Genomic DNA, 57671 nt, shown 5'->3' with positions numbered 1-57671 from the left:
CGGCGTCGTGGTCGGTCGGCAGCAGCACCACCTGGTCGTCGCCGAACCCGGCGGCCCGCAGCGCGGTGACGAGCCGATGCGGGGTGAGCGGCTCGCGGCGCGACGGGCGGACCGCCACCCGGTAGCCAAGGGCCAGCGCCTCCAGCCACACCGAGTGCGGGCCGGGGTGGTTCCCGGCGGCGTGCACGGCGAACACGTCGCCGCGGCGGGTCCACACCGCGTTGCCCCGCAGCGTCTGCGGTGCGCGCCAGTCGGCGACCGCGCCCTCGGGGCGGGACAGCCCGGTCGTCTCGCCCGCGAGTGTGGCAGCCTCGGCGATGGCGGCGGTCGCGGCCCGGACGACCGGCAGCGGCACGCCGGAGACGCGGCTGACGGTCCGCTCGTAGTCCGCGAAGGACAGCCCGGCGATCTCGTCGCCGGTGAACCGCTCCGCCGCCTCGGCGAGCGCCGTGATCCGCCGCTCGTAGGGCAGCGGCCGGGCGGCCCGCAGCGTGGCCAGCGACCGGGTCACGAACAGCCGCGGCACCAGGCTCAGCGCCACAGCGGGCGCGCCGGTGACGTCCGGCACGGTCAGCCGCTTGCGCGCCCGGTAGCCCCCGTTGGGGCCGAGCGCGTCGATCTCGACCAGCGCCATCAGTACACCCCCTCGATGACCGTCTCGTCGTCGAAGCGCGCCACCGGGGCCACGTCCGCCACCGAGTCGCCGACCTGCCCGGCGGGCGGGGCGATCCGCGTCGCGTAGTCGCGCTCCAGGTTGTTGGGCAGGAACAGGCTCTTGCTCACGTGGTTCATGACGACCTGGCCGCGCTCGCCGTAGGGCACCGTCGCGCCGGTCTCGGGGTCGACGACGCGAAACGTCATGTGCGGCGAGAACGGGTCGTAGACGCACGGGTCGTCGTCGGTCAGGCCGGGCCTCTCGCTGGCGTTGCCGAGGATCATCGTGCTGCCGAAGCCGCTGTAGAGCACCACGTCGGGGAAGACCTCGGTGCGGTAGAGGTGCCGGGTGTCCGGGTCCATCTGGGTGCCGACCCAGTTGATCGCGCGAACCTTGTCGTTGACGAGCTTCACGAGGTCGTCGCGGCGGGCGAGCCGCTCCAGCACCGGCGGCGTGATCATCAGCACCCCGACGTCCTGGCTCTGCAGCACGTAGGAGACCTGCTCGACGAGGTGCTCGCCGTAGGCGGCCGCCTCGTCGGTCTTGCCGGCGGCGATGAGCCGCTTGACCCAGCGCGGGTCGAGGTCGACCGAGAACGCGAGCCCGCCCCGGAACGCGGCCTGCCGCGCGATGATCGGGCCGACCATGTGCGGGCCGGACGGCACGACCGAGAGCCAGTTGACATCCTGTGGGACGCCGTGCCGGTCGAGGTCGGCGCTGCTCCACGCCAGCAGCCGGTCCAGCCAGTCGCGCAGCAGCACGACCCGTTTCGGCGCGCCCGTGGTACCGCCGCTCTCGTAGATGCCGACGACGTCCGGTCGCGGCCCGTACCCGCGCGGGATCAGGTCCTCGACGCGGACCGTCCGCAACTCGTTGGCCAGATTGGGGAAGCGGTCCAGTTCGGCGAACGTCGTGATGTCGGCCAGCGGGTCGAAGCCGAGGCCCGCGGCCCGCTCCAGCCAGAACGGCGACCCCGTCTCGGGGGAGAAGTGCCAGCGCAGCGCCGCTCGCAGGTATTCGTCGGGGTCCGGCGGGGCGCCGGCGGGGTCGAACGGCAGGTCGAGGATCGGGTCGTCAGCATGTACCACTGCGAACTCCTGAAGTCAGTTGAGCGTGATGCCGGTGGTGCCGCCGGCCGGGATGAGCGGGTCACGGGGGAGCCGGTCGAGGTCGAAACCGAAATGCTTGCGATACGCGGCGAGGACCGCCGCGTCGTCGGTGAGGTCGGTGCGCACGCGCTCGCCGCCGGCGTCGATCGTCAGCCGCCGGCCCTTCAGCGTCACCCGTCCGTCCGCCGTGGGCAGTGAGCAGAACACGTCCTGCAGGAACGGCGAGTCCGGGCAGGTGCGCCACCACCACAGCGTCGGGCGGAAGTCGTCGAGGGCGGCGGGGCGGTCGTCGAGGCGGTACAGCGGCTTGTCGTCGAGCGTCACCTCCCCGTCCCGGACGTGGTACGTGCCGTGCGGATCCGGCTGGGCGGCCGCCGTCGAGAACCGCAGCGGCAGGCGGCTGTTGCGGCCGAACCCGGTGTCCACGAGCCACGGCTCACCGTCGACGGTGACACGCAGCGCGAGGTGGCAGTACGGCGGGCCGAGGCCGGTCGGGCGGTACACCCGGCCGGGCAGGATCTCGACCTCGTAGCCCAGGGTCGTCAGCAGCAGCCCGAACGCCGGGTTGGTCTCGTAGCAGCCGCCGCCGCGCCGGTCACGGACGATCTTGTCGATGACCGCGCCGCCGAGGTGGATCTCCTCGTCGAGGTGGTAGCCGAGGTTCTCGAACGGCACTGTGAGCACGTGCCGCTCCTGGAGGTGGCGCAGGCCGGCGAGGTCCGGTCCGGCGGGGCGGTGGGCGCCGATGCGGTGCAGGTACTCCTCGACGGTCTGTTCGTCGAGCATCAGGTGGTCCTTTCCGTGCGGGGCCAGCGCAGCAACGCGAACCCGGCCGACATGCCGCCGCCGAAGCCGGCCAGCAGCACGAGGTCGCCCTCGCGCAGGCGCTCGCGGGTGTGGTCGAGCGTCACCGGCAGCGACGCGGCGCCGGTGTTGCCGAACTCGGCGCCGGTCGCGGCGGTACGGTCGGCCGGCACGCCGACCGCCGCCGCGAGATCGGCGACGAGGTTGGGGTTGGCCTGGTGCGGCACGAACGACGCCAACTGGTCCGGTGCGACGCCGGCGTCGGCGAGGAACGCGCGGATCGCGGGCGCCACCGTGTCGAGCACGAAGTCGCGCACCGCGCGGCCCTCCATCGCGAAGTGGTGCAGCCCGGCGTCGATCGAGCCGACCGAGGCCGGGATGCGGCTGCCGCCGGCCGGCACGCGGATCAGCTGGTGCGCCTCGGCGAACGTGGCGAGCCGGCTCGCCACCACCGTGGGCCGCTCGCCCGGGCCGAGCACCACCGCGCCCGCGCCGTCGCCGAACAGCACCGCGGTCCGCCGGTCGGCCGGGTCGAGGATGCGGGAGTACACGTCGGCGCCGATGACGAGGGCGTGGCCGCCGGCCGCCCGCAGCAGGCGCTCCGCCGTGCCGAGGGCGAACACGAAGCCGCTGCAGACGGCGTTGAGGTCGAACGCCGCCGTGCCCGGCCCGACGCCGAGTTCGTCGGCGACGAGCGACGCGGTGGGCGGCTGCGGTGAGTCGGGCGTCGAGGTGGCCACGAGGACCAGCGACAGTTGCGCCGCGCGGATCCCGGCGTCCTCGAGCGCGGCGCGCCCGGCGGCCACGGCGAGGTCGGAGGTGGCCTCGTCGGGCTTGGCCCAGCGCCGCCGCCGGATGCCCGTCCGGGCTACGATCCACTCGGCGGTGACCCCGGCGGGGCCCGCGACGGCGGTGTTGTCGACGACGTGGGCCGGCAGGCACGATCCGGTGCCCAGCACGGCCACGGGTGGACCGGCGGTGTCGCGCAGCGTGAGCACGGTGCATTCCTTTCGGTCGGATTGGAAGCGGCGTGTGGTCCGGGCGGCTCGGGCTCGGCGAGCGCGTCGCGGGCCGGACCGGCGCGGCGATCAGCCGGCGCGGCGGAGGTTGTCCTCGGGTGCGGCGCCGTGCAGGGCGACGAGCGCGTGCGCGGCGGAGGCGAGCGTGATGTGCCGGTGCCAGCCGGCGAACGACCGGCCGGTGAAGTCGCGCAGTCCCACCCGGTCGCCGATCCCGATGAGGTCCGTGCCGACCCGCGCCGGAAGGCGCCCGAGCCGCACCAGGTCGGCGAGGCCGTGCCCGGTGCACGTGGTCAGCCACACCTCGCCCGGCCACCCCGGGCCGGGTCCGCCGACCCCGAGCAGCACCAGGTCGTCGGGGCGGCCCGGCCCGGGCAACCGGACGGTGCGGGTCGTGGCCAGCGCGGCACCGGCGCCGAACACCGGCCGGCGGGTGTGCCGGACCATCTCGAGCAGCTGCGCCGCGGGCAGCGCTCCGCCCGCGTGGCCGGGGATCGGCGCGTCCGGGCACAGCGGCGTCGCGCCGTCGATCCGGACCAGCACCGGTGCGCCGGCCGCCCGCAGCCGGCGGATCACGGCCGGCGCGTCGAGGTCCCGCGCGTCCAGCACCACCGGCAGCTCCCGGTCGGCGACCAGCTCCAGGTAGGTGTCGACCAGGCACTCGTCGACGGGCTGCGGCACCGCCGCGGCCGGGATCGCGGCCCGCCGGCGCCGGTCGGCGTCACCCAGCCAGGTCGCCGACAGGTGCAGGCGCCAGTGCACCGGGCTGCTCCAGCCCGGTGCGGCCGCCCACAGGCCCATCGCGTGCTGGGCGCTGAGGAACGACCCTCGGGTGTGGCAGTACCGGCGGCCGACGCCGACCGTGTGCTCACCCGCCTTCGGAATGATCATCGAGTGGACGACCCAGGCGAGCGGCGGCGCGGACCGCAGCAGGTGCTCGCGCAGCGCCCGGCGGACCGGCATCCAGTCCCAGGTCGAGTCGCTGACGAAGTGGTGCAGCCGCTGCTCGTTCGCGGCCCCGGCGATGTTGCGGATCGACTTGCGCCCTGACGTGCGCAGCAAGCCGTGGACGTACTCGACGCCGCGCCGCCGCTGGTCCTTGCGCGGCAGCCCGGCGAACAGCTCCCCGCACAGTTCGGCGACGGCCCGGTCGGCGTCGTCAGGCATCGTTCCCCCTCAACATCCACGGTGTGCGAGAAACACCGTGCCGGGGCAGGTGCGGCCCTGCCTAGGTGGCCGGACCACCGTGCTGCGCGGCGTGGCGGTGGTCAGGGCCGCACGTGACGTACTCCCGCGCCGCCCGTTGCCGCCGCAGCCGGGCCATGCCGACGATGGCGGCCGACAACGGCACTTCGCGAGGAGTACCAAGGCAATGACCAACGTTTCCGTCATCTTCTATTCCTCGACCGGCAACGTGTTCCGGCTCGCCGAGGCCGCAGCCGACGCGGCGACCAAGGCCGGCGCCGACGTCCGGCTGCGACGGATCCCCGAGCTGGTGGCCGAGCCCGCCGTCACCGACCGGGACGCGTGGCTACGGCACACCGAGGCCACCCGGGACGTCCCCGAGGCCACGCTCGACGATCTCGACTGGGCCGACGCGGTGCTGATCGGCGCACCGGTGCGGTTCGGCCTGCCGGCGCCGCAGCTCATGCACTTCCTCGACACGACCGCGCCGCTGTCGATCGGCGGCCGGCTCGCCGCGAAGGCCGTCGGCGCGTTCACCTCCGGTTCGGCACCGCACGGCGGCCAGGTGAGCACGATCCTGGCCCTGCACAACACGTTCTGCCACTGGGGCGCCGTGATCGTGCCGACCGGCTCCACCGACCCGGTGCTGTTCCGGCCGACCAACGGCAACCCGTACGGCGCGAGCAACGTCTCGCGCAACCAGCCCGGCAACGTCACCGACGACAACCTCGCCGCGGTGGAGTTCCAGACGCGGCGCACCCTCGCGGTCGCGGCGGCCCTCGTGGCGGGCACCGATGGATGACATCCTCGCCGACGTGCGGTCCCGCCCCGCCCGGCAGCAGCCGGACTGGGGCGATCCCGCCGGGCTCGCCGCCGCGCGCGAGACGCTGACGCGGCAGCCGGCGCTCGTGCGGCCGGCCGACGTCCTCGATCTGCGCGCCCGGCTCGCCCGGGTGGCGGCCGGCGAGGCGTACGTCGTGCAGGCCGGCGACTGCGCCGAGGACCCTGGTGAGTGCACGTACGGCGACGTCACCCGCAAGGCCGGCCTCATCGACATGCTCGCCGGCGCTCTGCAGCTCGACACCGGCCGGCCCGTCCTGCGCGTCGGGCGGCTCGCCGGCCAGCTCGCCAAGCCGCGCAGCCGCGACACCGAGGTCGTCGGCGGCCAGGAGCTGCCGGTCTACCGCGGGCACCTGATCAACGGCCCCGAGCCGGACCCGGAGCGCCGCCGGCCCGACCCGGCGCGGCTCGTCGCCGGCTACCACACCGCCCGCGACGTGCTCGCGCACCTCGGCTGGCAGGCCCGCCCGGGCACGCCGCGGCTCACGCCGCCCACCTGGGCCAGCCACGAGGCGCTCCTGCTGGACTACGAGCTGCCCCAGCTGCGCCGCACCGCGACCGGCCGGCTGCTGCTCGCCTCCACGCACTGGCCGTGGATCGGCGAGCGGACCCGGCAGCTCGACGGCGCCCACGTCGCGCTGCTGGCCGCGGTCGTCAACCCGGTCGCCTGCAAGGTCGGTCCCGGCACCCGCGCCGAAGACCTGCTCGCGCTGTGCCAGCGCCTCGACCCGCACCGCGAGCCCGGCCGGCTGACGCTCATCGCGCGGCTCGGCGCCGACGCCATCGACGAGCGCCTGCCGGTGCTCGCCGCGGCCGTCCACGCCGCCGGACACCCGGTCGTGTGGCTCGTCGACCCGATGCACGGCAACACGGTCACCACCCCGCACGGGCTGAAGACCAGATTCCTGGAGACCGTCCTGCGCGAGGTGCGCTCCTTCCAGTGCACGGTCCGCGAGGCGGGCGGCGTCGCGGGCGGCCTGCACCTGGAGACCACACCCGACGACGTGACCGAGTGCGTCGCGGACGCCTCGTGCGCCGATCGCGTCGGCGACAAGTACACCACCCTGTGCGATCCGCGGCTCAACCCATCGCAGGCCATGTCCGTCATCGCGGCATGGAGCGGCTGAGGAGGTTCCTGTGCACGACAAGATCGCCCTGGTGACCGGGGCCGCCGGCGGCATCGGCGCCGCCGTGGTCAAGGCGCTCGCCGGTCAAGGCGTGCTCGTCGCCGCCGTCGACCGCGACGCCGATCGGCTCGCCGCCGCGGTGGCCGGACTCACCGCCGAGGGCCTGCGGGTGCTCGCGATCCCGGCCGACGTGACCCGCCGTGATGAGGTCGAGGCCGCCGTCGACCTGGTCGAGCGGCGCGACGGCCCCATCGACTACCTCGTCAACGCCGCCGGGGTGCTCCGCCTCGCGGACGCGGCCCGGCTCACCGACGACGACTGGTCGGCGACGTTCGCGGTCAACACCACCGGCGTGTTCGTCGTCTCGCGCGCGGTGGTCAACCGCATGGTCCCGCGCGGGCGCGGCGCGATCGTCACCGTGGCCTCCAACGCCGCCGAGACGCCGCGGCAGGGGATGGCCGCCTACGCCGCGTCCAAGGCCGCTGCCACGATGTTCACCAAGTGCCTCGGCCTCGAGGTCGCGGGCCACGGCATCCGGTGCAACCTCGTCGCGCCCGGCTCCACCGACACCCCGATGCTGCACGGCATGTGGCCGGACGAGAGCGCGCGCCGCGCCACCATCGACGGCCGGCTCGACGCCTACCGCGTCGGCATCCCGCTGCGGAAGATCGCCAGCCCGGACGACGTGGCCGACGCCGTGGTCTTCCTGCTGTCCGACCGGGCCGGACACATCACGATGCACGCGCTGACCGTCGACGGCGGCGCCGCGCTCGGCGTCTAGGAGAGAGCATGTCACTGGCCCCGATCCAGCCCTACCCGCTGCCCACGGCGGCGGACCTGCCCGCGAACACCGCGACCTGGAAGCCCGATCCGAGCCGTGCCGTCCTGCTGATCCACGACATGCAACGGTACTTCCTGAGGCCCTTCGCCGACGCGTTCCGTCGCGAGCTCGTCGGCAACGTGGCCCGCCTGCGGCACTCGTCCGGCCTGCCGGTGGCGTACACCGCGCAGCCCGGCGGCATGACCCCGCAGGACCGCGGGCTGCTCGCCGACTTCTGGGGCCCCGGCATGCGCCTGACGCCCGCCGACCGGGAGATCGAGCCGCAGCTGGCGCCGGAGCCGGACGACTGGGTGTTCACGAAGTGGCGCTACAGCGCGTTCTTCCGCTCCGACCTGCTGGAACGGATGCGGGCCGCCGGCCGCGACCAGCTCGTCGTGTGCGGCGTCTACGCGCACGTCGGGATCCTCGCCACGCTCGTCGAGGCGTTCACCAACGACATCCAGCCGTTCCTCGTCGCCGACGCGGTCGGCGACTTCTCCGCCGAGGACCACCGCCTCGCCGTCGACTACGCGGCGCGCCGCTGCGCGGTCGTCACCACCACGGCGCGACTGCTGGTCGGGGCCGGTGTGTGATGGAGCCGTTCGCGCTGCTGCATCGTCCGTCCTGCGTGGACGGTGTCGAGGTCCTCACCGGCTCACTGTCCACAGTGGGCGATCTCGCGTCGGTACCGCCGGCGCCGGTCCTCGTGCTCGTGCCGTTCCGGCAGGTCGCCGAGCGCGGCTACGAGTGCGTCGACGACGGCGCGCCCCTGCTCGCCCTGCGGATCGCCACCCGGTCGGTACTACCGTTGTCCCTGGCCGGCGCGCTGCTGCCGGACCTGCCGGTGCCGCTGTCGGACGGGCGCTTCGACGGCGGCCGTTACGACGACACCGTGCGCCGTGTCGTCGCCGACGAGATCGGCACGGGTGAAGGGGCCAACTTCGTCATCCGCCGCTCGTTCGTCGCCGACGTCGAGGACTACGAGCTGGCCCACGCGCTGTCGTGCTTCCGCCGGCTGCTGCTCGGCGAGTCCGGCGCGTACTGGACGTTCCTCATCCACACCGGCGACCGCACGTTCGTCGGCGCCACCCCGGAACGCCACATCAGCGTCCAGGACGGCGAGGCGGTGATGAACCCGATCAGTGGCACGTTCCGATACGGCCCGTCCGGCCCCACCGTGTCCGGCCTGCTCGACTTCCTCGCCGACCGCAAGGAGACCGACGAGCTGGCCATGGTCCTCGACGAGGAGCTGAAGATGATGGCCCGCATCTGCCCGGAGGGCGGCCGGGTCGACGGCCCGTACCTGCGGCAGATGACCCGGCTCGCCCACACCGAGTACTTCATCCGCGGCCGCACCTCGCTGGACCCGCGCGAGATCCTGCGCGAGACGCTGTTCGCCCCGACCGTCGTCGGCAGCCCGCTGGAGAACGCGTGCCGGGTCATCGCGCGGCACGAACAGCAGGGCCGTGGCTACTACAGCGGCGTCGCCGCGCTGATCGACGGGGACGAGCTGGACTCGGCCATCCTCATCCGGACCGCCGAGATCACCCGGGACGGGCGGCTGAGCATCGGAGTCGGCGCCACGCTCGTGCGGCACTCGGACCCGGCGGCCGAGGTCGCCGAGACCGAGGCGAAGGCGTCGGCCCTGCTGGCCGCGCTGCGCGGGTCCGCCGTCGCGGCCACTCCTGCTGGAGCCGCCGCTGCCGGGGGCGTGCCCGACTTCTCGGAGCACCACCGGGTCCGGGCAGCCCTCGCCCGGCGCAACATCGGCCTGGCGGGGTTCTGGCTCACGGGCGCCGCCAAACGTTCGGCGGCGCCCGTGCCCGGCCACCGGGTGCTGGTGGTGGACGCCGAGGACACCTTCACCCGGATGCTCTCCCTGCAACTGGGCTCGCTGGGCCTTGAGGTGACGGTGCGGCGATACGACGAGCCGTACACGCTCGACGACCACGACCTGGTCGTCCTCGGCCCGGGCCCGGGCGACCCGAGCGACATGGCCCACCCGAAGATCGCCCACCTGCGATCCACAGTGGACACGCTGCTCTCCCGGCGGCGGCCGGTGCTGGCGGTGTGCCTGAGCCATCAGGTGCTGAGCGCCCGGCTGGGCCTGCGCGTCGCCCGCCGCCCGGCGCCCAACCAGGGCCTCCAGCGCCGCGTCGACCTCTTCGGCCGGCCCGAGCTGGTCGGCTTTTACAACACCTTCGCGGCGTACAGCGACGACGACAAGGTGGAGCTGCCGGGCGGCGGCGTCGCAGAAATCAGCCGTGACGCCGACACCGGCGAGGTGCACGCACTGCGCTCACCATGGTTCGCGTCGATGCAGTTCCACCCCGAGTCGGTGCTGACCCACAACGGCGTTCCCATCCTGGCGGACTTGCTGACCCCCCTCCTTCGCACCTGAGGTTTGTCATACGTGGGGCCCCGCCGCGGGCCGTGATCGCGTCGATCAGAGCACCGCCGGCGCTTCGGCCGGCATGCCCAGCCTGCGCTCGAAGCCGGGTGGGATGACGATGTCGTCCGGGCTGAGGTCGTGGATCGAGGAGTGGCCCAGCCCGAGCAGGACGGAGTCGATCCCGCCGCGGAGGATGTCCAGGACGTTCTCGACGCCGGCCTGGCCGTTGGCGGCGAGGCCCCACAGGTATGCCCGGCCGATCATCACCGCCCTGGCGCCCAGGGCGACCGCCTTGACGACGTCGCTGCCGCGGCGGATTCCACCGTCGAGCAGCACCTCGATCTGCCCGCCCACGGCACTGGCGATCGCCGGCAGCGCGCGGATCGACGCCGGTGTCGTGTCAAGGTTGTTGCCCCCGTGATTGGACACCGAGATGGCGGTGACCCCGCAGTCGACGGCCCGTTTGGCGTCATCGACGCGGATGACGCCCTTGAGCATGAAGGGCCCGTCCCACTGTTCGCGCATCCAGCGGACGTCGTCCCAGCTGGGCGGCGGGGTCTGCATCCACTGCCCGTACGCCCCGAAGAAGGTCGGCGTCGTGCCGCCCTCGGCCAGGTTGGGCACGGTCAGGTCTGGGACGCGACCGGTCTTGGCATAGTTCAGCAGCCACCGCGGGCGGCTCAGTGCCTGCGGGGCGTATCGCAGCATCGCCTTGACGTTCATGCGCTCGGGGATGGAGGGGCTTCCCCAGTCCCGGCCGTGGGAGAACGACCAGTCCAGCGTGGCGATGAGCCCTCGGGCGCCGGCCGCCTTGGCGGCTTCGAGGCGACTGACCATCTGTTCCCGGGAGCCCATCCAGTAGCTCTGGAAGAACGTCCGCGGGTTGACGGTGACGACCTCTTCCAGCGGCTTGCTGGCGAACGAGCTCAGCGACATGACCGTGCCGCGGGCGGCCGCGGCACGTGCGACCGCGACCTCGCCGTCGGGGTGAACGGCCTGCACGCCGGTCGGTGAGATGATCACCGGCAGGGAGATGTCCTCGCCCATGACCGTGGTCGCCAGGTCTCGCTGGGCGGACAAGCCGGCCACGTGGGGGGCGAAGCCGAGTTCGCCGAACGCCCGCCGGTTGTCCTCGAGTGTCAGGCCGCTCTCCGAACCGGCGATGAGTGCGCCGTACACCGACTTGGGCAGGCGCTTCTTGGCACGCCGCTGCGCCTCCGCCACGGTCTCGAACCAGCCGTTGCTCATGCGGAACGCTCCGTGCTGAAGCCGGCAAGGGGGTCCTCGTCGCAGGCCCGGTCGGGGCGGCGTCCGATGGTCACCGGCACCGCGGTGCTGCGGGTGGCGCGCTGCGTGCGGTGGGAGTGGTCGGGGAACGGGCGCGGCCGGGAGTCGCTCTCGACGCCGGCGAGGGCCGCCTCACCGTAGCCTTGGACGCACTCCGGGTCCGGACCGTCCAGCGGCAGGCCGGTGAAGAACTTCGCGGCCATGCAGCCGCCGCGGCAGGAGTCGAAGTGGGCGCAGCTCGAGCAGGCGCCGCCGGACTGGGGCTGGCGCAGGTCGGTGAACAGGTCGGACTCGCGCCAGACGCGGGTGAAGCCGCCCTCGTCGCGGATGTTGCCGGCCAGGAACGACTCATGGATGGCGAACGGGCAGGCGTAGACGTCGCCGACGGGGTCGATCAGGCACACCACCCGTCCGGCGCCGCAGAGGTTCAGCCCGGGCAGGGCCTGCCCGTAGGCCGAGAGGTGGAAGAAGGAGTCGCCGGTCAGCACCTCTTCGCCGTGTGCGACGAGCCAGTCGTACAGCTGCCGCTGCTGCGCGCCGGTCGGGTGCAGTTCGTTCCACACGTCCGCACCCCGTCCGGCGGGCCGCAGCCGGGTGAGGCGGAGCTGGGCGCCGTAGGCGTCGGCGATGGCCTTGAACTCGTCGAGCTGGCTGACGTTGTGGCGGGTGACCACGACGGAGAGCTTGAAGCCGCGGAAGCCGGCGTCACGAAGGTTGCTCATCGCGCGCATGGCGGTGGCCCAGGAGCCGGCACCGCGGACCGCGTCGTTGACCTCGGCCGTCGCGCCGTCCAGCGAGATCTGTACGTCGACGTAGTCGCTGGCGGCGAGGCGCTGGGCGACCTCGGGGCTGATCTTCACCCCGTTCGTCGAGAACTTCACGCCGACGTGATGTGCTGTCGCGTAGTCGACGAGCTCCCAGAAGTCGGGGCGGACCGTCGGCTCGCCGCCACCGATGTTGACGTAGAACACCTGCATGCGTTCCAGCTCGTCGATGACGGCCTTGGCCTCGGCGGTCGACAGCTCGCGCGGGTCGCGCCGGCCGCTGCTGGACAGGCAGTGTACGCACGACAGGTTGCAGGCGTAGGTCAGTTCCCAGGTCAGGCAGATCGGTGCGTCCAGACCGAGCTGGAAGTGATCGACCAGGCTGCGGGCGACCGGGGCTACCGGTGCGAGGGTCACGGGGTATCCTCCGGGGGTGTTGGATGGGGCCGCGCCGGCACGAGCATGTGGCGGGCGGCGAGGGTCGCCAGGGCGTCCTCGTATCGAGGCAGCTCGGCCTCGCCGAGCCCCGCCGCACAGCATGCCTCCCGTGCTGACGCGGCATCGGGGAGAGCGCGCACGACGTCGAACAGCACGCGGTCCTTGAGGAAGGACAGCCGGCGCGTACCGAAGTGGTACAGCAGGGCCCCGAACGGTTCAGGTCGCACGGAGACCTGGGGGTGCAGGGTCCACGGTTGAGTGGCGTCGAAGCGTTGCACGGGTAGCCCTCCCGTCGGTAGCGGGACGGTTTAGTAGACGCCGCACATGCCGTCGATCGACACGTCCTCGATGAGGAGGTCGGCGTCGTCGTGGCGCACCTCGACGGCCTCGTCGATCGCCGTCGCGGACAGCTGCTCGGCCGGTGCGGTGGCCGAAGGGTACGAGCGACTCATAGCATGCTCCCAAAGCTCGGGCAGGGACTCCCGCCGTGTGCAGAGCACGATAATGGCACCGGGTGCCGAATGGAAGAGGGATGGGTCGACCGTTGGCAGAAACGTCCTCGCCCGACGTGCGGCGTTCCGGCCGCAAGCCCTCGACGTCCCGGGGGGAGCTGGAGCGGCTGGCGCTCGAGCTGTTCGCAACCCGAGGCTTCGACGAGACGGCCGTGGACGACATCGCGGCCGCCGCCGGCATCGGCCGGCGTACCTTCTTCCGCTACTACCCGTCCAAGAACGACGTCGTGTGGGGTGACTTCGACCGCGAGCTCGATCGCATGCGCGAATGGCTGAACACCAGCCACGACGAGCTTCCGTTCATGGACGCGATCCGCGGCGCCGTGATCGCCTTCAACACCTACGATCCCGCGACCTTGGCGTCACACCGCCACCGCATGTCCCTGATCCTCACCGTTCCGGCGCTGCAGGCGCACTCGACGCTGCGCTACGCCGAATGGCGCGCCGTCATCGCGGAGTTCGCGGCCCGGCGGCTCGGGCAGCGCCCCGGCGACTTCCTTCCGTGCGTCATCGGCTACGCGGCACTCGGCGCCGCGATCGCCTCGTACGAGCAGTGGCTGCTCGATGCGCACACACCCCTCGGCGCCCTGTTGGACACGGCGTTTCGTGAGCTGGCCGCGGGCTTCTGCGGACACGAGGGGCCCTAGGGTCGGCGCCGGCCGGAGCGGTCGCCCGTCGAATCTTTGTTTTGGCACCGGGTGCAGGTAGGGTCCACGCAGGCCGGACACTCCGAAGGGGCCGCCATGACCAAGACCTTCGCCCATCCGCTGCGTCGCGCCGCGTTGGGCGCCCATGACCGGCGGGTCGAGGCGCCGTGACGGCGGCGATCCCGGCCTCGCCCGGCAGTGTCGTGGACGAATCCCGGCCTGTCGCGGTCATCACCGGCGCGGCGCGAGGCATCGGCGCCGCGGTCGCCAGGCAGCTGGCCGGTGACTACGACCTCGTGCTCGGCGACGTGCCCGATCCGTGCGTGGTGTCCGATCTGGGCTATCACCTGGCCACGCTGGCGGAGCTCGACGAGGTCGCCGACGCGTGCCGCGCGCTCGGCGCGCGGGTGACCGCCCGCCCGTGCGACGTACGCAGCCCCGCCGACGTCGACGCCCTCGTCGCGGCGGCGGGAGATCGCCTCGTCGCGGCGGTGGCGGTCGCCGGCGTGATCGCAGCGGACGGGCCGGCCTGGGAGCAGACGCCCGCTGACCTCGATCGGGACCTGGCGGTCAACCTGCACGGCGTGGCGAACCTCGCGCGTGCGGCGGTGCCGCGCATGCTGGGCCGGGCCGAGGCGTCCCGGTGCCGCTTCGTCGCAGTCGTCTCCTCGGCCGGGGAGCGCGGCTTGCCCCGGCTGGCCTCGTACGTCGCCGCCAAGCACGCCGCGCTCGGGTACATCCGGGCCCTGGCCGCCGACCTGGGCGATTCGGGCATCACGGCGAATGCCGTCCTGCCGGGCAGTACCCGGACCGCCCTGCTCACCCGCACCGCCCGGGCCTACGGGTTGAACTCGGCCGACGACTTCGCCCGTCACCAGCGGCTCGGGCGCCTCCTCGAACCCGAGGAGGTGGCCGCCGCCGTGGCCTGGCTGTGCTCCGCGGCCGCCTCCGCCACCACCGGCACGGCATTCGCCGTGGACGGCGGGTTCACCGGATGACCGCGTTTGAGCTGGCCCCGGGCGTCGAGCGGCCGGACGCGGCCACCCTCGTCGGCGGCTCGCCCTACCGGGTCATGCGTCTGGCCCCCAAGGGCGTGGCGGCCCTCTCGCAGCTGCTGGCCGCCTCGCAGCCGCCGCCGCCCGAGTCGGCGAGCGGGCGACTCGCCGCCAAGCTGGTCCGGGCCGGCATGCTCGTGCCGCCCATGGCGGAGCCGGTCACGCCCGCCGATGTCACGGTGGTCATCCCGGCACTGTCGGCACCCGAGCCGGTGCGCCGGCTGTTGGAGCGCATCCCTCGCGGGGTGCCGGTCGTCGTGGTCGACGACGGATCGCCCGAACCCCTCGCACCGCTCGCGGAGGGGCGCCCGGACGTCGTCGTCATCCGTCATGCTCAGCGGCGCGGCGCGGCCGCGGCACGAAATTCCGGCGCCGCGCTCGCGGAAACCCGGTGGATCGCCTTCGTCGACGCCGATGTCCAGCCGCCCGCGGGCTGGCTCGGTGCCCTCCTCGGCGTGACCGCCGAGCCCGGCGTGATCGCCGTCGCGCCCCGCGTCGTCACCACCCGTGCGCCCGGTCTCGTCGGAATCGTCGAGTCGCGGGCGAGCGCCCTCGACTTCGGGCGGGTCCCGGCGGACGTCGTCGCCGGCTCGGCCGTCAGCTTCGTCCCCACCGCCACGCTGATCGTCGACCGCGATCACTTCCGCGCCGTCGGTGGCTTCGACGAGGCGATGCCCGTGGGAGAGGACGTCGATCTCGTGTGGCGGTTCACCGACCGCGGCCGCGTCCGCTACGAACCACGCATCGTCGTGTCGCACCAGCCGCGCCCGTCGTTGTGGAAAGCCCTGTCCCGGCGGCGCTTCTACGGAGACAGCGTCGGACTGCTCGAAGTTCGCCACCCCGGGACGATCCGCCACGCCAACGTGTCGATCGGGTCGCTGGCACCGTGGCTGCTGGGCGTCGCCGGTCGCCCCGAGCTGGGCGTGGCGGCCGCCGGCTTCGCGATCGCCGGCGCGCCGCGTGAGCTTCCCCAACTCCCGCCGGGGCAGGCGCGGCGGTTGGCCGCCCGCGGCCAGCTGCTCGCCATCACCGGCCTCGGCCGCTGGATGGTCCGCCCGTTCCTGCCGGTGACAGCGGTCGCGGTAGCGCTTGCGCACCCGCCCCTGCGGCGGCGGCTGCTCCTGGCGATCGCGGCCGGCTACGCCGAGGTGGCGTCGAGCGCCGCCATACAGGAGTACCGCGCGGGCGCCTCGTGCGCGCAGACCGCGCGCGCCGCCGGGGCGACGGTGCTCGCCCGTGCCCTGGACGACGTGGCCTACAGCATCGGGGTGTGGCGCAGTTGCCTGCGATCCCGCGTCCCGGGCCCACTGCTGCCGCGGGTCCGTGACCTCCCTGATCTCCCAGGCTTCCAGCGGCGCCGATGAGAGCACATCCGATGCCGCCGCTGCAAGACGCACGCTGGCCCGAGGTCGAGGCGGCCCATCGCGATGTCCTGGTCCTGCCGATCGGCTCGACCGAGCAGCATGGACCGCACCTTCCCCTCGACACCGACGCGTTCATCGCGGATGCCGTCGCGCGGCGCCTGCACCGGATCCGCCCGCAGGTCGGTCTCGCGCCGGTCCTGCGGCTGGGTGCCAGTGACGAGCACGCGGCCTTCCCGGGGACGCTGTCGATCGGCACGGAGGCCTTGGCGCACCTGGTCAGTGAGCTCGTTCGACGCGCTTCGCGCTGGTGGCGCGCGGTATTCATCGTCAACGGGCACGGTGGCAACGTCGACGCGCTGCGGCAGGTCCGCGCCGCCGGCGAACGCGAAGGCATACCGGTCGTCGTCCACCACCTGACGGTCCCGGGCGGGGACGCCCATGCCGGCCGGACGGAGACCTCCCTCATGCTCCACCTCGACCCGGCCCGGGTCCGTCTCGACCTGGCGGAGCCCGGCGAGACGGCGCCGATCGTCGAGCTCATGCCGCGACTGCGCGCGGACGGCGTCCGAGCCGTGAGCGCGAACGGCGTGCTCGGCAACCCCACCGGCGCGTCCGGCGAGCAGGGTGCCGAGCTGTTCACGCATCTCGTCCAGCGCGCCGACGCGGCCCTGACCGGCCTGCTGACCACGGTCGGCGGGGCCTCGCCGGCGTAGGCAGCCATCTTATATTGCAAGATGTCGTTCCGCATTCTTGACATGGTCTAGCGCCCTGGATAGCGTCCCATGGACGGCATTGCCGCACCGGTTCGGCCACTGGGTCAGGACGGTCCGGCGGCGTGAGATGTTCCCAACCCCTTGGGTTAGCGGCCGACAGCTACCCTCCCGCGAGCCGCATGCCGTCCCGGCGCACGGCTCGATGATCTTCGGCCATCACGAGGCGAGGACTGGAAGACACATGCAGGTAGACAAGCTGGTCGTGGGCGGACGGATCGTCAGCCCGAGCGGCATCGTCGACGCCGCGATCGCCATCGCGGACGGTCGCGTCGTGGCCATCGGTGACGAGCGGGCGCTCCCCGAGGCCGCCGAACGGATCGACTGTGGCGGCAAGTACGTGCTGCCGGGGCTGGTCGACCCACACGTCCACCTGGGCGGTGGCCGGCCGCTCGCCGAGATCTTCGCCTCCGAGACGGCCAGTGCGGCGCGCGGGGGCGTGACCACCGTGTTGCAGTATCGCCGCTCCGGCAAGTCCTTCCTCGACACGTTCCCGGCCGAGCTGGAACTGGCCCGGACCCGGATGCTCGTCGACACGCAGTTCCACTTCATCATCTCGACGATGGAGCAGGTGTACGAGATCCCGCGGTACGCCGAGGAGTTCGGCGTGACGAGCTTCAAGTTCTACATGGGCGGCTACGAGCCGGGGAACCCGATCGGACTGGTCTCGGTCAACGACGCGGTGCTCTACGCGGCGATGGAGCGCATCCGCGAGCTCGGTCCGCACGCCTGGTGCATGGTCCACTGCGAGGACGACTCGCTGGTGTGCCACCTCACCGCCCAGGTGAAGTCCCGCGGCGGCAACGACTTGGCCGCCTATACCGAGTCGCGCCCCGACTTCGTCGAGGAGCAGGACCTGCTCCGGGCGATCTGGCTGGCCGACCTCCAGCAGTGCCCGCTGTACGTGCCCCACACCACCGTGGGCATGGCCGTGGACGCGGCGGCCGAGTCACGGCGCAAGGGGCGCACCGTCGTGCTCGAGACGTGCCCGCACTACCTCGCGCTCACCGCCGACGACCCCCGGCTCACCGCCCACGGCTCGGGGGTCGGGAAGGTCGCCCCGGCCCTGCGCAACGCGGAGCACCAGGCCGAACTCTGGCGCGGCCTGCGCGAGGGCTGGATCGCCACCATCGGATCCGACCACGTTCCGATCGCCAAGTCCGGCAAGGGCTTCTGGGAGGAGGCCCCGGGCTTCGCGGGTCTGGCCACGATGCTTCCCGTCGTGTTGACCGAGGGCTTCCTCAAGGGCCGCATCACCTTGGAGAAGGTCGCCGAGACCATGGCGTACAACCCGGCTCGGCTGTTCGGCCTCTACCCGCGCAAGGGCACGCTGCAGGTCGGCTCGGACGCCGATCTCGTCGTGGTCGACCTGGACAACGAGGTCACGGTCGGGCCCGAGGTCACGCGGAGCGAGTTCCCCAGCGCGTTCGAGGGTGTGCCCCTGCGCGGCTGGCCGACGTTGACGATGCGCCGTGGCGAAGTCATCTTCCGCGACGGCGAGGTCCTGGCCGAACCCGGTAGCGGTCAAGTGATCACCAAACCCGAGCCCGACCTTACCAAGGGAAGGAACTGGCATGCCGCTTAGTGTCAAGCTCGATCCGCGAGAGGTCGGGCTGCTGGTCGTCGATATGCAGAACGGCTTCTGCCACCCCGACGGTTCGCGTGGGCAGGCCTTCGGCGCGGACGCCGTGCGCCGCCCGCGAGAGATCATCCCCAACGTGATCACGGCGATCGACCTGGCGCACCGCCTGGACATCCCGGTGTGGTTCACCCAGCAGGTGCACTACAACGACGACGTCACCCGCGGGCGCCGGCGGATCCCGTCGCACCTGGAGCGGCGTGGCGTCAAGCTGGAGCTCTGCCGGCGCGGCACCTGGGACGCCGAGCTCCTGGACGAGATGAAGGCCGTCCGGCAGGAGCGGGACGAGATCGTCGTGAAGCACCGTTCGAGCGCGTTCTTCCAGACCACGCTCGAGGGCGAGCTGCGCATGCGCGCCGTTCAGGTGCTGATCGTGACCGGGACGACCACGAGCTTCTGTGTCGACTCGACGATCCGCGACGCCTACGCGCGGGACTTCGACGTCGTCGTTCCCGCCGATTGTGTAGCCGACTCTGATGACGCAGCGCATGCCGCGACCCTGGCGAGCATCGAACGATTCCACGGCGTCGTCACCGACCTGACCGGGTTGACGGAAGCGCTGGAGCGCTGAGATGCCAACTCCCACCGGAGCACCGGGAGGGTCAGCGGACGAGCCGGTACGAACGCTCACGGTCGACGGCGCGCGGCTGACGATCACGGGGCCGCCGCACGCGACCCTGCTGGACGAGCTGCGCGCCGCCGGCTACACGGCGCCGAAAGCGTCCTGCCGGCGCGGCGAGTGCGGTGCCTGCACCGTTCTCGTCGACGGCCGGGCGATCATGGCCTGCACGACGCTGGCCGCGCTCGTGTCCGCGGATGTCACCACCGCTGCCGGACTGGGAGAGGCGTGCGACGACCTGCGCGCCGCGTTCGCCGATCACGCCGCGTTCCAATGCGGGTTCTGCACGCCGGGACAGGTCGTGCGCGCCGAGGCCGTGCTTCGCGAGAATCCGCACCGAAGCCGGGACGAGATCACCCGCGCCATGGCGGGCAACGTCTGCCGGTGCACCGGCTATCGCCAGATCGTGGACGCCGTCTGCGCGGTGGCGCAGTCGCGCCGGCAGGCTGTGGAGGCCGGCGCGTGAGCGTGGTCGGTCGTTCCGTGCGTCCGATCGACTGGGTCGAGAAGACGTCAGGCACGGCCCGCTACGCCGCGGACGCGCCGCCCGCCGCGACGCTGGTGGCGCGGGTGCTGCGCGCACCGGTCCCGCACGCGCGGATCCAGCGGCTCGACGTCAGCGAAGCGCTGCGGGTGCCCGGGGTCCGGGCGATCGTCACCGCTGCCGACTTCGCGCCCGGGGTCATGTACGAGCACAGCGGCGAGCCGTACTCCGACCGCTCGCCGCTGGCCGTCGACCGCGTGCTCTATGTCGGCCACGAGGTGGCGGCGGTCGCCGCCGACACCGCCGAGGCGGCCGAGGAGGCGGTGCGACGGATCGTGGTCCGCTACCGCCGGCTGCCGGCCGTGCTGTCCGTGCCGGCCGCGCTTGGCCGGCGGGCACCCCTGCTGCACAAGCGATCGAGCGGAACGAACGTTGCCATGGCCACGGCGGGTCACTGGGGCGATCTGGAACTGGCCACCCGCAACGCCGTCACCTCGGTCGAGGGCACCTACCGCTATCCCCGGGTCAACCATGCCTGCATGGAGCCGAACACCACGATCGCCTGGTGGCACGACGATCGGCTGGAACTGTGGACCTCCTCCCAGGCGCCGCACTTCGTCGTGCACGAGCTGGCGCGGGTGCTCGGGCTGCGGCTGGACCAGGTGGTCTGCCGCGACGTGTCGGTCGGTGGTGGCTTCGGATCGAAGTCGAAGGTGTCCGAGCACGAGGCGCTGGCCGCCGCGCTGTCGATGAAGTGCGGGCAGCCGGTACTGCTGGAGCTCTCGCGCGCCGAGGAGTTCGCGTTCACGAAGCCGCGGCACGCGTTCACCACAACGCTGGTCGCGCACACCGACGCCGACGACCGGATCTGTTTCCTGGACGTCACGGTCGACGTCGACAACGGCGCGTACAACCATTACGGGCCCTCGGTGATGCGTGCCGGCATCAAGCAGCTCGGGTCGATGTACCGACCGGACGCCGTGCGGTGGGACGCTCGGCTGGTCGACACGAACCTGGTGCCCGGCGGGCAGTTTCGCGGATACGGCCAACCCCAGACGGGGATCGCGCTCGAGTCCGCGGTCGACGAGCTCGCCGAGCGATGCGGCCGCGATCCGCTGGAGTTCCGTATCCACAATGCCGGCCGGCCCGACACCCAGGCGCTCGCCGGGGCGTTGATCGGCTCGAATCGGCTGGTCGAGTGCCTGCACAGCGTGCGTGAGCGGATCGGCTGGGACGAGAAGCGGCGCGCGAAGCGGCCTTGGCGCGGCGTGGGCGTCGCGTCCGGGATGCACGCGAGCGGCTCATACGCCTACCCGGGCGGGAACGTCAGCGCGGCCGGCGTCGAGGTGACCAGTACCGGCGACGTCGTGGTGCGTTTCGGCGGGGCGGACGCCGGCACGGGACAGCGCACGATCCTGGGGCAGATCGCCGCCGAGGTGCTTGACGTCCCGTTCGAGCGGGTGCGGGTCATCATGTCCGACTGGGACGAGACCCCGCCGGACATGGGAGCCTGGTCCTCACGCGGTACCCACATGGGCGGTCATGCCACCCGGCAGACCGCCCAGGCGGTCGCCGATCGCCTGCTGGAGCTCGGCGCGGCCAAGCTGGGGACCTCGCAGGTGCGCCTGCGCGCGGGCCGGGTCGAGTCGCCCGACGCCGCCGTCGAGATCGGCGAACTGGTCGAGCTGGCGCCGGAGTCGGTCAACGGCAGCCTGCGCATCGACCTCGAGTACCTCGAGAAACGGATGCAGCCCTACTGGACCGGCATCGACCGCCCGAACATCTCGGCGAGCTACTCGTTCGCCGCGCACGCGGTCGAGGTCGAGGTCGACCCGGACACCGGGGTGATCACGATCCTCGACTACGTCGCGGCCCACGACATCGGCCGGGCGATCAACCCGGCCCTGGTCACCGGCCAGGTCATCGGCGGTGTCGTGCAGGGACTCGGCGCGGCGCTGGGCGAGCGGCTGATCTACGAGGGCGGCCGCGTGGTCAACCCGTCGTATCTGCACTACTCGTTGCCGCGTTCGACGGCGGTGCCGTCGATCGACGTCGAGCTGATCGAGGGACCGGAGCCGGCCGGGCCGTTCAACGCCAAAAGCGTCGGCGAGGTCGCCATCATCCCCGCCGCACCCGCGCTGCTCAACGCCGTGTACGCGGCGACCGGCATCCGGTTCCGGGAACTCCCGCTCACGCCGGATGTCGTCCTCACCGCGCTGCGGGAGCACGCCGGCACACCGCCGCGCCGCCACCACCTGGCACGCCGCCCGTCGCGCTGGCAGATCGAGCTGTTCCGCAGGATGTACCCGCTGGGCCTGCATCACCTGCTCGACCGCGTCGGCACGCGGTGGGCGCGCCGCCCGCAGCCGCGACCGGTCGAGGCGATCGGCCTGCCGGCCACCGTGACCGACGCCGTCGCGGCCCTGGCCGCACCCGATGCGGTGGTCATGGGCGGCGGCAGCGATCTCGTCGTCCAGCGCGATCAGGCCCTGGCGTTCCCGCGGGTACTCGTGGGCACGTCACGGATCAGCGCGATGCGCACGATCGACGAGTTGGGCGACGGTGGGCTGCGGATCGGTGCGGCGGCGACCCTGAGCGAACTCGGGCAGTGGGCGGAGGGACGGATGCCGTTGCTCGCCGAGGCCGTCGACACGATCGCCTCGGCACAGATCCGCGAGGTGGCAACGGTCGGCGGTAACCTCGGGCAGGCGAAGCGCTGCTGGTTCTTCCGCAACGGCTTCGACTGCTACAAGCGGGGCGGCGTGACGTGCCCCTGCTATGCCGTGTCCGGTGATCACCGGCTGCACCACGCGGCGATCGGCGCCCATCGCTGCCAGGCCGTGACGCCGTCGGACCTCGCCACGGTGTTCGCCGTGCTGGATGCGCAGGTGCGCGTCGCGGGGCCTTCGGGCGCCCGGATCACCTCCATCGCGGGGCTGTTCAAGGGTCCGGGGGAACTGCGGCTGCGGCCGGCCGAGTTGATCGAGTCGGTTTCGATCGCCGCCGGCGCACGCGGTAGCTCCGGCGCGTTCGCCAAGCTGCAGCAGTGGGACGGCGACTTCGCACTGGTGTCTGTCGCCGCCTCGGTCTCGATCGCCCCCGACGGTCGTTGGGCATCACCACGTTTCGCGTTCGGCGGGCTGGCGGCGACGCCGTGGATCCCGCGGCGACTCTGCGCCGAACTGTCGGGCACCCGCCCCACCCGGCAGACGGTGACCTCACTTCTCAGCAAGGAGTTCGAGTGGCAGGCACATCCCTTACCGGGCACGCGGTGGAAGCTCGACGCCGCGGTCGGATTGTTGGGTCAGGTCACCGACCGGCTGCTCGGCGGCGGAGGCGGCCATGAGTGAGACCGGGTTGAACGGGGCCGAGCGCGCGCGGCGGATCGCCGAGCGGCTGCGCGCCGGCGGCGTGGAACTCGCCGCGTCCCTGCCGGACAGCTGGCTGAGCCCGCTCATCGATCGGGTCGCCGCGGACGAGCACATCAGGCACGTTCGGGTCAGCCGTGAGGACGACGCCGTGGCGATCGCCGGTGGTGCGGCGCTGATGGGCAAGCGGTCGGTCGTGCTGTGCCAGAACGCCGGGGTGCTCCTGGCGACGAACGTGCTCGCCGCATTCTCCTACCACCACCAGCTCCCGCTGCTCATCGTCGCCGCGGCGCGGGGCGGCGCAGAGGACGGTTTCTACTACCAGATGTACAAGGGCCAAGTGAGTACCGGCGTGGCCACGGCCGCCGGGTTGAGCGTCCATCAGGTGAGCGGCCCCCAGGACGACTGGCTGTTCGAGCGCGCCAGTGAGCAGGCGTGGCTGCAGCGCCGTCCGGTCGTGCTGATGTGCTCCCGCAGTGCGCTGCTGGGTGCGGCCGCATGAAGCGCGCCGAACTGGCGGCGGTGATCGCGGCCGCCGCGCCGAACCACGTGATCATCACGAGCCTGGGTAGCGCCGGGCGCGCCTGGCGTGAGCACGGCGGGCCGAATCCCACGTTCTTCGGCTCCGACCCGATGGGCGCCGCGCCGGGCCTGGCGCTGGGTGCGGCGCTGGCCCGGCCGGACCTGCAGTTCCTGTTGCTCGAAGGCGACGGCGACCTCGTCATGAACCTCGGCGTGCTGCTCGCGATCGCCGACGCCGGGGCCGGGAACCTGCGCGTGGTCGTCTTCCACAACGGCCGGTACGAGACGGGTGGCGGACAACCGCTGGCCGCGGCCGGGCGGGCGGACCTCGGCGCCGTCGCGCTCGGGGCGGGATGGCCGTGGGTGCGCACCCTCGAGCGCGCGGTATCGGGGGACACGCTGCGTGCCGGAGTCGAGGCTCTGCTCTCGGCTCCGGTGGCGCCGGCACTGCTGGTCGCCGAGGTCGATGCGGAGGATTCGCCGTACGGCGGCCCGGGCGAGCTGTCCGGGGTGGAGGCGCGTGTGCAGTTCCAGGAACAACTCCGCAATTGGGAATCGCGAAGGGAAGACGCGGGATGACGGCGCTGATTCTGCGCAACGGCAGGCTTCTGGATCTGCGGCACGGTGGCGAGACCGGTGACGTGGTCATCGTCGACGGCGTGATCACCGACCTCGGGGCGGGTGCCGCGCAACGTCACGACTCGGTCGCCTCCGGGCCGGCCGAGGTCGTGGACCTGGCTGGGGACATCGTCATCCCAGGGCTGATCAACGCGCACACGCACTCCAACCAGACCATCGAGAAGGGGCTGTGCGACGCGCTGCCGCTCGATGCCTGGATGACACTGGCCAGCTACGGGGGCGCCGGCGCGCGCCTCTCGCCGCGCGACCTCTACGTCTCGGCGATGGTCGGGGGCCTGGAGATGCTGCGCAGCGGTACCACCGCCGTGCTGGACTGCGCGCGCGCGGACATCGAATGGGTCGACGACGGCATGGACGCCATCATGCAGGCGTACGTGGATCTCGGCATGCGCGCGAACGTGGCGATCCAGTACTCGGACCTGGACTTCTTCTCGTCCATCCCCATCGATCTGGTCCCCGGCGGCGCCGCCCTGCGCAAGCCACCGATCGCACAGCCCGATCAGGTGCTCGCGGCGGCCGGCCGCTTCATCGACCGCTGGGCCGGCCGCTCCGCCCGGGTCCAGCCGATCCTCGGCCCGTCCTCCCTGCCGCGCTGCTCGACGCCGCTGTTCGAGGCGAGCATCGACCTCGCCCGAAGCCGCGGGGCCAGGCTGCAGACCCACCTGCTGTCCGCGGCGTCCCAGATGACGGTGGCGAAGGAGCGCTACGGCGTCAGCACCGTGGAGTTTCTCGCCGCGATGGGCGCGCTGGAGCCCTGGGCGTCCTTCGCGCACGCGATCTGGCTCGACGACCGCGAGGTGCAGATCTTCGCGGGGACTCCGGCGGTCGCCGTGCACAACCCGGCGAGCAACCTCAAGCTCGGTGCTGGAGTCGCGCCCGTGCCCGCGCTGCTGCGCGCGGGCGCCAGGGTGGCGATCGGATCCGACGGGGCGAGCAGCAACGACACGCAGAACATGTTCGAGACGCTCAAGCTCTCGACGATCGTGCATCGCGTCCAAGGTCCGCAGAGCACCTGGCCCACCGCCATGGACGGCCTGACGATGTGCTGGGCCAACGGCGCCGCGGCGATGGGCTCCGACATCGGCCGGCTGGCCGTCGGCGCCCGGGCGGATCTCACCGTGCTGGACATCGACTACGTGTGGCCCGCCCCTGCGGCGCAGCTTCGCCAGCAGCTTGCCTACGGTGAGCTGGGCAGCGCGGTGCGCAGCGTCTACGTCGAAGGGCGGGCGCTGCTCGCCGACCGCCGGATCACGACGGTGGACGAGTCGGCGATCCGTGCCGAGGCGCGCGAGATCGCGGCGAGGATCTGGAGCACCCTCCCGGACCGGCTGGCTCGCTTCGAGGAGTTCCGCCCGGTGCTCGAGCAGATCGAGGCCGCTGTCGGCGGCGTCGGCGATCGTTGCCACTGAAACAGCGCCAGCGAACCGCATAAGTCGGATCGCCCGGTACTCGTACCGGGCGGTCCGACCTTCGCGTGTAGTCGTTGATGATGATGTGAACATGCCTCGGCCGCTGCGGGACATCGCCCGCAGCGGCCGAGATGTTGCAGAGCAGTGGCGCGAGACCGGTCAGTCCCGGCTGTCGAGCAGCTTGACCGCGACCGCCTTCTCCCGGGTGAATTCGTACAGGGCCCGGTAGCCGTTGCCGGCCGAGAAGCCACTGGCCTTGTACATGTTGAAGGGCAGCCCGATCACGCCGGCGTCGGCGAACTGGTTCACCGACACCTGACCGGCCTGGATCTCCGCGGACATCCGAAGTGCGCGGGAGACGTCCTGGGTCCACAGGCACGCGAGCAACCCGAAGTCGGTCCCGTTCGCCAGGTGGAGGGCGTCGGCCTCGTCGGAGAACGTCTCGAGCGTCAGGACCGGGCCGAAGATCTCCTGGCCGATCACGGGTGTGCTGCGGTCGTCGACTTCCAGGACGGTGGGCTCGAGGAAGTACCCCGCCCCGCGGCCCTGCGGACGTCCGCCGCCGGCGAGCAACTTGGCCCCGTCGCGCAGTGCGGCGCCGAGGATGCCGGACACCCGCTGATGCTGGACGGTGTTGATGAGTGGTCCCATGTCGAGGTCCTCGTCCCATGCGCCGAGCCGGATGTCGGCCATCCGCGCCAGCAGGTGATCGCGGACCTCGCCGATGATGGACCGGTGCACCAGCAGCCGGGAGCCGGCGTTGCAGTTCTGGCCGGCGTTCTCCGTGATGGATCGAACGATCGCCGGGATCGCGACGTCGAGATCGGCGTCAGGAAACACGATGTTCGGCGACTTCCCGCCGAGTTCGAGCTTGATCGGCGTCAGGTGCTGCGCGGCGCCCTGCATGACGAGACGACCGGTCGCCACGGAGCCGACGAAGCTGACGTGGTCGACGCCCGGGTGGCTCACCAGTGCCGCCCCGAGGTCGGCCCCGACACCGGTCAGCACGTTGAGCACGCCCGGGGGCAGGCCGGCCGCCTCGGCCAGCTCGACCAGGGCGTGCACGACGAGCGGCGCGACCTCGGAAGGCTTGAGCACCACGGTGTTGCCCGCGGCCAGGGCCGGCGCGAGGTTGGCCGCGCTCAGCAGCGCCGGGACGTTCCAGGGCAGCACGATCGCGCACACCCCGTATGGCTCGCGCACGGTGTAGCCGAAGAATTCGGGCTGGCGGACGGGGAGTGTGGCGCCGGTCAGCTTGTCCGCCCCGCCAGCCGTGTACGACACGATCGATCCGGCGATGATGATGTTCATCCGGGCGGCCGAGAGCGGCTTGCCGACGTTGCGGGCCTCGATCGCGGCCAGGCGGTCCTGGTTTTCGAAGATGAGTTGTGCCCAGCGGGACAACAGCGCCCCACGCTCGGAGGGCGAGGTCCTGGACCAGCCGCGCGCCGCGGCGCGTGCGGCCGCGACTGCTCGGTCGACGTCGCTGGTCCTGCTCGTGTGGATCCGGCCGTACTCCTCGCCGGTCGCCGGATCGATCGTGGACAGGACCTCGTCGCCGCCCGTCCACTTTCCATCGATGAGCGTGCCTGGCTGATCGATCACTGCGTCAATCGTGGTCACGTAGGGATCATCGGCGAGTGCATCCCACCAGTCAAGATGCTCTCTCGTAATACGTAACAACCGAGCGCCCGCTGCCGCAGGTTCGCGCCGCGGTGACCGGAAAATCTTAGCAAACCGGGCGTACCGCCCGCATGGGGCGGCCGATGGACTCTGGTCGGTCGTCCGAGTATCTCGTATAGCAACGAACCGTATTGCATGACGGGATGGCCGGTGTTACGTTTCGCCAGCCTGAGACTTCAGTCGCCGGCGCTGGCACAGGACCGCAATCGACCTGGGCGACAGCGTCGCCGAACTGGCCGCGATACGTGACTGACACCTGGCGCACGGCGACCTCGCCGAGGCGGACAGGTCCGGAGCCGGACACCCCATACGAAGCCGGATACCCCACACGAAAAGGAACGGGTGCATGATGCGAAATCACAGGTTGGCTGCGCTCTGCGCATCTGCCGTGGTCCTAGCGCTCACGATGACGGCCTGCGGCTCAAGTGGCGGTGGTGGCGGTACGTCCGGTTCGCCGAGCGCGTCGAGCGGCGCGCCGGGTCCCGACCCGTTCGCCGTGGCGAAGGGCCCGAGCGTCGGCAGCCCAGGCACCGCGACGGCACCCGAGTGGGAGGGAAAGACCTCCATCCCGGCCAACCAGCCGGACATGAACAAGGACGGGAAGGTGTCGATCGGCGTCATCACGTCCGGCGACACCGGCGACGGGACCTACTACCAGAGTGTCGCCGACGCGGCGCAGTACGCCGGGAAGAAGTACGGCTGGAAGGTGTCGGTGCAGGGGCTCGTACCCCTGACGCAGGCGCTGAGCACCGCCGAGAACCTCTGCCGTCAGCGCGTCGACATGGTCATCATCGGCGACGCCCAGCTGGCCCAGGCGGTCAACGCCGCCAAGGAGCCGATCTGCAAGGACACGTTCTTCTATCTGCAGGGCGGATACGGCTCGCCCAAGCAGGACGCGACCTTCACCCAGTCCTACGACGTCGGTCTGAGCTACGCCTACGTCTCCGGCGTGGCCGCAGGCGTCTACATGAAGAACAAGAACATCAACAAGGCCGGCTTCATCTCGGGCTTGGCGGCCCCGTTCAACACGACCATCGGCGCGGTCTTCAAGAAGGGCATCCTGTCCCAGGTACCCGACGCGAAGGTGATCGAGACGTACACGGGTGACCAGATCGACGTCGGCAAGGCCGTCGAGGCGTTCGCCGCGCAGCAGTCGCAGGGCGTCGGCCTCGTGTATCCGTACTTCGGCGCCCCGACCGTCGCGATCGCCAAGAAGGCGAACGACGCGAAGATCCCGGTGATCGGGTCGCCGATCGACTTCTGCGACTCGACCTCGCCGGCGTTCGTCGCCTCCGTGATCTTCGCACCCGGCTACTACCTGTCCCCGCTGCTCGACGACTTCGCGAACGGGAAGCTGCCGCTGGGCGGGACCCGCAACTGGCGCCTGGGTGTCGATCCGGTTCCGGCCGTGCGCACGTGCTCGTCGGCCGGCGGCGATGGGGCCGCGATCGACGCGGCGATCAAGCAGGCACAGACCGACATCAACAACGGAACGATCGATCCGTTGAAGCTGGCCACCGGCTGACCTGCGAATGACCATGGCCAACCCGAATGGGTCCAGCATGGTGACCGGCCATCCGATGCTTCGGATGGCCGGTGTCACCAAGTACTTCAACGGCCGCGCCGCCTGCGACGACGTCGACCTCAGCGTCGCTCCCGGAGAGATCCATGGCTTGCTCGGCCAGAACGGCGCGGGCAAGTCGACCTTGATGAACATCCTCCTCGGGCTGGTCCGGCCCGATCGCGGTGTCATCGAGGTGACGGGAAGGCCCGTGACGGTCCGTGATCCCAACGACGCGCGAGCGCAGGGCATCGGGATGGTGCATCAGCACTACAGCCTCATCCCGACGCTGTCGGTCTGGGAGAACATCGCGATCACCACGAAAGGCCGCGTCCAACCGGATCGGATCACGGCGCTGGTCAACGAGACGAGTGCGCGCTACGGGCTGGAAGTGTCGGCGTCGAAGCGCGTCGGCGACCTCACGGTCGGCGAGCAGCAGCGCGTCGAGATCGTCAAGTGCCTCATCGACCACCCGAAACTGCTCATCCTGGACGAGCCGACCGCCGTGCTCACCGAGCGCGAGTCGCAGGCGCTGTTCTCGATGCTCGCTCAGGTCGTCGACTCAGCGGACTGCTCGGTCATCCTCATCAGTCACAACCTCGCCGAGATCCGGTCGGTCGCACACCAGGCGACGATCATGCGCAACGGGCGGGTGGTGTCCCGGCTCGCGCCGTCGGAGACGTCCGTGGCCGTGCTCGCGCGGCACATGATCGGTCACGACCTGCGCAACGAGCCGGACGTCGCCACCGCCATCGGTGCCGACGCGCAGGTCACCCCGGCGCCGGTCGCGACCGGGACGGCGACGGGGAAACCCGGACGCCCGCCCGCTCTGGAGATCGAAGAGGCGACGGCGTTCCTCGCCGGCGGGCGCCGCGCGCTGGACGCGCTCGGCCTGCACGTGCGCGGCGGCGAGGTGCTGGGCGTCGCCGGCGTGGAGGGCAACGGCCAGAAGTGGCTGGCCTCGCTCCTTTCTGGCGCGTTGTCCCTGCACACCGGACGGGTGCGCGTGCGTGGCACGAACATCCGGGTGAACAAGCCGGGCGCGATGAGATCGGCGGGCGTCGCCGTGGTGCCCGAGGACCGGCGTGAGTCCGGTTGTGTCCTGGACATGTCGGTGGCGGACAACATCGCGTTCGCCGCGCTCGGCTCGCTCGCGCGACGCGGTGTGGTGTCACGCCGCCGGGTGCTTGCCCTCGCCGAGCGACTGGTCGACGAGTTCCAGATCGCTGTCGCCTCACTGGACCAGCCGATGCGGTCGTTGTCCGGCGGGAATCAGCAGAAGGTCGTGCTCGCGCGCGAGCTCTCGACGGACCCGAGCGTGCTCGTGCTGGCGCAACCGACGCGCGGGCTGGACGTCGGTGCGATCGCGTACATGCACGAGCGGATTCGCGCGGCCGCGAACGCCGGCGTCGCGGTCGTGCTGATCTCGACGGATCTCAACGAGATCATGCAGGTGTCGGATCGCATCGCGGTCATGTACCGGGGCAAGGTCCGGGGCGAAACCCCCCGCGCCGAAGCCGACTCCGAGAAACTGGGCTTGCTGATGGGTGGTGTGCACGCGTGAGTGGGCTCGAACTGCCGGAGAAGACCAAGGAATCGTCGCCCGCCGGTCAGTCCTCCGACACCGGAATTCGCCCGGGTGGCCTCGGCGGCGAACTGGCCGCCGCGCTTCGTAGCAATTCCGGGCCGGCGGCGCGACAGGTCGGCATGTTCGCCCTGTTCCTCGCCGTCGGCCTGGCGGTCGGGCTGATCCTGGCCTGGTCGACAGGGCACTCGCCAACGGTGGTCCTCGGCAATCTGTTCGAGGGCAGCTTCGGCAACGCGATGTCGATCAGCTACACGCTCTCCTTCGCCGCTCCGCTGCTGCTCGTCGCCGTGGGAACGGTGATCTGCATGCAAGCGGGCCAGTTCAACATCGGCCAGGAGGGTCAGGTCACGCTCGGGGCGGTCGGCGCCGGATTCGTCGTCTTCAACATCGACGGGCCGGGGATCGTGGTCATCCCGCTGGCGTTCGTGGCGGCGGCGGTGGCGGGAGGGCTGTGGGCCGCGCTGGTCGCGCTGCTCAAGTTCACCCGGGGCGTCAACATCGTCGTGAGCTCGCTGCTGTTCGTCTTTCTCGCCGAGCAGCTCATGGTGTGGCTGATCAGTGGCTCCGGACCGTTGCACGACGACGGGGAAGGCGTGCTGGGGGCGGGCACAGCGTCCCAGTCACCCACGGTGCCGGCCGGTTCGAGACTTCCCACGCCGCACCTGTTCGGTCTCGACATCCCCAGCGGCTTCGTGATCGCCGTCGTCGCGGCGATCGTCGTCGCCTGGGTGCTGCGCTCGACACTGCTTGGCTACCGGCTGCGGATTCTGGGCCACAGCCCGGTCGTCGCACACACGATCGGCGTCAGTGAATCCCGCATCGGCTCGCTGGCCGTTGCCGCGTCCGGGGCCTTCGCCGGCGCCGCGGGCGCGGTGATCCTGCTCGGCCAGAGTTTCCAGCTCCACCCGGGTACCGCTAGCAGCATTGGATGGAACGGGTTGCTCATCGCATTGGCGGCGCGAACGAAGACCGGTGTCAGCGCCGTCCTCGCGGTCGTCTTCGGCGCCATGATCGCGGGTGGCGGTCTCCTCGGCAGCGACAACGTGCCGGTCGACATCGTCAACGTCATGACCGCGTCGATCGTGGTCGCGCTTCTGTGTCCCCCCGTCGTGCTCGTCGCTCTGCGACGGCGCCGGCAGCGTCGAGCCGCGCAGGTGACGGCATGAGTGTCGCGGTTGACATCCAGACGGTTCTGGCCGTGTCGGTGCCGCTCGCGGTGCCGCTGCTGTTCGCGGGCCTGGGGGAGTACGTCGCCCAGCGTGCGGGAGCCTTCAACCTCTCCGTCGAGGGAATGATGCTCTCCGCGGCGTTCTTCGGTGCGTACGGCGCCTCGGCGTCGGGTTCGCCGCTGGTCGGTCTCCTGTTCGGCATCGTGGCCGGCGCGGTGGTTGCCGTCATCCACGGCAACCTGAGCCATCGGCTGCAGCTCAACACCTATGTCGTCGGTCTGTCCCTCAACGTCCTGGTGCTGGGCGTGACGAACTATCTGCTGACGACGACGGCGTTCGACATCCCGAGGGTGACGAGTCTGGGCATCCCCGGATTGGCGGACATCCCCGTCGTCGGCAAGCCGCTCTTCGACCAGCCGTGGGTCGTCTACGTCATTCCACTGCTGATCATCGCGATCTGGGCCGCCTGGCGTACCCGGTGGGGCCTGGAGATTCGCGGGGCCGGCGACGATCCGGTCGCGAGCGACCTGACCGGTATCAAGGTGAATGCCCGGCGGCGTCAGGCGCTGTTGTTCTGCGGCCTGTGCGCGGGCGCCGGTGGAGCCTTCCTGTCGGTGTTCCAGTCGAGCTCCTTCACCTCCGGCATGACAGCCGGGCGCGGGTACATCGTCATCGCCGCGGTGATCTTCGGCGGCTGGACGCTGCGGGGCGTGGTCGCGGCCTGTGTCCTGTTCGGCGTCGCCGAGGGGCTGCCGCTCGCGCTGCCCGCGATCGGCATCACGCCGTCACCGCAGCTGCTCGTCGCCGCACCGTACCTGCTTGCGGTGATCTCGCTGGCGCTGCTGGGCAGGCGACTGCACCAACCCTTGGCCCTCGGCCAGCCCTTCGCCCCATCCCGATAGCGAGCAACGAGAAGCGAGCGGGAGGCTTGACCATCGGGTCGCCTCCCGCTCGCTTCGGCATGGCATCGGTGGGTCGAAAACGCGCCGGCAGCCACATGGGCTGCCGGCGCGGGCGCTGCGATCTCCCGGGGCCTAGTCGAACAGGATGACGCCGCGAAGGTTGACGCCGGCGTGCATGTCCTTGTAGCCCTGACCGATCTCGTCGAGCCGGTACGTCCTGGTGATGATCTCGTCGAGGCGAAGCGAACCGGCCCGGTACATGTTGAGCAGGTTCAGGATGTCCCACGCCGGGTTGCACTCGCCGAACAGCGAGCCCTGCAGCCGCTTCTGATACAGGGTGAGCTCGGCGAGGTTGACGGGAATCCCGGTGTCGGCGTTGTTGCCGAGGCCCGTGACCACGGCCGTGCCGCCCTTACGGATGGCGGAGAAGGCTTGGCCGACGTGCTCGGAGCGCACGACGCCCACCGTCACGATGGCCGAGTCCGCACCCTGACCGTTGCTGAACTGCCGGGCGAGCTCGGTGGCCTCGTCCATGGTCGCGAAAGCGTGCGTGGCGCCGAACCGCTTCGCCTGCTCGCGCTTGAACTCGACCGGGTCGACCGCGATGACCGTCGTCGCTCCCGCGTGGACGGCTCCCTGGACGGCGTTGATCCCGATGCCGCCGATCCCCATCACGATGACGACGTGGCCGGGACGAACCTGTGCGGAGTTGACCGCGGCACCCCAGCCGGTGGCCACGCCGCAACCGACCAGGCACGCCTTGTCGAGCGGAATGTCCTTCGGGACCTTGACCGCGGAGCGCGCGGAGACGGTCGTCGTCTCGACGAACGTGGAGACACCGCACATCTGTCCGACCGGCGCGCCCGAGTCGGCCATGCGCAGGCGCGGAGTGACAGGTGGCATCCACACCAGCGCGCCGTCGTCGCACAGGTTCTGCATGCCCGAGGAGCACCACCGGCAGCGTCCGCACGCGGGGAGGAAGGACAGCACGACGTGGTCGCCCTCGCTCAGACCGGTCGTGCCGGGGCCGACCTTGGTGACGATGCCGGCTCCCTCGTGGCCAACGGCAAAGGGGTAGATGGCGACGGGGGAGTCGCCGACGGCGACGTGGTCATCGGAGTGGCACAAGCCCGCCGCAACCATCCTGACCTGGATCTCTCCCTCACGCGGATCCTCGACCTCGAGGTCGACCACCTCGTAAGGGCCGGGTGCATTGCGTATGATTGCGCCTTTGGTTCGCATTGGTAGCCCTATCCTCGTCGCCGGTTCCGTCGCTGACGTCAGCCGGATGGTCGGTGGTCACCGCGAGCGGCCCTGTGGCCGTGCCGCGCAGGGGGTGCCGAACAGACACTAAGCCAGCATCCCGCGCTTCGCAATGCGAGACGTTGACTCGTCAAGTGAGACGCTGTTACGTTGCTCCCGCGGTTTGAAATGGCGGCCATGCACACCAAGGACAGGTCATGCCAGCAGATGAGATGTTCGATCACCACTCACCCGAATGTCGCGATGACATCGTTGGTTACTACGCGGATTTTCGTCAGAAGTGCCCCGTCGGCAGATCCACGGCCCATGAGTCGGGTTACGTCTACCTCGCCCGATACGCCGACGTCTTCCAGGTAGCCCGAAACGACGCGCTGTTCTCGTCGACCCGCGCGGCGGGCAATCTCAGCGGAACCGCGATCGTGATCCCGAGCGGTCCGTTCGGCGAGCACCTCCAGTATCCGCTTGAGATGGACCCGCCGGACACGCTGGAGTATCGCCGCCTCCTCGACCTGATCCTGTCGCCCGCCGCGGTGGACGAGCTTCGGCCGATGATCGCCCGGCACGCGACGCGCATCGTGGACGGGTTCATCGAGAAGGGTAGCGCCGACCTCGTCCGTGAGCTGACGAATCCGCTGCCCAGTGCCGTCACGCTCGACTGGCTCGGATTCCCGGAAGAGGACTGGGTGCGCATCGGCCGCCCGATCCACGATGTGTTCACGTCGGAGCCGGGCAGCGAGCGAGCGGCGAAGGCGATCGAGGGCGTCATCTACATGGAGCAGCGCATCGCCGAGCTCATCACCGAGCGCCGCGCGAACCCGCAGGACGACGCCATCAGCGTGCTGGTCGCGCAGCGCAAGGCGGACGGGTCCGAGTTCACCGATGCCGAACTGCTCTCCGTGATCGGCATCGCGGTCTCCGGCGGGGTCGACACGACGACCTCGCTGACCGGCTCGGTGCTCGTTCACCTCGATGAGCACCGGGACATGCGCCAGCAGCTCATCGACGCTCCCGACCTGCTGATCGACGGGACGGACGAGTTTCTGCGCCGGTACGGTCCGGTGACGGCGATGGCCCGCACGGTCACCGCGGACACGGAGCTCGGCGGCTGCCCGATCAAGGCCGGCGAGCGGATCCTGGTGCCGTGGTTCGCCGCGAACCACGACCCGGCGGTGTTCACCAACCCGGAGCAGGTCCAGCTCGATCGGGACGCCAGCAGGCATCTGGCGTTCGGTACCGGCACGCACCGGTGCCCGGGCGCGCACCTCGCGCGCGCGATGTTCCAGGAGATGATCTACCAGATCCTCACCCGGATCCCCGACTACCGCGTGAACCGCGACGAGCTCGTCGGCTACCCGTCGCGCGGCAACCACATGGGCTGGGACGTCATCCCGGCGGAGTTCACCCCGGGATCGCGCGCCGGTGCCGCAGCCGCCACGGTCACGTCCGCCGCGCCACGTCAGGCGGGGACGTTCGACGTGGTGCTCGAGGCCGTGCAGAGCGTGGCCGATCGCGTGATCAAGGTGGCGATGCGGTCAGTCGACGGCGCCGACCTGCCCGCCTGGCAGCCCGGCGCGCACCTTGAGATCAGGTTGCCGTCCGGGCGGCTACGGCAGTACTCGCTGTGTGGCACCCCCGCGGACCGGCAGACCTACGAGATCGCGGTGCTGCACGAGGAGGCGGGCCGAGGCGGATCGGCCGAGTTCCACGAGATCGCGACACCGGGGCGGACGCTGACGGTCCGCGGACCGCGCAACCACTTCCCGCTCGTCGAGGCCGAGGACTACCTCCTGCTCGCCGGGGGCATCGGTATCACCCCGATCCTCGCCATGACGCGCTCGCTGACGCACCGTGGCAAGAACCTGAAGCTCGTCTACGGAGGCCGGACGCACAGTTCCATGGCGTTCCGCGCGGAGCTGGAGACCCTGCCCGAGGCCCAGCGTGCCCTCGTCGCCCAGGACCAGCACGGGCTTCCCGACTTCCGTACGGCGATCCAGGAATGCGCGCCGGGGACAGCGATCTACTGCTGCGGCCCTAGCGCGATGATCACCGCGGTGCAGCAACTGTGCGACGAACTCGGCGTGCGGGATCAGCTGCACGTCGAGCGGTTCGCCGCCAGCGACGAACAGGAGGCGAGGATCGCCTCCACCGAGGACAACACGCCGTTCCAGGTGGAGCTGGCCAGGTCGGGCGTCGTGCTCGACGTCCCCGTCGACAAACGGCTGATCGACGTCGTGCGCGGTGCGGTGCCCGGACTCGCCTACGACTGCGAGAAGGGCTTCTGCGGATCCTGCGAGACCCGCGTGCTGGCCGGCACGCCCGATCACCGGGACGAGGTGCTGACGAAGGACGAGCGCGAGGCCGGCGCGACGATGATGATCTGCATCAGCCGCGCCCAGTCACAGCGGCTGGTCCTCGACCTCTGACGCCATGCGGGCGACGGCAACCGCCGTCGCCCGACGCGGCCGGCAACGTCATCATGGGCGGCCAGGGGCCGCCGAGCTCATCGAGGAGGAAGCCCGATGTCGCCACTGAATCCCGCCCTGTTCGGCAAGGTGATCAACTGGGCCGACATACCCCAGCGGGAGATCCGGCCCGGCGTGCGGCGGCGCATCTTCGCCACCGACGAGGTGCTGATCGGGCACCACGAGCTGGAGGTGGGCATGGAGGTCAACCCCCACTCACACGCCGACTTCGACCAGCTCGTCTACATCGAGTCCGGCCGGTGCAACTACTACGTCGACGGCGTGGCGAACGACATGCGGGCCGGGTCGTTCCTGCTCGTGCCGCGCGGCGCCGAGCACTACGTGGAGCCCACCGAGGGTCCCTGCGTGAACATCGACTTCTTCGTTCCGCCGCGGGCGGATCTGCTCGCCAAGCTGGAGCTGGACGAGGTCCTGCGCGAGCGCGACTGACCCGATCCGCGGCACGGAACCTCGCACATGTGCGCGGAGCCAAACGCATAAAAAGCTCGAGCGCTGCCGACCGGCGAACCGGTCGGCAGCGCTCGACGTTGTGCGGACGGTCAGGCGATGGCCCAGGTGTCGCTGCCGAGCAGCAGCTTCTGCAGCGCGTCGTCGTCGCCGGGCGCCTTCGCCGCCGCGGCCTCCATCTGGGCGGCCATGGCCTGGTCGTAGGTGGGGCGCTCGACGGAGCGGAACACGCCCATCGGGGTGTAGCGGGAGTCGAGCGACAGCCGGGACAGGGCGAAGGCGAACGAGGGGTTGTCGGCGTGGGCGTCGTGCACGACGACCCGTGGATCGTCGGCGGCGACGTCGTGCTCGATCGCGAGCGTGCCGTGCTCGCCCCAGACCACGGCCTTCTCGCCGTCCTTGCCGAAGCGCAGCGGTTGCCCGTGCTCGAGGCGGATGGTCCAGTCGTCGCGGGTCTCGGCGTCCTTGAGCAGGTCGAACGCGCCGTCGTTGAAGATGTTGCAGTTCTGGTAGATCTCGACCAGCGCCGTGCCGGAGTGCTCGGCGGCGGCGCGCAGCACCGACTGCAGGTGCTTGCGGTCGCTGTCGAGGGTGCGCGCGACGAACGTGGCCTCCGCGCCGAGGGCGACGGAGACGGGGTTGAACGGGTTGTCCAGCGACCCCATCGGCGTCGACTTGGTGATCTTGCCGATCTCGCTGGTGGGGGAGTACTGCCCCTTGGTCAGCCCGTAGATCCGGTTGTTGAACAGCAGGATCTTGAGGTTGACGTTGCGGCGCAGCGCGTGGATGAGGTGGTTGCCGCCGATCGATAGCGCGTCGCCGTCACCGGTGACGACCCACACCGACAGGTCGGTGCGGGACGTGGACAGGCCCGTGGCGATCGCCGGAGCGCGCCCATGGATGGAGTGCATGCCGTAGGTGTTCATGTAGTACGGGAACCGGCTGGAGCAGCCGATGCCGGACACGAACACGATGTCCTCGCGCGGGATGCCGAGCTCCGGCATGAAGCCCTGCACGGCCGCGAGGATCGCGTAGTCACCGCAGCCGGGGCACCAGCGGACCTCCTGGTCGGTCTTGAAGTCCTTCGGCTTCAGACCCAGCGAAGGGCCACTCGGGCGCGGGCCGTGGGCTGTGTCAGCCATTCGAGATCACTTTCTGGAACGTGTCGGCGAGTTCGTCGGCCTTGAACGGCAGGCCACGGATCTGGGTGACGCTGATCGCGTCGACGAGGAAGCGCGCACGGATGAGGGTGGCGAGCTGGCCCAGGTTCATCTCGGGGATCACGACCTTGTCGTAGCGGGCCAGGATCGCGCCGAGGTCGGCCGGGAACGGGTTGAGGTGGCGCAGGTGGAGCTGCGCGACCGGCAGGCCGCTCGCGCGGACCTGCCGGCAGGCCGCGCCGATCGGGCCGTAGGTGGAGCCCCACCCGAGCACCAGCACCTGGGCGTCGCCGGTCGGGTCGTCGACGACCAGCGGCGGCAGGGAGGCCGCGACCGCGTCGACCTTCGCCTGCCGGGTCCGGACCATGAAGTCGTGGTTGTCCGGGTCGTAGCTGATGTTGCCGGTCTTGTCCGCCTTCTCGATGCCACCGACCCGGTGCTCGAGCCCCGGGGTGCCGGGCACCGCCCACGGCCGGGCCAGCGTCTGCGGGTCGCGCAGGTACGGCAGGAACGTGCCGTCCGGACCGTTGGGCTCGGTGGCGAACTCGACGGTCAGGTCCGGCAGGTCCGCCAGCGTGGGCACCTGCCACGGTTCGGAGCCGTTGGCGAGGTAACCGTCGGTGAGCAGGAACACCGGGGTGCGGTAGGTCAGCGCGATCCGTGCCGCCTCGAGCGCGGCGTAGAAGCAGTCTCCCGGGGACTGGGCGGCCACGACCGGCACCGGCGCCTCACCGTTGCGGCCGTACATCGCCTGCAGCAGGTCCGACTGCTCGGTCTTGGTCGGCAGGCCGGTGGACGGGCCGCCGCGCTGCACGTCGACGACCACCAGCGGCAGCTCCAGCGACACTGCCAGGCCGATGGTCTCGGCCTTGAGGGCGATGCCCGGCCCGGACGAGGTGGTGACCGCCAGCGCCCCGCCGAAGGAGGCGCCGAGCGCCGCGCCGATGCCGGCGATCTCGTCCTCGGCCTGGAAGGTGCGGATGCCGAACCGCTTGTGCTTGCTCAGTTCGTGCAGGATGTCCGACGCCGGCGTGATCGGGTAGGCGCCCAGGTACATCGGCAACCCGGCCCGGCGCGCCGCGGCGATCAGGCCGTAGGACAGCGCCAGGTTGCCGGAGATGTTGCGGTACGTGCCGGCCGGCAGCGTCGCGGGCTTGATCTCGTAGGCGACGGCGAACGTCTCGGTCGTCTCGCCGTAGTTCCACCCCGCCTTGAACGCGGTGATGTTCGCCTCGGCGATCGCCGGCCTGCTCGCGAACTTCTGCCGGATGAAGTTCAGCGTTCCCTCCGTGGGGCGGGAGTACATCCACGACAGCAGCCCCAGGGCGAACATGTTCTTCGACCGGCCCGCGTCCTTGCGGGACAGTTCGCTGCCGGCGAGGGCGTCCAGGGTCAGCTGGGTGAAGTCGACCGAGTGCACGGTGTAGCCGTCCAGCGTGCCGTCCTCAAGGGGGTTCGACGCCCAACCGATGCGGGCCAGCGCTCGCTGGGTGAAGTCGTGGGCATCGATGATCAGCGTGCCGCCCTTCGGCACGTCACCCAGGTTGGCCTTGAGCGCCGCGGGGTTCATCGCGACGAGGACGTCCGGCCGGTCGCCCGGGGTGAGGATGTCGTGGTCGGCGAAGTGCAGCTGGAACGACGAGACGCCGGCCAGGGTCCCCTGCGGCGCGCGGATCTCCGCCGGGAAGTTCGGCAACGTCGACAGGTCGTTGCCGAAGACCGCCGTCTCCTGGGTGAAGCGGTCTCCGGTGAGCTGCATCCCGTCGCCGGAGTCGCCGGCGATGCGGATGACCACGCGGTCAAGCTGCTGGGTGGGCTTTAGCGTCGAAGTCATCGGGCTCCTCCGAGGACGGCGGCGAAGCCGTCGGGCGTGAGAACGTCATCGGGTGTCAGGTCGTGAACGGAAGCGAGGCACAGGCTCATGAGCGCGGAGTCGATGCCGGAGCGCCCGCCCCACTCCTTGCCCAGCCAGGCCACTTCGTCCCACGACGGCGGCGGTGTGTGCATCCACTCTCCGTAAGCGCCGAAGAGGGTCGGCGTCGGCCGCCCAGGTTCCTGCATGTTGGGAACGGTGAGGTCGGGGATGCGCCCGGTCTTGACTTGGGCAGGCGTTGCTAGCCGTGGGACCGGGCAGGGCATGCTCCGGCCCCCGCACGTCCTCGCTCAATCGCGTGTTCATCGCACGCCACCGAGCCCTCGGAGCAGCATTGGACCAGTATTGGTCCGAGTTGGTCGAGAAAGGTTATTCGGGGTTGCCGAGCCGCTGGGACAGGGCGCGGGTCGTCTCGAGCAGCGCCTGTGCCTGAGGGGAGTCGATGTCGGTCGAGACGCTCACCGTCGTGCCCACGATGGCCATCGCGGCGACGATCGACGAACCTTCGAAGATCGGCGCGGCGATGGTCCGCACGCCATTGATGTCCGGCGAGTTCAGCGACAGCCCGTGCTTGCGGATGGCCTCGAGCTCCTGCTCCAGCCCCGGGGAACGACGCAGGTGCTTGCTCAGGCCGGGCACCTGATCCCGAGGCAGGAAGGTGCAGAACACCCGGCCTTGGGCGGAATTCGTCAGATCGAGCCGCGCACCGGATCGGACACCGATCCGTATGATGTGGTCGGTGTTGTCGGCCGAGCGTACGACCGTCGCCGTTTCGCCATCCCACACGCTGAGCACGACGGTTTCGTCGACCGTCTTCACCAGCTGGTCCATGTACGGCTCGGCCGCGTCGACGATCGGCAGCCCGGCGCGAGCCGCCCCGGCGAGCGTCAATACCTGCGGTCCGAGCGAGTACAGCGCGGTGCGCTCGTCGTAGCGCAGGAGATTGGCCGCCCGCAGGGCCTTGGTGTAGCGGTGCGCCGTCGCCTTGCTCGCGCCCAGCTGGCTGGTGATCTCATTCAGGCTCAGATACGGCTTGCTGACGGTGAAGGAGCTCAGAACAATGGCCGCACGCTGCACCGTCTGAATCGTCGGTGCCGCAGTGGACTCCGAGGATTCCGACTCTTGTGTCGTTCTCGGGCTCATCGGTCCTCGATTCGGGCATCAGACACCTGGCGATCGGCGTGCTGGAGTACTATATACACGTACATCATCCGGGGATCGTTCTCGCATGGGTGGTCGTGCGCGGCGCGGTCCCGCTCCCAGAGTCGCGTCGATGGTCTTCATGATGCAGCGCTAGCAGTCGGTCGTCGACAAGCGATCTGACGCGACGGCCCGCGAGCAACCACGACGACCCGGGAGCCGGAGTTCAGCCTCCGCAGCGCCGTTCTTGTGGGCAGCGCCGTTTTTCGTGGGCCCGTTCTTTGTGTGGGCAGCGTTTTTGGTGCTCGTAGCCTAGCAGTTGTACGTCATGCAGGCGCTGACGCAGCACGGCGATCGGGTGTTGGTCACCACAGCATCACAGGTCCGAGGAATGGCCGGGAGTGGCCGACGAACCCGGCCGGACAACGGTGGTGATGTGGTTGACCGCGAGCGCGGCCTCACCGAAGCCGATGGAGATCAGCTTGACCTTGCCGTCGTAGTCGGCGATGTCGCCGGCCGCGAAGACGCGGGAGAGGTTCGTGCGCATGGTGCGGTCGACGAGGATGTGCCGGCGCCGCAGTTGCAGCCCCCATCCCTCGATCGGCCCGAGGTCGGCGATGAACCCGAGTGCGGCGACGACCGCCTGCGCGGGCAGCACCTGCTGATCGCCGGCGCGCGTCGTCACGACGACCTCCTCGACCGCGACCTCGCCACTGATCTTGTGCACCTCGTACGGTGTGAGCACGCGCACGGATGAGGCGTGCAACTGCTCGACGCTGCGCTCGTGCGCCCGGAACTGTGCCCGGCGGTGCACCAGCGTGACGCTGCGGGCGATCGGCTCCAGGCCGAGTGCCCAGTCCAGTGCCGAGTCCCCGCCGCCGACGACGACGATGTCGAGGCCGGCGAGCTCGTCGAGCCGTGGGACGAAGTAGCGCAGACCGCGACCGGCGTACTCGGAGCCGACGGGAAGCTCTCGGGGAGTGAAGTTGCCGATGCCGGCGGTGATGAGCAACGCCTTCGCGCGCACCACGTCACCGGTGTCGGTCGTGACGTCCACACCCTCGTCGTGTTCGCGCACCGAGACGGCGCTGCTGCCGAGCAGCAGGAGCGGATCCGCCTGCGCCGCCTGGGCGTACAAGGCGTCCACCAGGTCCTGGCCACGCACCGCGGGGAAGCCGGCCACGTCGTAGATCGCCTTCTCCGGGTACAGCGCCGCGATCTGGCCGCCCACCTCGGGCAGTGCGTCGAGCAGCGCGACCTTCAGCCCGCGAAAGCCGGCGTAGTAGGTGGCGTACAGTCCCGTCGGCCCGGCGCCCACGATGAGCAGGTCGACCTCATGCTCGGTCATGAGGCCACGTCCGGGTGGTCGGCGCCGGTCCGGCCGACCTTGCGCGCTCCGCCTGGCGAGCCGAGCTCGGTGAAGAACTCCGCGTTGATCCGCTCGAACTGCCGGACCGGTTCGGGCAGGTCCTCGTGGTGGAAGATCGATACCTCCGGGCAGACCGGCTCGCAGCGGCCGCACTCGACGCACTCGTCGGGCTGGATATACATCATCCGGTCGCCCTCGTAGATGCAGTCGACGGGGCACTCCTCGATGCAGGACTTGTCCATGACGTCGACGCAGGACGAGGTGATGACGTACGGCATGGTCGGAGCCTCCGCTCTCGGTTATCACATGACGAGATGCCGTTTTTCATTGCGAGACGCCATGATGGCAAGCGGACCTTGCGTCGTCAACACCTCCGCGCACTTGCGGGCTAGTCTTGACACCCCTCGCCGGCTGGGACAGTCTTAGCGCATTGTGAGATGGCATCTCATGATGCATGATAATCTGAACGAGCGAAGGAGCGGATCTCCATGCCGCAGGCGGGTCGCGACGGAGCAGGCATGCCGATGATCGTCGAGGATTGGGACCGGCTGACGTTCCGGGTGAACCGAGAGGCGTACCGCTCATCGGAGATCTTCGACCGCGAACGGGACAACGTCTGGCTGCAGAACTGGCTGTATCTCGGGCACGAGACCGAGATCGCCAAGCCGAACGACTTCATCGTACGCACACTCGCCGGGCGGCCGTTGATCTTCTGCCGGGACACCGACGGCGAGGTGCGCGCCTGGCTGAACTCGTGCCCGCATCGTGGCACCGTGCTGTGCCGCGAGACGACAGGTTCCAGCAAGCTGTTCCAGTGCTTCTACCACGCGTGGACGTTCCGCAACAACGGTGACGTCGCCGCGATCCCGGACGACTCGGCGTACGAGGGCAGTGAGGGCCTGCGCGAGAGCATGAAGCTGCGGGCCGTGCCGCGCCTGGAGACGCACGAGGGTTACGTCTTCGTGTCCTTCAACCCGGACGTGCCGCCGCTGCTGGAGCATCTCGGCGATGCGGCCGACTACATGACCATGATCGAGCAGCAGCACGTCAGTGGCATGACGACGCTTCCCGGCGTACAGCTGTACAGCGTGCGGGGCAACTGGAAGCTCGCGGTGGAGAACGCGATGGACGGCTACCACTTCTCGCCCACGCACAACACGTTCGTCGGATACCTGCGCGAGAACGGGTTCGCGGTCACCGACGACGACCAGTACGCCTACAACCTCGGCAACGGCCACTCGCTGCTCGTGCTGACCGGGCACGGCGGGCGGATCAGCATGATCTGGGAGCCGCGCTTCGGCGAGGACGAGCGCGCGCGCACCGCGGCCCACCGCAAGGAGATGACCGAGCGGCTCGGGGAGCAGCGCGCGCACTACGTGGCCGACGAGAGCCACATCCTGTTCGTGTTCCCCAACCTGCTCCTGTTCGACATCGAGGGGCTGTCCATCCGCCAGCTCGAACCGGTCAGCGCCGCTCAGACCGACGTGCGCGCCTGGCAGCTCGTGCCCCGCGTCGAGGACCCGGCCTCCCGCGCGCTGCGGATGAAGACGGTCGTCAGTTTCGTCGGCCCCGGTGGCCTGGCGACGCCCGATGACATCGAGGCGTACGAGGCGGTGCAGCGTGGCATCGAGGCCACCGCCAACGAACGGCGCGGCGAACTGGACTTCAGCGACATGTCCCGCGGCATGGTCGACGAGGTGAAGGGCGTGCAGGGCAGATCGATTGACGAAGGCGCGATGCGGGGGTTCTGGCGGCACTGGGTCAGCGCCGTCGGTATCGACAACGGGCTGCGGGTCGATGGCAAGCGGCCGGCGAGTTTCCTGGAAGGACGGGACGTGCGATGACAGCCGTAGGCGAATACGGCGTGGTGACCGTGGCCGGTCACGCGCTGAGCCGGGCGCAGGTGGAGGACTTCCTCTACGAGGAGGCCGACATCCTGGACGCCTGGCGCTACGACGACTGGCTGGCGCTGTTCGCGCAGGGTGCCCGCTACGAGATCCCGACCACCGACTACGCGGGCTGGTCGTTGCACGAGTCCGGTTCGTTCGTCGACGACGACTACGATCTGCTGCTGGCCAGGGTCAAGCGGCTCAAGTCGCGCAAGGCGCACGCCGAGAACCCGCACTCGCGCACGCACCGGCTCATCTCGAACGTGCGCGCCTTCGCGCACGAGGACAAGCTTCGGGTGACCGCGTCGTTCGTGGTGCACCGCGCGCGTGACGGGCAGTTCGACACCTACGTCGGGCGCTACGAGCACCTCCTGCTGCCCACGGACGATGGACTGCGTTTCTGGCTGCGCCGGTCCATCCTCACGCATGAGGCGCTGCCGGCCGGTGCGCGCCTCAGCTTCATTCTTTAGGGACGCCATGATCAGGCACACGCTTTCCTTCCGGTTCAAGGACGAGGTCCCCGCCGAGGTCCGCGAGTCGGTGCTCGCGACGCTCGCGACGTTCCCGGACCGCTACCCGGCGATGCGGAACTGGTCGATGGGCCAGAACATCAGCACCCGGGACACGACCTTCACGCACACCATGTCCGTCGAGTTCGCCACCGGCGACGACCTGCTCGGCTACCTGCAGAGCGATTCGCACGAGAGCTTCGTGCGCCAGACGTGGCGACCGGTGATCGCCCAGCAGGCGATCACGGCTTACGAGTACACCGAACGGCCGGAGGCCGCCGCCAGAAGGGCACAGCAGATGACGAAGAGCGAGCGGCCGCGCGGGCCGTACGGCATGGAGTACGCCCGCATCGAGGTGCCCGACATGCAGGCGACGATCGACTTCCTCGAGTACCACGTCGGGCTGCAGCTCGAGCAGCGCACCGACGAGTACGCGTACCTGCGCGCCGACATCGAGCACCACTCGATCGAGCTGATCAACGCGCCGGAGCGCGAGAACGGCTGGACCGTGGCCGTGGGCTACAGCGTCGAGAGCGAAGAGGTGCTCGAGCAGCTGCGCAAGCGGGTGCTCAACGCCGGCCTGGAGGTGCTGCCGCTGCAGGAACGCCAGGCGGCGCTGTGCGACAACGGCTTCGCCGTCAAGGACCCGGACGGCCTGATCGTCGAGCTGTTCACGGAGTTCCAGGAGTACGCCGAGGCGCCGCACATCGAGATCCGCCCGCTCGACCTCGTGCACCCGTTCATCGCGACCTCGCGCTACGAGGAGAGCCTCGACTTCTACACCAACGTGCTGGGCTTCCTGCACTCCGACTACGTCGTCGGGTCCACCACGTTCCTGCGGTGCGAGGACCGCTACCACCACAGCCTCGCCATCCAGAAGAACACCGAGCACTACGTGGCGCACCTGTGCTTCGCCATGAAGAGCCTGGATCACGTCATGCGGATGCGGGCGCGGGCGCTGTACAAGGGCGCGCCGATCGCCTCGGACATCGTCAACCACTCCGCGTCGACGTCGATCGCGTTCTACATGCACGATCTCAAGTTCGGCCCGCGCTTCGAGCTCTGTGACCGCCACCGGGTCTTCACCCCCGAGGAGCACGAGACCCACCGTCCCCGCAGGATGCCGGCCGACCCGCGCAACATCGACGTGTGGCGCCCGGCCTCAGACGACTGGGGTCGTTTCTGAGCGCCGAGGTCCTCGACGTCCTGCGCGTTCTGGACGCGACACCGGCCCCGCGCGGTCACGAGCTCGCCGCCGCCACGGCGCTGCGGGACTGGTGTGCCGCGCGGTGGCCGGACATCGCCTGGGCGGTGCAGCGGTACTCGGCCGGAGGGGCGAACCTGGTGGCGGCCTGCGGCGCCGGCCCGCTGCTGTACTCGCACCTGGACACGTCGCTGAACGCGGCGGAGTCCGAGGCCGCGATCACCGGCCGGGCGGACGGCTCCGGTCCGTTGCGCGTGCGGGACGGCCAGGTCGAGGGGTTCGGGCTGGGCGTGGCGCGCGGGCCCGCGGCGGCGGCACTGGCCGGTTTCGTGACCGCCCGCCGTGGCAGCCTTCTGCTCGCCGGTTCGGGGACGCACCGCCGCGGTGGTGCGGCCGCGGGTGTACTGGCGTATCTGGCGCACCATCCGCGCCCGCCGGCCGCGATCGTGGCCAAGTGCGGGCCGCCGACGGTGCTGTGGGAGGAGCCCGGCGCGCTGTACCTGCGGGTGCGGGTCACCGGCGGCTACGGCGCGGCGCTGGCTCCCGATTCGGCGGTACCGTCCGGGGGCGTCGCGGCGCATACGGGCCAGATCCTCGCCGCCGTCAGTGCCTGGCGCGACAGCTACCTGGCCAGCCGCCCCCCGGCGGGGCAGATCGGCCCCCAGGCCGGGATCGGGGCGATCCGCTGCGGATCGACCGCCAAGCCGGACCTCCTGCCCGCGCAGGTGCGGCTCGACCTCTACGTGGTCACCATGCCGGGGGAGGACCCGGTCCACCTGGCCGCGGAGGTCGAGGCTCATCTGCGGGCCGCGATGGCCGGCACCGCGCTCGGGGATTGCACCGTCGGCGTCACGGCCGAGCCGTTACACCCCGCGGCCGGCACGCCGCGGGACGCCCCCATCGTGAGCGCCGCCCGGCGGCTGTGGGAGGCCGAGTTCGGCAGTGCGCCGCCCCCGATCGCCGGATGGACCGGATCGACCGATGGCGTCGTGCTGCGCACTCACGGCATCGACACGGTGCGGCTCGGGCCGCAGAGCGGTCGCTCGCCCGCCGATCCCCGCCGGGAGACGCTCGCGGTCGATCAGCTGATCGCGTTCAGCCGTATCTACGCGGCCCTGCTCGCCGAACCGTCACCATCGCTCGAGCGTCGAGCGGACCCGACCGGCGTGTGACATCGCCGGATGCGCCGGCCCGGCACCCTTGGGGCGCCGGGCCGGTTTCCGTATTGAGATACGAGACGTTGTCCCGTCCATTGACGGTGCCTCGGGGCTGGGATAGTGTCCTTCGACACACCCACCATGATCTGTAACCAGGCCCTCGGTGCTGGTGAATTCGTGTGGTCGCACAGTCCACTCCAGTCCACTCCGATCCTGGCTCGACGTCCTCGACCGGGCGACGACCGTCGGACTTGACTCGCCACGGAGGAAGGCCTCTATGGAACGGGAACGGCAGGAGGGCAAGCTCTCGTCCGTGGCGTTCGCGGCGCTCGGGCTTGCCAGTCTCGTGTTGGTCTGGCAACTGCTCGGGTCGCTGCACATCGTCGCTGAAGCATCGCTACCGAGCCCGTGGTCCGTGGCCCGTGCGCTGCCGACGGTGCTCGGTGACCACGAGTTCCTCGACGCGGCGGGTGACACGGCCGCGAGTTGGGGCATCTCGGTGCTCATCGGGTCCGGTGTCGCGATCTTCATCGGGCTGGCGGCAAGCAGCATCACCTTCCTGCAGCGCCCGACCGAGGTCGTCGTCAACACGTTCCGGTCCGTGCCGGCGACGGCCCTGATCCCGATCGGCATCATGCTGTTCGGGCTGGGCATGCAGATGAAGGTGTCGATCGCTCTCTACGCGATCTTCTGGCCGATTCTGATCAACACGATCTACGGCGTCGCCACCACCGAACCCATGCGGCTCGACGCGGCGCGGTCCTTGCGCTGGCCGTGGTGGCGACGTCAGGTGTTCGTCACTCTGCCGAGCGCGGTCCCGTCCATCCTGACCGGCGTCCGGATCGCGGTGGGCATCTCGCTGATCGTGATCATCAGCACCGAGCTTCTGGGCGCCCGCTATGGCGTTGGAACCGTGCTCGTCCAGTACACCCAGGCGTTGCGACCGGATGTCGTCTACGCCGGGGTCCTGCTACTTGGTGTGATCGGAGCGCTTGTGTACTCCTTGTTGGTCAAGCTGGAGCGCCGTTTTGTGCGGTGGGTGCCCGTTGCCTAGTCAAGTCGGGGATGCGTCGCGCCGGCTCGCGAAGTCGGTCAGCGCCGTGTGGCTGGTAGCCGTGCTGCTGGTCGGGTGGGAGATCTACGGCAGGGTCAACGGTTCCGTGTTCTTCCCGCCGCTGAGCAAGGTGCTCCAGCAGTTCGCCACCATGTGGCTCTCGTCGGACGCGTCGCAGCTCTACCTGTCCGAACTGTTCTGGGACCAGGTGACCACGAGCCTTTCCCGGTTCGCGCGCGGCTGGGGTCTCGCCGTCGTGGCCGGCATCGCGGTAGGCGTGATCCTGGGGCGCAGCCGTGTCGCCGCCAGGATGTACAACCCGGTCGTACGGTTCTTCACCTCGATTCCGAATACCGTGCTGCTGCCGATCGCCGTCCAGATCTTCGGTGTCACGGACGGCATGAACATCTTTCTGATCTTCCTCGGCAGTGTCTGGGTCATTATGATCAACACGGCTGACGGTGTGGCTGGTGTCGACCCCATGTGGTTGCGCAGCGCGCGCAGCCTTCGGCTTGCCAAAGCGACGTTGTACTGGCGGGTCGTCGTCCCCGCGGCCATGCCTCAGGTCATGGCGGGGCTGCGTGTCAGTCTCGGTATCGGCCTGATCCTGATGGTGATCTCCGAGCTCTATGCGACGACGGCCGGCCTCGGCTATCAGATCGTGGTCGCCCAGTCCAGTTTCCAGTATCTCAGTATGTGGTCCGCATTCGTGCTCATCGGCTTGATCGGCATCATCCTCAACGCGATCTTCAGCGTGGTGGAGCGGCGCCTGCTGCGCTGGCAGCGGCGCACCGGCCTGGCTGGCCTTTGACGATGACAGTCCCCTGGAGTGGCGCAATGGACCTTCACGTAGAGGGCGTTCGCAAGACCTACGGCCGCGGCGGTGCCGCGCGCGAAGTCCTGACCGAAACGTCGGTCACGGTGCGCTCGCAGCAGTTCGTGTCCATCGTCGGCCCGTCTGGATGCGGCAAGTCCACGTTGCTGATGATGATGGCCGGGCTGCTGCGTCCGAGCGGTGGCCAGGTGCGTCTCGGCGATCGTGTCGTGGACGGGCCGCCGATGGGGCTGTCGGTGGTGTTCCAGGATTACAGCCGCTCGCTCTTCCCCTGGATGACGGTGCGGCGCAATCTCGCGATGGCCGCCGCCGCGTACAAACTGCCCAAGGCCGAGTTGCGGCAACGCGTGGAGCACGCACTGGTGTCGGTCGGCCTGCCCGGCCTCGCTGACATGTATCCCTGGCAGATGTCCGGAGGCATGCAGCAGCGGGTTGCGATCGCGCGCGCGTTGGTCGTGGAGCCGACGGTCATGCTCATGGACGAGCCGTTCGCCGCGGTCGACGCGCAGACCCGCGCGGACCTCGAGGATCTCGTGCTGCGGGTTCGCCATGAGTACAACGTCACCGTCGCTTTCGTCACGCACGACATCGACGAGGCCGTCTACATGGGCGATCGAATCATCGTGATGGCCGCGGGTCCAGGACGCGTGCTCGCCGAATTGGACGTCGATCTGCCCAGGCCGCGCGATCAGGTCGAGACCAAGCGCGACCCGCAGTTCGCTGAATTGCGCAGTGAGGTGTTCCGGCTGGTCATGCGACCAGGCGGGGCGAAAACCACGGTCAGTTGAGTTGGGCGTCGCCCACCGCCGTCCGATGCATTGATGACATCAGCAATGACAACGGGGGATCACTACACCCTTGCCTCAATGACGTCCGGAAGGATCACCATGAATGCTCGTCCGAGAGGCTCGCGAGCTGGGCGACTGTTGTCTGCCGGCCTTGCGTGCGGACTCGCCGCGCTACTGACCGCCGGTTGCGGCTCATCCAGCGACGGCAATGACAGTGGGGCCAGTGGCGGCAGTAATACGGTCAGGATCACCACGCTGGGACTGTGCAACGAGATTCCGGTCTACTGGGCGCAGGAGAAGGGGATCTTCGCCAAGAACAACGTCAAGGTCGAGCTCGTGAAGTCGACCGGCGGTGCCGCCGCCCTCACGGCGCTGCAGAGCGGTGACATCGAACTCGCGTTCACCAACCCGTTCTCGACCATGATCGCGATCTCGCAGGGCATCGACCTCAAGTGGATCGCCACCGCCTACGAGACCACGAACGTCGAGGACCAGGGGACCAACGCCGTCGCCGTCGCGAAGGACTCGGGCATCACCGACGCCAAGAGCTTGAACGGCAAGACCATCGGCGTGAACGAGATCGGCGGCATCAACCAGATCATCACCACGCAGTGGATGACGCTGAAGGGTGGCGACCCGTCGACCGTCAAGTTCGTCGCGCTGCCGTTCAACGAGCTGGCGTCCGCCGTCGCCAGCGGCAAGGTGGCCGCGGCGCAGGTTCCCGCGCAGAACGTCGACCCGAAGCTCGGCCTGCACAGCCTCGGCGATCCGTACGTGGCGGTGGGCAATGGCAAGGGCTTGACCTTCGCCGGTTACGTCGCGGCGGCCAAGAAGGCAACGAGCCACGAGAAGGAGTTCAAGGCGTTTCAGCAGTCGCTGATCGAAGCGAACCAGCAGATCAACCTGCCGGAGAACAGCGACGCGAAGTTCGACCTGGAAGCCAAGAACTGCAAGCAGAATGTCGACGTCCTGAAGAAGCTGCACGAGAACATCTACGAGGCGAAGGTCGACACGGCGTCGTTGCAGCGCATGGGCGACATCCTCAAGGAGCAGGCGCGGGTGAAGGACCCGGCGAAGCCGGCCGACTTCGTCCCGTCCTACGTCGTCACCAAGTGACGGCCCGGCTGCGCCCCTTCGCCTGCGGGTGACGGGCGAGCCACCCGGAACCGGTGCCTTGACGGTGACCGGGGCCGGCATCTGACGGCGGCGTCACGGCCGAACTGGCCGGGGCGCCGCCGGATACGCGCGGAGGGTTGGCCGTCTGACCGGACGTCCCCGCCGCTGACAACTGTCTCGTCGACGGTGAAGCACACCGCGACGAGTCTCACGCATGCCCGGAGCCGGCCGCTACCGACCACAGTAGACACTGACGGACTCCGATGAAGGGTCGTGGCTCACAACTCGGCGGGCCCGGCCTCAGGAGTGCGCGCAACGGGGCGCCTCGCAGCGCCCGATCGCGGCGCACGGGCGCCCCTGTGCATGGGGCGTGCGCGCCCGGCCGGCCATGAACCCGGATGTAACTGCGCAGGTCACACGCCGTTTCAATGACTGTGCACGCCTTCTCGCCGCGGAACCTGGGCGGCGATGAGGGCTCGTTTCGCGTGCTCGTCGTCACGCCTAGCGTATCGCTTGACACGATGCCATCTCGCATTGAAAGATGACTTCTGTGCAGGTGGTGTCTACTCTGTTCGGCGTCGGGCGTGTCGAGAACGACGAGATCGCCGTCCTCGACACGCCGTTTCCACATGTTGGTGCGGTCATCGAAGCAACGGGATCGCTGGATGTTCTGACCCGCGGCGCGGTGCGTCGGCGCGTGTCGCTGCAAGGCGCGGCGCTGCTCGCTCCCTTGGGTACGCCTCGGTCGGTCTGGGGTGTCGGACTCAACTACCGGTCAAAGGCCGCGCATACCGGCCGTGGCCTGCCGAGTGAGCCGATCTTGTACCTCGGCGCGCCGTCGGCCGTGCTGGCGCCGGACGCCGAAGTGGCGATCCCGGCCGGACGGACGGCCGAGATGGACTACGAGGGGGAGATAGCGATCGTCATCGGCCGGCGTCTCTACCGCGCCGCTGCCGAGCAGGTGTGGCCGAGCGTTGCCGGTATCACCGCCGCGAACGACATGACGGCGCGCGACGTCATGCGTGCCACGGCCGCACCCACGCTGGCCAAGAGCTTCCCAGGCTTCAATCCGCTCGGTGCTTCGGTGTGCACGGTGGACGAGTTCGCCGACCGCGACCGCATTCCGATCCGTACCTGGCTCAACGGCGAGCTGCGCCAGGAGGACACCAGCGACGGCATGATCTTCAGCGTGCCCGACCTGCTGGCGCGCATCTCCTGGTTCGCAGCGCTGGAGCCGGGCGATGTCGTGCTGACGGGTACCCCCGCCGGCACCGGTCAGGATCGCGGCAGCTACCTCGTGCCCGGTGACCGGATCCGCGTCGAGGTCGGCCCCGTCCTGCCGCTCGTCACGACCGTCGAGGCGCCATCGTGCGATCGCCCGGGCGCGGGCTGATCGGCAAGCCACACGCATTGATTCATTACCTGTCCGCCACGGCAACGTGCGAACCCTGTGAGGTCCCCAGTGTCAGATCCAAGTCTGCTGAAGTTTGATCTCGTCCTTGCCGGTGGCACCGTTCTGGATCCCGCCTCCGGTACCAACACGCGTTGCGACGTCGCGATCAGCGGCACCCGGATCGCCGCGATCGGCCCGGACCTGGCGGCGCGGGGCGTACAGATTCTGGACTGCACAGGTTCGACCGTGGTGCCCGGTCTGGTCGAGGGGCACAGCCACATCTTCCAGCACGTGTCGAAGGTGGGCGCGCCGGCTGAGGAGGCCCACCTGCGTCGCGGCGTCGTCGCGGTGGCTGACGCGGGTACGGCGGGGGCCTCGACGTTCCCCGCGTTCCGCAAGCTGGTCGTCGAGGCCAACGACCTGCGCGTCGTGAACTTCCTCAACGTGTCGGTGCTCGGCCTCATCGACTTCCGCTTCGGCGAGCTGATGAACCCGGACACGCTCGTGGTCGAGGACGCTCTGGCGACCGCGGAGGAGAACCCGGATGTGGTGCGCGGCTTCAAGATCCGCCTCTCCGAGGATGTCGTCGGGCACCACTGGGAGGCGTTGCTCAAGAAGTCGATCGTCCTCGCCGAGCAGGCAAGGCTGCCGCTGATGGTGCACATCGGTGAGACCGAGGCGCCGCTGCCCGTGGTCCTGGACTTCCTGCGCCCCGGTGACGTCGTCGCGCACTGCTACACCGGCAAGCCGCACGGCATCCTCGACGGCGACGCCGTGCTGCCCCAGGTGCTCGCGGCGCGCGAGCGTGGCGTGCTGTTCGACTCGGCGCACGGCAAGAGCAACCTCAGCTTCGAGGTGGCCAGGCGCGCGATCAGCGCCGGCTTCCTGCCCGACATCCTCAGCTCGGACACCAGCGCCCGAAACTGGCGCGGCCCGGTCTTCGACCTGCTCACCAGCATCTCCAAGCTGGTGGCGCTCGGCGCGCCGTTCGAGGAGTGCATTCGTCGCGCGACGGTCACGCCCGCGGCCCTGCTCGGCCTGGACGCCGAGGGCTACGGCCGGCTCGAAGTCGGTGGCCGGGCGGACGTCACGGTGCTGACCGAGACGAGTGAGGTCGAGCTGCCAGACGCGGCCGGCAACTCCATCGTCGCGCCGCGCTTCGAGCCGGCCATCGTCATCCGCAACGGCGCCCGGGTGCAGACCGTCCCGTGGCGGGGCGGCGCTTCGGCATGACTTCGGTCCACGGACTCCGGCGTACCTTGAGGGCCGAACTGGCGGCCGGTCACCGCCTGGTCGGCACCTTCGTGAAGCTGGCCAACGCCGACGTCGTCGAAATGGCGGCGTACGCGGGATTCGACTTCGTCGTCGTCGACCTCGAACACTCGACGCTCGGCGAGGCCGACGCCATCGGCCTGGTTCGGCACGCCGAGGTCTGTGGCATACCGGCGCTGGTCCGCGTCCCGGCCGTCGAGCCGGCGCTGATCGCGCGGCTGCTGGAGAACGGGGCGGCCGGCATCCAGCTGTCGATGCTGCGCACCGCCGAGCAGGCGCGTCGCCTGGTGGCCGCGACGCGCTTCGCCCCGTCCGGTGAGCGATCGGTCAGCCTCGCCAACAGGGTGGCCGGTTTCGGCGCTACCTCACTGCGGGATTTCCTGCAGTCGGAGGCCGAGGCTCCGCCGATGCTGGTCGGTCAGATCGAGACCGCGATCGCCGAGCCATGGCCTGACGTGCTCCACGGCCTGGACGTGGCGTTCGTCGGCACCACCGACCTGTCGGTGAGCCTGGGCCTGCCCTCCAGCGACGAGCTGTCAGCACAGGTGGAGCGGGTGGCGTCGGCCGCGCGGGCGGCAGGGGCGGCCTTCGGCGGCTGGTCTGCGAGCGTGGACGCCGCCTCCGCGCAGGGACTGGCGGGGGCCGGGTACTTGATCGTCGGGTCGGACCTGCAGATCCTCGCGGCGGGCCTGCGGGCCGCGAGGTCCCCGGGGCACGGCAACTGACGGCGGCCAGGGCTTGCCTGGCCGCCGTTCGCCGCCGCATGCCACCACGGCGACCTCCACTCGGGCGTCACGCACGGTGATGCGACGCACGCGACACGCCGACACACGATCTGGTGTTCCTATTCTCAGCGAATCCCATATATGGTGTTGCCCGCAGCTGGTTCGCCCGTCCCGCCAGGACGGGCATCGCAAGAGGGAACCCGGTGTGAGTCCGGGACTGCCCCGCAGCGGTAAGTGGGAACGAAAGCCGTCATCGAGCACTGGGCCGCACGGTCTGGGAAGCGACGGCCGGTAGGCGACCGAGTCCGGTCATGCCCGCGAGTCCGAAGACCTGCCAGCGCACTGCGGGCCACATCGGCCCGCAGTGGTCGGAGACCGCGCGGGACGGTCGACGCCGACGCCAGATGACGGCGCATGCCGTGGTCCGGTGACGTCGTCCCCTGCGCGCCCGTCCGGAGTCGGCATACGGGTGACGAGGGGGACACACATGACGGTCACGCAGGACAAGGCCGCGCCCGGTCAGGGGGCGCCGGAGCAGCGGCGGCATGCTATGCAGGTCCGCAAGCGCAACGGCGACCTGGAGCCGGTCGACGTCAACAAGATCGTCAAGGCGGTCGAGCGGTGGGTCGGCGAGCTGGATGAGATCGACCCGCTGCGGGTGGCCACGAAGACGATCAGTGGCCTGTACGACGGCGCCACCACCGCCGAGCTGGACAAGCTGTCGATCCAGACCGCCGCCGAGCTCATCGGCGAGGAGCCGCAGTATTCCCGTCTCGCCGCCCGTCTCCTGGCCGCGTTCGTCGACAAGGAGGTCCGCGGGCAGGGCATCGCCAGCTTCAGCCAGTCGATCCGGTATGGCCACCAGCAGGGGCTGATCGGCGACGAGACGGCCGCGTTCGTGGCCCGCAACGCCCGCAAGTTCGACGACGCCGTCGACCTCGACGGGGACCTGCGTTTCGAGTACTTCGGCCTGCGCACGGTCGCCGACCGATACCTGCTGCGCCACCCCGAGACCCGGCTGGTCGTCGAGACGCCGCAGTACTGGCTGCTGCGCGTGGCGTGCGGGCTGTCGCAGACGCCGGCGGAGGCGATCGGCTTCTACCGGCTGATGTCCAGCCTGGCATACCTGCCGAGCTCGCCGACGCTGTTCAACTCGGGCACCCGGCACACCCAGATGTCCTCGTGCTTCCTGGTGGACTCGCCGCTCGACGAGCTGGACTCCATCTATGAGCGGTATCACCAGGTGGCGAAGCTGTCGAAGTTCTCCGGCGGCATCGGCATCTCGTGGTCGCGCGTGCGGGGGCGGGGCGCGCTCATCCGCGGTACCAATGGGAAATCCAACGGCATCGTGCCCTTCCTCAAGACCCTCGACGCCGGCGTCGCCGCGGTGAACCAGGGCGGGCGGCGCAAGGGCGCGGCGTGCGTCTACCTGGAGCCGTGGCACCCCGACATCGAGGAGTTCCTCGAGCTGCGTGACAACACCGGCGAGGAGTCCCGCCGCACCCACAACCTCAACCTGGCCAACTGGATCCCGGACGAGTTCATGCGCCGCGTCGAGGCCGACGCCGAGTGGTCGCTCATCGACCCGTCCGACGCCCCCGAGCTGCCCGACCTGTTCGGGGCCGAGTTCGACGAGGCGTACCGGGCGGCGGAGAAGCAGGCCGTGCGGACCGTCAAGGCCCGCGAGCTCTACGGCAAGATGATGCGCACCCTCGCGCAGACCGGCAACGGCTGGATGACGTTCAAGGACGCCTCCAACCGCCTGTCGAACCAGACCGGCAAGCCGGGCAACACCATCCACCTGTCGAACCTGTGCACCGAGATCGTCGAGGTCAACAGCGACGACGAGACCGCGGTGTGCAACCTCGGCTCGATCAACCTCGGCGCCCACGTCACCGCCGACGGCGTCGACTGGGAGCGGCTGCGCGAGACCGTCCGCACCGCCGTGGTCTTCCTCGACCGGGTCATCGACATCAACTACTACCCGTCGGCGCAGGCGGCCGCGTCCAACCCGCGCTGGCGGCCGGTCGGCCTCGGGCTGATGGGCCTGCAGGACGCGTTCTTCACGCTGCGGCTGCCGTTCGACTCGCCAGAGGCGCGGGAGCTGTCCACCCGGGTCCAGGAGGACATCCTGCTCACCGCGCTGGAGACCTCCGCCGGCCTCGCCGAACGGTTCGGGCCGCACCCGGCGTTCGCCGAGACCCGCGCCGCGGACGGCGTGCTGCACCCCGACCTCTGGGACGCCGAACCCGCCAACGCCGAGCGGTGGGCGGCGCTGCGGACCCGCGTCGCCGGGCACGGGCTGCGCAACTCGCTGCTCGTCGCGATCGCCCCGACCGCGACGATCGCGTCGATCGCCGGCTGCTACGAGTGCATCGAGCCGCAGGTGTCCAACCTGTTCAAGCGCGAGACCATGTCCGGGGAGTTCCTGCAGATCAACACGTATCTGGTGCGCGAGCTCAAGGCCCGGGGGCTGTGGACCTCGGCGATCCGCGAGCAGATCAAGCGCGCGGAGGGCTCCGTGCAGAACATCGCCGAACTGCCGGCGGAGATCCGGGAGCTGTTCCGCACGGCATGGGAGCTGCCGCAGCGGGCGCTGATCGACCTCGCCGCCGCCCGGGCGCCCTACATCGACCAGTCGCAGTCGCTCAACCTGTTCATGAGCGCCCCGACGATCGGCAAGCTGTCCTCGATGTACCTGCACGCCTGGAAGTCGGGGCTGAAGACCACCTACTACCTGCGCTCGCGCCCGGCCACCAGGATCGCGCAGGCGACCGTGTCCGTCACGCCGGCCGTCTCGCTGATCGCCCCGACCGAAGCCGTTGCCTGCTCCCTGGAAAACCCCGAATCGTGCGAGGCATGCCAGTGACCACCATCCCCGAATCCCGCACCGCCGCCGAGGCCGGGCACCTGCTGCTCGACCCCGGCATGGACCTGACGCTGCGGCCGATGCGGTATCCGCAGTTCTTCGACCGGTTCAAGGACGCGATCAAGAACACCTGGACCGTGGAGGAGGTCGACCTGCACACCGACCTCGCCGACCTGCCGAAGCTGTCCCCGGCCGAGCGGCACCTGGTCTCGCGGCTGGTCGCGTTCTTCGCCACCGGCGACACCATCGTGGCCAACAACCTGGTGCTGAACCTCTACCAGCACGTCAACTCCCCGGAGGGCCGGCTCTACCTATCCCGGCAGCTGTTCGAGGAAGCCGTCCACGTCCAGTTCTACCTGAACCTGCTGGACACCTACGTGCCCGACGAGGCCGAGCGGTTCGCCGCGTTCGCGGCCGTGGAGAACATCCCGTCGATCGCCCGCAAGGCCGAGTTCTGCTTCAAGTGGATCAACTCGATCTTCGGCCTGCGGGAGCTCAAGACCCGCGACGACCGGCGCGCGTTCCTGCTCAACCTGATCTGTTTCGCCGCGTGCATCGAGGGCCTGTTCTTCTACGGCGCCTTCGCCTACGTCTACTACCTGCGCTCCCGCGGGCTGCTGCACGGCCTCGCCTCCGGCACCAACTGGGTGTTCCGCGACGAGTCGATGCACATGGCGTTCGCGTTCGACGTCGTGGACACGGTCCGGGCCGAGGAGCCGGATCTGTTCGACGACGAGATGGAACGTCAGGTGCG

General features: G+C 70.2%; 53 protein-coding genes and 1 riboswitch (2 of these 54 running past the window's edge). Of the genes, 35 read left to right on the top strand and 18 right to left on the bottom strand.

The features are described 5' to 3' along the window. The 6 genes from AB0367_RS04745 to AB0367_RS04720 all read right to left on the bottom strand — a co-directional run. A protein-coding gene (locus AB0367_RS04745; protein WP_366224807.1) for an aldehyde dehydrogenase family protein crosses the window boundary here: on the bottom strand, positions 1-634 show its start. Its footprint begins 743 nt before the window's first position; 634 of the gene's 1377 nt are visible here — the first part of the coding sequence; the start codon lies at positions 632-634; its stop codon lies beyond the left edge, outside the window. After that, the gene (locus AB0367_RS04740; RefSeq protein WP_366224806.1) at positions 634-1743 is read right to left on the bottom strand and encodes a hypothetical protein; all 1110 of its coding nucleotides are present in this window, start codon (positions 1741-1743) and stop codon (positions 634-636) included. Before AB0367_RS04740 ends, AB0367_RS04745 begins: the two co-directional genes overlap by 1 nt. A gap of 15 nt (positions 1744-1758) precedes the next feature. After that, positions 1759-2550 (bottom strand): arylamine N-acetyltransferase, encoded by a 792-nt coding sequence (locus AB0367_RS04735; RefSeq protein ID WP_366224805.1) that lies wholly within the window; start codon positions 2548-2550, stop codon positions 1759-1761. Then, entirely contained in the window at positions 2550-3566 is a 1017-nt protein-coding gene (locus AB0367_RS04730; protein WP_366224804.1) for a beta-ketoacyl-ACP synthase 3, read from the bottom strand. The genes AB0367_RS04735 and AB0367_RS04730 overlap by 1 nt, the downstream gene beginning before the upstream one ends. A gap of 90 nt (positions 3567-3656) precedes the next feature. Beyond that, a complete protein-coding gene (locus AB0367_RS04725; RefSeq protein WP_366224803.1) occupies positions 3657-4754 on the bottom strand; it encodes a transposase in 1098 nt (365 codons plus the stop codon). Positions 4755-4815: 61 nt separating this feature from the next. Further along, positions 4816-4938 (bottom strand): hypothetical protein, encoded by a 123-nt coding sequence (locus AB0367_RS04720; RefSeq protein ID WP_366224802.1) that lies wholly within the window; start codon positions 4936-4938, stop codon positions 4816-4818. A gap of 21 nt (positions 4939-4959) precedes the next feature. On the opposite strand from AB0367_RS04720, the gene AB0367_RS04715 reads away from it, so the two are divergent. Genes AB0367_RS04715 through AB0367_RS04695 form a run of 5 tightly spaced genes read left to right on the top strand, consistent with a single transcriptional unit; the run spans position 4960 to position 9960 of the window. Next, the gene (locus tag AB0367_RS04715; protein ID WP_366224801.1) at positions 4960-5574 is read left to right on the top strand and encodes an NAD(P)H-dependent oxidoreductase; all 615 of its coding nucleotides are present in this window, start codon (positions 4960-4962) and stop codon (positions 5572-5574) included. After that, on the top strand, positions 5567-6739 hold the full coding sequence (locus AB0367_RS04710; RefSeq protein ID WP_366224800.1) for a 3-deoxy-7-phosphoheptulonate synthase: 1173 nt from the start codon (positions 5567-5569) through the stop codon (positions 6737-6739). Before AB0367_RS04715 ends, AB0367_RS04710 begins: the two co-directional genes overlap by 8 nt. A 10-nt stretch (positions 6740-6749) precedes the next feature. Then, positions 6750-7520: a 2,3-dihydro-2,3-dihydroxybenzoate dehydrogenase gene (locus tag AB0367_RS04705; RefSeq protein WP_366224799.1), complete on the top strand. Its 771-nt coding sequence runs from the start codon at positions 6750-6752 to the stop codon at positions 7518-7520. A gap of 8 nt (positions 7521-7528) precedes the next feature. Beyond that, positions 7529-8152, top strand: a complete 624-nt coding sequence (locus AB0367_RS04700; RefSeq protein WP_366224798.1) for an isochorismatase family protein — start codon at positions 7529-7531, stop codon at positions 8150-8152. Beyond that, positions 8152-9960, top strand: a complete 1809-nt coding sequence (locus tag AB0367_RS04695) for an anthranilate synthase family protein (protein WP_366224797.1) — start codon at positions 8152-8154, stop codon at positions 9958-9960. The genes AB0367_RS04700 and AB0367_RS04695 overlap by 1 nt, the downstream gene beginning before the upstream one ends. A 45-nt stretch (positions 9961-10005) precedes the next feature. Here the strand turns inward: AB0367_RS04695 and mftD are convergent, their stop codons facing one another. Genes mftD through mftA form a run of 4 tightly spaced genes read right to left on the bottom strand, consistent with a single transcriptional unit; the run spans position 10006 to position 12892 of the window. Beyond that, complete coding sequence (mftD, locus tag AB0367_RS04690) at positions 10006-11199, bottom strand: pre-mycofactocin synthase MftD (RefSeq protein WP_366224796.1); 1194 nt, start codon at positions 11197-11199, stop codon at positions 10006-10008. Further along, entirely contained in the window at positions 11196-12419 is a 1224-nt protein-coding gene (gene mftC / locus AB0367_RS04685) for a mycofactocin radical SAM maturase (protein ID WP_366224795.1), read from the bottom strand. The genes mftD and mftC overlap by 4 nt, the downstream gene beginning before the upstream one ends. After that, positions 12416-12718, bottom strand: a complete 303-nt coding sequence (gene mftB, locus AB0367_RS04680) for a mycofactocin biosynthesis chaperone MftB (RefSeq protein WP_366224794.1) — start codon at positions 12716-12718, stop codon at positions 12416-12418. The genes mftC and mftB overlap by 4 nt, the downstream gene beginning before the upstream one ends. 30 nt (positions 12719-12748) lie before the next feature. After that, positions 12749-12892, bottom strand: coding sequence for a mycofactocin precursor MftA (mftA, locus tag AB0367_RS04675; protein ID WP_366224793.1), 144 nt, complete (start codon positions 12890-12892; stop codon positions 12749-12751). Between the two features lie 92 nt (positions 12893-12984). Between mftA and mftR the strand changes: the two genes are divergently transcribed. The 11 genes from mftR (at position 12985) to AB0367_RS04620 (ending at position 25468) form a co-directional block, all read left to right on the top strand. Continuing rightward, complete coding sequence (gene mftR / locus AB0367_RS04670) at positions 12985-13599, top strand: mycofactocin system transcriptional regulator (RefSeq protein WP_366224792.1); 615 nt, start codon at positions 12985-12987, stop codon at positions 13597-13599. A gap of 167 nt (positions 13600-13766) precedes the next feature. Continuing rightward, positions 13767-14597, top strand: coding sequence for an SDR family oxidoreductase (locus AB0367_RS04665; RefSeq protein ID WP_366224791.1), 831 nt, complete (start codon positions 13767-13769; stop codon positions 14595-14597). Then, positions 14594-16018, top strand: coding sequence for a mycofactocin biosynthesis glycosyltransferase MftF (gene mftF, locus AB0367_RS04660; protein WP_366224790.1), 1425 nt, complete (start codon positions 14594-14596; stop codon positions 16016-16018). Before AB0367_RS04665 ends, mftF begins: the two co-directional genes overlap by 4 nt. After that, complete coding sequence (gene mftE / locus AB0367_RS04655) at positions 16015-16731, top strand: mycofactocin biosynthesis peptidyl-dipeptidase MftE (protein ID WP_366224789.1); 717 nt, start codon at positions 16015-16017, stop codon at positions 16729-16731. The genes mftF and mftE overlap by 4 nt, the downstream gene beginning before the upstream one ends. A gap of 241 nt (positions 16732-16972) precedes the next feature. Further along, complete coding sequence (locus tag AB0367_RS04650) at positions 16973-18373, top strand: amidohydrolase family protein (protein ID WP_366224788.1); 1401 nt, start codon at positions 16973-16975, stop codon at positions 18371-18373. After that, positions 18363-18998: an isochorismatase family cysteine hydrolase gene (locus tag AB0367_RS04645; RefSeq protein ID WP_366224787.1), complete on the top strand. Its 636-nt coding sequence runs from the start codon at positions 18363-18365 to the stop codon at positions 18996-18998. Before AB0367_RS04650 ends, AB0367_RS04645 begins: the two co-directional genes overlap by 11 nt. Position 18999: 1 nt before the next feature. Continuing rightward, positions 19000-19512, top strand: coding sequence for a 2Fe-2S iron-sulfur cluster-binding protein (locus AB0367_RS04640; protein WP_366224786.1), 513 nt, complete (start codon positions 19000-19002; stop codon positions 19510-19512). Continuing rightward, positions 19509-22880 (top strand): molybdopterin cofactor-binding domain-containing protein, encoded by a 3372-nt coding sequence (locus AB0367_RS04635; protein ID WP_366224785.1) that lies wholly within the window; start codon positions 19509-19511, stop codon positions 22878-22880. Before AB0367_RS04640 ends, AB0367_RS04635 begins: the two co-directional genes overlap by 4 nt. Beyond that, complete coding sequence (locus AB0367_RS04630) at positions 22873-23400, top strand: thiamine pyrophosphate-binding protein (RefSeq protein WP_366224784.1); 528 nt, start codon at positions 22873-22875, stop codon at positions 23398-23400. The genes AB0367_RS04635 and AB0367_RS04630 overlap by 8 nt, the downstream gene beginning before the upstream one ends. Further along, complete coding sequence (locus AB0367_RS04625; RefSeq protein ID WP_366224783.1) at positions 23397-23999, top strand: thiamine pyrophosphate-dependent enzyme; 603 nt, start codon at positions 23397-23399, stop codon at positions 23997-23999. Before AB0367_RS04630 ends, AB0367_RS04625 begins: the two co-directional genes overlap by 4 nt. After that, on the top strand, positions 23996-25468 hold the full coding sequence (locus tag AB0367_RS04620) for an amidohydrolase family protein (protein ID WP_366224782.1): 1473 nt from the start codon (positions 23996-23998) through the stop codon (positions 25466-25468). The genes AB0367_RS04625 and AB0367_RS04620 overlap by 4 nt, the downstream gene beginning before the upstream one ends. 159 nt (positions 25469-25627) lie before the next feature. On the opposite strand, the gene AB0367_RS04615 is transcribed toward AB0367_RS04620, so the two are convergent. Then, a complete protein-coding gene (locus tag AB0367_RS04615; RefSeq protein ID WP_366224781.1) occupies positions 25628-27091 on the bottom strand; it encodes an aldehyde dehydrogenase family protein in 1464 nt (487 codons plus the stop codon). A gap of 556 nt (positions 27092-27647) precedes the next feature. Here AB0367_RS04615 and AB0367_RS04610 point away from each other — a divergent pair. From AB0367_RS04610 to AB0367_RS04595, 4 genes are all read left to right on the top strand, one after another. Further along, positions 27648-28676, top strand: coding sequence for a BMP family ABC transporter substrate-binding protein (locus tag AB0367_RS04610; RefSeq protein WP_366224780.1), 1029 nt, complete (start codon positions 27648-27650; stop codon positions 28674-28676). Positions 28677-28740: 64 nt separating this feature from the next. After that, positions 28741-30276 (top strand): ABC transporter ATP-binding protein, encoded by a 1536-nt coding sequence (locus tag AB0367_RS04605; RefSeq protein ID WP_366224779.1) that lies wholly within the window; start codon positions 28741-28743, stop codon positions 30274-30276. Next, entirely contained in the window at positions 30273-31466 is a 1194-nt protein-coding gene (locus AB0367_RS04600) for a hypothetical protein (protein WP_366224778.1), read from the top strand. The genes AB0367_RS04605 and AB0367_RS04600 overlap by 4 nt, the downstream gene beginning before the upstream one ends. Then, positions 31463-32371, top strand: coding sequence for an ABC transporter permease (locus AB0367_RS04595; RefSeq protein WP_366224777.1), 909 nt, complete (start codon positions 31463-31465; stop codon positions 32369-32371). The genes AB0367_RS04600 and AB0367_RS04595 overlap by 4 nt, the downstream gene beginning before the upstream one ends. Before the next feature lie 132 nt (positions 32372-32503). On the opposite strand, the gene AB0367_RS04590 is transcribed toward AB0367_RS04595, so the two are convergent. Then, complete coding sequence (locus AB0367_RS04590; protein WP_366224776.1) at positions 32504-33613, bottom strand: NDMA-dependent alcohol dehydrogenase; 1110 nt, start codon at positions 33611-33613, stop codon at positions 32504-32506. A 218-nt stretch (positions 33614-33831) separates the two neighbouring features. Here AB0367_RS04590 and AB0367_RS04585 point away from each other — a divergent pair, with 218 nt between their 5' ends. Further along, on the top strand, positions 33832-36057 hold the full coding sequence (locus tag AB0367_RS04585) for a cytochrome P450 (protein WP_366224775.1): 2226 nt from the start codon (positions 33832-33834) through the stop codon (positions 36055-36057). A 96-nt stretch (positions 36058-36153) separates the two neighbouring features. After that, on the top strand, positions 36154-36546 hold the full coding sequence (locus tag AB0367_RS04580; RefSeq protein ID WP_366224774.1) for a cupin domain-containing protein: 393 nt from the start codon (positions 36154-36156) through the stop codon (positions 36544-36546). A gap of 110 nt (positions 36547-36656) precedes the next feature. On the opposite strand, the gene AB0367_RS04575 is transcribed toward AB0367_RS04580, so the two are convergent. The 6 genes from AB0367_RS04575 to fdxA form a co-directional block, all read right to left on the bottom strand. Beyond that, complete coding sequence (locus AB0367_RS04575; protein ID WP_366224773.1) at positions 36657-37706, bottom strand: 2-oxoacid:ferredoxin oxidoreductase subunit beta; 1050 nt, start codon at positions 37704-37706, stop codon at positions 36657-36659. Beyond that, positions 37699-39558, bottom strand: coding sequence for a 2-oxoacid:acceptor oxidoreductase subunit alpha (locus AB0367_RS04570; RefSeq protein ID WP_366224772.1), 1860 nt, complete (start codon positions 39556-39558; stop codon positions 37699-37701). Before AB0367_RS04570 ends, AB0367_RS04575 begins: the two co-directional genes overlap by 8 nt. Then, a complete protein-coding gene (locus AB0367_RS04565; RefSeq protein ID WP_366224771.1) occupies positions 39555-39731 on the bottom strand; it encodes a hypothetical protein in 177 nt (58 codons plus the stop codon). The genes AB0367_RS04570 and AB0367_RS04565 overlap by 4 nt, the downstream gene beginning before the upstream one ends. Positions 39732-39966: 235 nt before the next feature. Next, positions 39967-40674 (bottom strand): IclR family transcriptional regulator, encoded by a 708-nt coding sequence (locus AB0367_RS04560; RefSeq protein WP_366224770.1) that lies wholly within the window; start codon positions 40672-40674, stop codon positions 39967-39969. Positions 40675-41113: 439 nt separating this feature from the next. Next, complete coding sequence (locus AB0367_RS04555) at positions 41114-42085, bottom strand: NAD(P)/FAD-dependent oxidoreductase (RefSeq protein WP_366224769.1); 972 nt, start codon at positions 42083-42085, stop codon at positions 41114-41116. Further along, positions 42082-42384 (bottom strand): ferredoxin, encoded by a 303-nt coding sequence (gene fdxA, locus AB0367_RS04550; RefSeq protein ID WP_366224768.1) that lies wholly within the window; start codon positions 42382-42384, stop codon positions 42082-42084. The genes AB0367_RS04555 and fdxA overlap by 4 nt, the downstream gene beginning before the upstream one ends. A gap of 240 nt (positions 42385-42624) precedes the next feature. Here fdxA and AB0367_RS04545 point away from each other — a divergent pair, with 240 nt between their 5' ends. From AB0367_RS04545 to AB0367_RS04485, 13 genes are all read left to right on the top strand, one after another. Then, a complete protein-coding gene (locus tag AB0367_RS04545; RefSeq protein WP_366224767.1) occupies positions 42625-43950 on the top strand; it encodes an aromatic ring-hydroxylating dioxygenase subunit alpha in 1326 nt (441 codons plus the stop codon). Then, positions 43947-44465 carry an aromatic-ring-hydroxylating dioxygenase subunit beta gene (locus AB0367_RS04540; RefSeq protein WP_366224766.1) on the top strand — a complete coding sequence of 173 codons (519 nt, stop codon included), beginning with the start codon at positions 43947-43949 and terminating at the stop codon, positions 44463-44465. The genes AB0367_RS04545 and AB0367_RS04540 overlap by 4 nt, the downstream gene beginning before the upstream one ends. A 7-nt stretch (positions 44466-44472) precedes the next feature. Beyond that, entirely contained in the window at positions 44473-45690 is a 1218-nt protein-coding gene (locus tag AB0367_RS04535) for a VOC family protein (RefSeq protein ID WP_366224765.1), read from the top strand. Next, a complete protein-coding gene (locus AB0367_RS04530) occupies positions 45654-46880 on the top strand; it encodes a hypothetical protein (protein ID WP_366224764.1) in 1227 nt (408 codons plus the stop codon). The genes AB0367_RS04535 and AB0367_RS04530 overlap by 37 nt, the downstream gene beginning before the upstream one ends. Positions 46881-47178: 298 nt before the next feature. After that, positions 47179-47919 carry an ABC transporter permease gene (locus tag AB0367_RS04525; RefSeq protein WP_366224763.1) on the top strand — a complete coding sequence of 247 codons (741 nt, stop codon included), beginning with the start codon at positions 47179-47181 and terminating at the stop codon, positions 47917-47919. Positions 47920-47980: 61 nt separating this feature from the next. Continuing rightward, entirely contained in the window at positions 47981-48730 is a 750-nt protein-coding gene (locus tag AB0367_RS04520; protein ID WP_366224762.1) for an ABC transporter permease, read from the top strand. A gap of 26 nt (positions 48731-48756) precedes the next feature. Continuing rightward, the gene (locus tag AB0367_RS04515) at positions 48757-49542 is read left to right on the top strand and encodes an ABC transporter ATP-binding protein (RefSeq protein WP_366224761.1); all 786 of its coding nucleotides are present in this window, start codon (positions 48757-48759) and stop codon (positions 49540-49542) included. A 138-nt stretch (positions 49543-49680) separates the two neighbouring features. Beyond that, complete coding sequence (locus AB0367_RS04510) at positions 49681-50658, top strand: ABC transporter substrate-binding protein (protein WP_366224760.1); 978 nt, start codon at positions 49681-49683, stop codon at positions 50656-50658. 550 nt (positions 50659-51208) lie between these two features. Beyond that, positions 51209-52051 carry a fumarylacetoacetate hydrolase family protein gene (locus AB0367_RS04505; protein WP_366224759.1) on the top strand — a complete coding sequence of 281 codons (843 nt, stop codon included), beginning with the start codon at positions 51209-51211 and terminating at the stop codon, positions 52049-52051. A 69-nt stretch (positions 52052-52120) separates the two neighbouring features. Then, positions 52121-53284: an amidohydrolase/deacetylase family metallohydrolase gene (locus AB0367_RS04500; protein WP_366224758.1), complete on the top strand. Its 1164-nt coding sequence runs from the start codon at positions 52121-52123 to the stop codon at positions 53282-53284. A 26-nt stretch (positions 53285-53310) separates the two neighbouring features. Beyond that, complete coding sequence (locus AB0367_RS04495; protein WP_366224757.1) at positions 53311-54048, top strand: aldolase/citrate lyase family protein; 738 nt, start codon at positions 53311-53313, stop codon at positions 54046-54048. Between the two features lie 141 nt (positions 54049-54189). Then, positions 54190-54402, top strand: a riboswitch (cobalamin riboswitch). Positions 54403-54535: 133 nt separating this feature from the next. Continuing rightward, positions 54536-56917 (top strand): ribonucleoside-diphosphate reductase subunit alpha, encoded by a 2382-nt coding sequence (locus AB0367_RS04490; protein ID WP_366224756.1) that lies wholly within the window; start codon positions 54536-54538, stop codon positions 56915-56917. Beyond that, a protein-coding gene (locus AB0367_RS04485; protein ID WP_366225117.1) for a ribonucleotide-diphosphate reductase subunit beta crosses the window boundary here: on the top strand, positions 56914-57671 show its 5' portion. 283 nt of this gene lie beyond the right edge of the window; only the first 758 of its 1041 coding nucleotides appear in the window; the start codon lies at positions 56914-56916; its stop codon lies beyond the right edge, outside the window. The genes AB0367_RS04490 and AB0367_RS04485 overlap by 4 nt, the downstream gene beginning before the upstream one ends.

It is taken from the genome of Dactylosporangium sp. NPDC051484 (genome assembly GCF_040689395.1).
GTDB lineage: Bacteria > Actinomycetota > Actinomycetes > Mycobacteriales > Micromonosporaceae > Dactylosporangium.
This window is presented reverse-complemented; position numbering and strand designations above follow the sequence as displayed.

Coding starts and splice junctions, on each gene's coding strand:
- mftF (WP_366224790.1), top strand. CDS start 14,594: ATGACCGCGTTTGAGCTGGCCCCGGGCGTCGAGCGGCCGGACGCGGCC.
- AB0367_RS04580 (WP_366224774.1), top strand. CDS start 36,154: ATGTCGCCACTGAATCCCGCCCTGTTCGGCAAGGTGATCAACTGGGCC.
- AB0367_RS04645 (WP_366224787.1), top strand. CDS start 18,363: ATGCCGCTTAGTGTCAAGCTCGATCCGCGAGAGGTCGGGCTGCTGGTC.
- AB0367_RS04725 (WP_366224803.1), bottom strand. CDS start 4,754: ATGCCTGACGACGCCGACCGGGCCGTCGCCGAACTGTGCGGGGAGCTG.
- mftA (WP_366224793.1), bottom strand. CDS start 12,892: ATGAGTCGCTCGTACCCTTCGGCCACCGCACCGGCCGAGCAGCTGTCC.
- AB0367_RS04575 (WP_366224773.1), bottom strand. CDS start 37,706: ATGGCTGACACAGCCCACGGCCCGCGCCCGAGTGGCCCTTCGCTGGGT.
- AB0367_RS04710 (WP_366224800.1), top strand. CDS start 5,567: ATGGATGACATCCTCGCCGACGTGCGGTCCCGCCCCGCCCGGCAGCAG.
- mftD (WP_366224796.1), bottom strand. CDS start 11,199: ATGAGCAACGGCTGGTTCGAGACCGTGGCGGAGGCGCAGCGGCGTGCC.
- mftE (WP_366224789.1), top strand. CDS start 16,015: ATGAGAGCACATCCGATGCCGCCGCTGCAAGACGCACGCTGGCCCGAG.
- AB0367_RS04735 (WP_366224805.1), bottom strand. CDS start 2,550: ATGCTCGACGAACAGACCGTCGAGGAGTACCTGCACCGCATCGGCGCC.
- AB0367_RS04585 (WP_366224775.1), top strand. CDS start 33,832: ATGCCAGCAGATGAGATGTTCGATCACCACTCACCCGAATGTCGCGAT.
- AB0367_RS04700 (WP_366224798.1), top strand. CDS start 7,529: ATGTCACTGGCCCCGATCCAGCCCTACCCGCTGCCCACGGCGGCGGAC.
- AB0367_RS04535 (WP_366224765.1), top strand. CDS start 44,473: ATGATCAGGCACACGCTTTCCTTCCGGTTCAAGGACGAGGTCCCCGCC.
- fdxA (WP_366224768.1), bottom strand. CDS start 42,384: ATGCCGTACGTCATCACCTCGTCCTGCGTCGACGTCATGGACAAGTCC.
- AB0367_RS04695 (WP_366224797.1), top strand. CDS start 8,152: ATGGAGCCGTTCGCGCTGCTGCATCGTCCGTCCTGCGTGGACGGTGTC.
- AB0367_RS04620 (WP_366224782.1), top strand. CDS start 23,996: ATGACGGCGCTGATTCTGCGCAACGGCAGGCTTCTGGATCTGCGGCAC.
- AB0367_RS04565 (WP_366224771.1), bottom strand. CDS start 39,731: ATGCACACACCGCCGCCGTCGTGGGACGAAGTGGCCTGGCTGGGCAAG.
- AB0367_RS04625 (WP_366224783.1), top strand. CDS start 23,397: ATGAAGCGCGCCGAACTGGCGGCGGTGATCGCGGCCGCCGCGCCGAAC.
- AB0367_RS04540 (WP_366224766.1), top strand. CDS start 43,947: ATGACAGCCGTAGGCGAATACGGCGTGGTGACCGTGGCCGGTCACGCG.
- AB0367_RS04515 (WP_366224761.1), top strand. CDS start 48,757: ATGGACCTTCACGTAGAGGGCGTTCGCAAGACCTACGGCCGCGGCGGT.
- AB0367_RS04605 (WP_366224779.1), top strand. CDS start 28,741: ATGGCCGGTGTCACCAAGTACTTCAACGGCCGCGCCGCCTGCGACGAC.
- AB0367_RS04570 (WP_366224772.1), bottom strand. CDS start 39,558: ATGACTTCGACGCTAAAGCCCACCCAGCAGCTTGACCGCGTGGTCATC.
- AB0367_RS04650 (WP_366224788.1), top strand. CDS start 16,973: ATGCAGGTAGACAAGCTGGTCGTGGGCGGACGGATCGTCAGCCCGAGC.
- AB0367_RS04590 (WP_366224776.1), bottom strand. CDS start 33,613: ATGCGAACCAAAGGCGCAATCATACGCAATGCACCCGGCCCTTACGAG.
- AB0367_RS04640 (WP_366224786.1), top strand. CDS start 19,000: ATGCCAACTCCCACCGGAGCACCGGGAGGGTCAGCGGACGAGCCGGTA.
- AB0367_RS04555 (WP_366224769.1), bottom strand. CDS start 42,085: ATGACCGAGCATGAGGTCGACCTGCTCATCGTGGGCGCCGGGCCGACG.
- AB0367_RS04595 (WP_366224777.1), top strand. CDS start 31,463: ATGAGTGTCGCGGTTGACATCCAGACGGTTCTGGCCGTGTCGGTGCCG.
- AB0367_RS04545 (WP_366224767.1), top strand. CDS start 42,625: ATGCCGATGATCGTCGAGGATTGGGACCGGCTGACGTTCCGGGTGAAC.
- AB0367_RS04715 (WP_366224801.1), top strand. CDS start 4,960: ATGACCAACGTTTCCGTCATCTTCTATTCCTCGACCGGCAACGTGTTC.
- AB0367_RS04490 (WP_366224756.1), top strand. CDS start 54,536: ATGACGGTCACGCAGGACAAGGCCGCGCCCGGTCAGGGGGCGCCGGAG.
- AB0367_RS04630 (WP_366224784.1), top strand. CDS start 22,873: ATGAGTGAGACCGGGTTGAACGGGGCCGAGCGCGCGCGGCGGATCGCC.